50 protein-coding genes (2 of these 50 cut by a window edge) are annotated in these 57,671 nt (G+C 42.3%); 17 read left to right on the top strand and 33 right to left on the bottom strand.

What is annotated here, in order from left to right:
• From KTR07_RS13265 to KTR07_RS13210, 12 genes are all read right to left on the bottom strand, one after another.
• Positions 1–182, bottom strand: partial view of a GxGYxYP domain-containing protein gene (locus KTR07_RS13265; RefSeq protein ID WP_008763974.1) — the 5' end (the start) only. It extends 1,492 nt beyond the left edge of the window; only the first 182 of its 1,674 coding nucleotides appear in the window; it begins with the start codon at positions 180–182; its stop codon lies off the left edge, out of view.
• Between the two features lie 17 nt (positions 183–199).
• The gene (locus KTR07_RS13260) at positions 200–1,171 is read right to left on the bottom strand and encodes a BT_3987 domain-containing protein (protein ID WP_032840455.1); all 972 of its coding nucleotides are present in this window, start codon (positions 1,169–1,171) and stop codon (positions 200–202) included.
• A 31-nt stretch (positions 1,172–1,202) separates the two neighbouring features.
• Positions 1,203–2,945, bottom strand: a complete 1,743-nt coding sequence (locus KTR07_RS13255; RefSeq protein WP_008763976.1) for a RagB/SusD family nutrient uptake outer membrane protein — start codon at positions 2,943–2,945, stop codon at positions 1,203–1,205.
• Positions 2,946–2,973: 28 nt separating this feature from the next.
• Complete coding sequence (locus KTR07_RS13250) at positions 2,974–6,336, bottom strand: TonB-dependent receptor (protein ID WP_008763977.1); 3,363 nt, start codon at positions 6,334–6,336, stop codon at positions 2,974–2,976.
• A gap of 195 nt (positions 6,337–6,531) precedes the next feature.
• Positions 6,532–7,500, bottom strand: coding sequence for a FecR family protein (locus KTR07_RS13245; RefSeq protein WP_011108163.1), 969 nt, complete (start codon positions 7,498–7,500; stop codon positions 6,532–6,534).
• 401 nt (positions 7,501–7,901) lie between these two features.
• Positions 7,902–8,483 (bottom strand): RNA polymerase sigma-70 factor, encoded by a 582-nt coding sequence (locus tag KTR07_RS13240; RefSeq protein WP_008763979.1) that lies wholly within the window; start codon positions 8,481–8,483, stop codon positions 7,902–7,904.
• Positions 8,484–8,631: 148 nt separating this feature from the next.
• Positions 8,632–10,908 (bottom strand): GH92 family glycosyl hydrolase, encoded by a 2,277-nt coding sequence (locus KTR07_RS13235; RefSeq protein ID WP_008763980.1) that lies wholly within the window; start codon positions 10,906–10,908, stop codon positions 8,632–8,634.
• A gap of 102 nt (positions 10,909–11,010) precedes the next feature.
• The gene (locus KTR07_RS13230) at positions 11,011–12,900 is read right to left on the bottom strand and encodes a GxGYxYP domain-containing protein (protein WP_224200475.1); all 1,890 of its coding nucleotides are present in this window, start codon (positions 12,898–12,900) and stop codon (positions 11,011–11,013) included.
• A gap of 33 nt (positions 12,901–12,933) precedes the next feature.
• The gene (locus KTR07_RS13225) at positions 12,934–14,577 is read right to left on the bottom strand and encodes a RagB/SusD family nutrient uptake outer membrane protein (RefSeq protein ID WP_008763982.1); all 1,644 of its coding nucleotides are present in this window, start codon (positions 14,575–14,577) and stop codon (positions 12,934–12,936) included.
• 14 nt (positions 14,578–14,591) lie between these two features.
• Positions 14,592–17,582, bottom strand: coding sequence for a TonB-dependent receptor (locus KTR07_RS13220; RefSeq protein WP_008763983.1), 2,991 nt, complete (start codon positions 17,580–17,582; stop codon positions 14,592–14,594).
• A gap of 22 nt (positions 17,583–17,604) precedes the next feature.
• Positions 17,605–18,669: a LamG domain-containing protein gene (locus tag KTR07_RS13215; RefSeq protein ID WP_008763984.1), complete on the bottom strand. Its 1,065-nt coding sequence runs from the start codon at positions 18,667–18,669 to the stop codon at positions 17,605–17,607.
• Between the two features lie 134 nt (positions 18,670–18,803).
• Entirely contained in the window at positions 18,804–21,377 is a 2,574-nt protein-coding gene (locus KTR07_RS13210; RefSeq protein WP_008763985.1) for a kelch repeat-containing protein, read from the bottom strand.
• Between the two features lie 335 nt (positions 21,378–21,712).
• Between KTR07_RS13210 and KTR07_RS13205 the strand changes: the two genes are divergently transcribed.
• From KTR07_RS13205 to KTR07_RS13180, 6 genes are all read left to right on the top strand, one after another.
• Entirely contained in the window at positions 21,713–22,138 is a 426-nt protein-coding gene (locus tag KTR07_RS13205) for a hypothetical protein (RefSeq protein WP_008763987.1), read from the top strand.
• Between the two features lie 109 nt (positions 22,139–22,247).
• On the top strand, positions 22,248–23,057 hold the full coding sequence (locus KTR07_RS13200) for a metal ABC transporter permease (RefSeq protein ID WP_008763988.1): 810 nt from the start codon (positions 22,248–22,250) through the stop codon (positions 23,055–23,057).
• 14 nt (positions 23,058–23,071) lie between these two features.
• Entirely contained in the window at positions 23,072–23,485 is a 414-nt protein-coding gene (gene tsaE, locus KTR07_RS13195) for a tRNA (adenosine(37)-N6)-threonylcarbamoyltransferase complex ATPase subunit type 1 TsaE (RefSeq protein WP_008759702.1), read from the top strand.
• A complete protein-coding gene (locus KTR07_RS13190; RefSeq protein ID WP_008759701.1) occupies positions 23,482–23,706 on the top strand; it encodes an immunity 17 family protein in 225 nt (74 codons plus the stop codon). Before tsaE ends, KTR07_RS13190 begins: the two co-directional genes overlap by 4 nt.
• 76 nt (positions 23,707–23,782) lie before the next feature.
• Positions 23,783–24,076 (top strand): nucleotidyltransferase family protein, encoded by a 294-nt coding sequence (locus KTR07_RS13185; protein ID WP_008759700.1) that lies wholly within the window; start codon positions 23,783–23,785, stop codon positions 24,074–24,076.
• Positions 24,060–24,437, top strand: coding sequence for a DUF86 domain-containing protein (locus KTR07_RS13180; RefSeq protein ID WP_008759699.1), 378 nt, complete (start codon positions 24,060–24,062; stop codon positions 24,435–24,437). The genes KTR07_RS13185 and KTR07_RS13180 overlap by 17 nt, the downstream gene beginning before the upstream one ends.
• On the opposite strand, the gene KTR07_RS13175 is transcribed toward KTR07_RS13180, so the two are convergent.
• The 12 genes from KTR07_RS13175 to KTR07_RS13120 all read right to left on the bottom strand — a co-directional run bounded on the left by KTR07_RS13175 (position 24,432) and on the right by KTR07_RS13120 (position 37,651).
• Positions 24,432–25,742, bottom strand: coding sequence for a DUF58 domain-containing protein (locus KTR07_RS13175; protein WP_008763989.1), 1,311 nt, complete (start codon positions 25,740–25,742; stop codon positions 24,432–24,434). The genes KTR07_RS13180 and KTR07_RS13175 overlap by 6 nt on opposite strands.
• A gap of 59 nt (positions 25,743–25,801) precedes the next feature.
• Positions 25,802–26,776: a MoxR family ATPase gene (locus tag KTR07_RS13170; RefSeq protein ID WP_008763990.1), complete on the bottom strand. Its 975-nt coding sequence runs from the start codon at positions 26,774–26,776 to the stop codon at positions 25,802–25,804.
• An 11-nt stretch (positions 26,777–26,787) separates the two neighbouring features.
• Entirely contained in the window at positions 26,788–28,062 is a 1,275-nt protein-coding gene (locus KTR07_RS13165) for a DUF4350 domain-containing protein (protein ID WP_008763991.1), read from the bottom strand.
• A complete protein-coding gene (locus KTR07_RS13160; protein ID WP_008763992.1) occupies positions 28,059–28,673 on the bottom strand; it encodes a DUF4129 domain-containing protein in 615 nt (204 codons plus the stop codon). Before KTR07_RS13160 ends, KTR07_RS13165 begins: the two co-directional genes overlap by 4 nt.
• A gap of 20 nt (positions 28,674–28,693) precedes the next feature.
• Positions 28,694–29,626: a hypothetical protein gene (locus KTR07_RS13155; protein ID WP_008759694.1), complete on the bottom strand. Its 933-nt coding sequence runs from the start codon at positions 29,624–29,626 to the stop codon at positions 28,694–28,696.
• Positions 29,607–30,569 (bottom strand): stage II sporulation protein M, encoded by a 963-nt coding sequence (locus KTR07_RS13150; protein ID WP_011108173.1) that lies wholly within the window; start codon positions 30,567–30,569, stop codon positions 29,607–29,609. The genes KTR07_RS13155 and KTR07_RS13150 overlap by 20 nt, the downstream gene beginning before the upstream one ends.
• 197 nt (positions 30,570–30,766) lie before the next feature.
• Entirely contained in the window at positions 30,767–32,152 is a 1,386-nt protein-coding gene (locus KTR07_RS13145; RefSeq protein ID WP_008759692.1) for a C10 family peptidase, read from the bottom strand.
• A 12-nt stretch (positions 32,153–32,164) separates the two neighbouring features.
• Positions 32,165–32,563 carry a hypothetical protein gene (locus tag KTR07_RS13140; RefSeq protein WP_008759691.1) on the bottom strand — a complete coding sequence of 133 codons (399 nt, stop codon included), beginning with the start codon at positions 32,561–32,563 and terminating at the stop codon, positions 32,165–32,167.
• 4 nt (positions 32,564–32,567) lie between these two features.
• Entirely contained in the window at positions 32,568–33,977 is a 1,410-nt protein-coding gene (locus KTR07_RS13135; RefSeq protein ID WP_008759690.1) for a C10 family peptidase, read from the bottom strand.
• Between the two features lie 56 nt (positions 33,978–34,033).
• On the bottom strand, positions 34,034–35,308 hold the full coding sequence (locus KTR07_RS13130) for a C10 family peptidase (RefSeq protein WP_008759689.1): 1,275 nt from the start codon (positions 35,306–35,308) through the stop codon (positions 34,034–34,036).
• Between the two features lie 14 nt (positions 35,309–35,322).
• Positions 35,323–35,733, bottom strand: a complete 411-nt coding sequence (locus KTR07_RS13125; protein ID WP_008759688.1) for a DUF3244 domain-containing protein — start codon at positions 35,731–35,733, stop codon at positions 35,323–35,325.
• Positions 35,734–35,863: 130 nt separating this feature from the next.
• Positions 35,864–37,651 carry a tetratricopeptide repeat protein gene (locus tag KTR07_RS13120; protein ID WP_008763998.1) on the bottom strand — a complete coding sequence of 596 codons (1,788 nt, stop codon included), beginning with the start codon at positions 37,649–37,651 and terminating at the stop codon, positions 35,864–35,866.
• Positions 37,652–37,752: 101 nt separating this feature from the next.
• Here KTR07_RS13120 and KTR07_RS13115 point away from each other — a divergent pair, with 101 nt between their 5' ends.
• On the top strand, positions 37,753–38,478 hold the full coding sequence (locus tag KTR07_RS13115) for an RDD family protein (protein ID WP_008759611.1): 726 nt from the start codon (positions 37,753–37,755) through the stop codon (positions 38,476–38,478).
• Between the two features lie 9 nt (positions 38,479–38,487).
• Here the strand turns inward: KTR07_RS13115 and KTR07_RS13110 are convergent, their stop codons facing one another.
• The 4 genes from KTR07_RS13110 to dnaE all read right to left on the bottom strand — a co-directional run bounded on the left by KTR07_RS13110 (position 38,488) and on the right by dnaE (position 44,063).
• Positions 38,488–39,093, bottom strand: coding sequence for a DsbA family protein (locus KTR07_RS13110; protein ID WP_008759610.1), 606 nt, complete (start codon positions 39,091–39,093; stop codon positions 38,488–38,490).
• Between the two features lie 404 nt (positions 39,094–39,497).
• Entirely contained in the window at positions 39,498–39,833 is a 336-nt protein-coding gene (locus tag KTR07_RS13105) for a hypothetical protein (RefSeq protein ID WP_008759609.1), read from the bottom strand.
• A 43-nt stretch (positions 39,834–39,876) separates the two neighbouring features.
• A complete protein-coding gene (gene trxA, locus KTR07_RS13100; RefSeq protein ID WP_008759608.1) occupies positions 39,877–40,191 on the bottom strand; it encodes a thioredoxin in 315 nt (104 codons plus the stop codon).
• Between the two features lie 68 nt (positions 40,192–40,259).
• Positions 40,260–44,063, bottom strand: a complete 3,804-nt coding sequence (gene dnaE / locus KTR07_RS13095) for a DNA polymerase III subunit alpha (RefSeq protein WP_008763999.1) — start codon at positions 44,061–44,063, stop codon at positions 40,260–40,262.
• 161 nt (positions 44,064–44,224) lie between these two features.
• On the opposite strand from dnaE, the gene KTR07_RS13090 reads away from it, so the two are divergent.
• The 3 genes from KTR07_RS13090 (at position 44,225) to KTR07_RS13080 (ending at position 45,995) form a co-directional block, all read left to right on the top strand.
• Entirely contained in the window at positions 44,225–44,911 is a 687-nt protein-coding gene (locus tag KTR07_RS13090; protein ID WP_008759606.1) for a phosphatidylserine decarboxylase family protein, read from the top strand.
• Between the two features lie 10 nt (positions 44,912–44,921).
• Positions 44,922–45,629: a CDP-diacylglycerol--serine O-phosphatidyltransferase gene (gene pssA, locus KTR07_RS13085; protein WP_008759605.1), complete on the top strand. Its 708-nt coding sequence runs from the start codon at positions 44,922–44,924 to the stop codon at positions 45,627–45,629.
• 66 nt (positions 45,630–45,695) lie between these two features.
• Positions 45,696–45,995, top strand: coding sequence for a DUF4834 family protein (locus KTR07_RS13080; protein WP_008764000.1), 300 nt, complete (start codon positions 45,696–45,698; stop codon positions 45,993–45,995).
• Between the two features lie 54 nt (positions 45,996–46,049).
• Here the strand turns inward: KTR07_RS13080 and KTR07_RS13075 are convergent, their stop codons facing one another.
• Complete coding sequence (locus tag KTR07_RS13075) at positions 46,050–46,490, bottom strand: nucleoside deaminase (RefSeq protein WP_008759603.1); 441 nt, start codon at positions 46,488–46,490, stop codon at positions 46,050–46,052.
• 2 nt (positions 46,491–46,492) lie between these two features.
• Positions 46,493–46,726, bottom strand: coding sequence for a hypothetical protein (locus tag KTR07_RS13070; RefSeq protein ID WP_008759602.1), 234 nt, complete (start codon positions 46,724–46,726; stop codon positions 46,493–46,495).
• Between the two features lie 67 nt (positions 46,727–46,793).
• Here KTR07_RS13070 and KTR07_RS13065 point away from each other — a divergent pair, with 67 nt between their 5' ends.
• The 4 genes from KTR07_RS13065 (at position 46,794) to KTR07_RS13050 (ending at position 50,078) form a co-directional block, all read left to right on the top strand.
• Complete coding sequence (locus KTR07_RS13065; protein ID WP_008764002.1) at positions 46,794–47,159, top strand: YraN family protein; 366 nt, start codon at positions 46,794–46,796, stop codon at positions 47,157–47,159.
• 50 nt (positions 47,160–47,209) lie between these two features.
• A complete protein-coding gene (locus tag KTR07_RS13060; RefSeq protein WP_008764003.1) occupies positions 47,210–47,566 on the top strand; it encodes an MmcQ/YjbR family DNA-binding protein in 357 nt (118 codons plus the stop codon).
• Positions 47,550–48,314, top strand: a complete 765-nt coding sequence (locus KTR07_RS13055) for a biotin--[acetyl-CoA-carboxylase] ligase (RefSeq protein WP_008764004.1) — start codon at positions 47,550–47,552, stop codon at positions 48,312–48,314. Before KTR07_RS13060 ends, KTR07_RS13055 begins: the two co-directional genes overlap by 17 nt.
• Before the next feature lie 66 nt (positions 48,315–48,380).
• A complete protein-coding gene (locus tag KTR07_RS13050; RefSeq protein WP_008764005.1) occupies positions 48,381–50,078 on the top strand; it encodes a S41 family peptidase in 1,698 nt (565 codons plus the stop codon).
• A gap of 41 nt (positions 50,079–50,119) precedes the next feature.
• Here KTR07_RS13050 and KTR07_RS13045 read toward each other — a convergent pair whose 3' ends face one another.
• Entirely contained in the window at positions 50,120–50,803 is a 684-nt protein-coding gene (locus KTR07_RS13045; RefSeq protein WP_011108186.1) for a lipopolysaccharide assembly protein LapB, read from the bottom strand.
• 111 nt (positions 50,804–50,914) lie between these two features.
• On the opposite strand from KTR07_RS13045, the gene KTR07_RS13040 reads away from it, so the two are divergent.
• From KTR07_RS13040 to KTR07_RS13030, 3 genes are all read left to right on the top strand, one after another.
• Complete coding sequence (locus tag KTR07_RS13040) at positions 50,915–52,234, top strand: MATE family efflux transporter (protein WP_011108187.1); 1,320 nt, start codon at positions 50,915–50,917, stop codon at positions 52,232–52,234.
• Between the two features lie 73 nt (positions 52,235–52,307).
• Positions 52,308–53,018: a UMP kinase gene (gene pyrH, locus KTR07_RS13035; protein ID WP_008759596.1), complete on the top strand. Its 711-nt coding sequence runs from the start codon at positions 52,308–52,310 to the stop codon at positions 53,016–53,018.
• A 139-nt stretch (positions 53,019–53,157) separates the two neighbouring features.
• Positions 53,158–55,638, top strand: coding sequence for a tetratricopeptide repeat protein (locus KTR07_RS13030; protein WP_062694540.1), 2,481 nt, complete (start codon positions 53,158–53,160; stop codon positions 55,636–55,638).
• A gap of 5 nt (positions 55,639–55,643) precedes the next feature.
• On the opposite strand, the gene KTR07_RS13025 is transcribed toward KTR07_RS13030, so the two are convergent.
• Positions 55,644–56,729 carry a carboxypeptidase-like regulatory domain-containing protein gene (locus KTR07_RS13025; protein WP_008764009.1) on the bottom strand — a complete coding sequence of 362 codons (1,086 nt, stop codon included), beginning with the start codon at positions 56,727–56,729 and terminating at the stop codon, positions 55,644–55,646.
• 6 nt (positions 56,730–56,735) lie between these two features.
• A protein-coding gene (locus tag KTR07_RS13020) for a hypothetical protein (protein WP_008764010.1) crosses the window boundary here: on the bottom strand, positions 56,736–57,671 show its 3' portion. 120 nt of this gene lie beyond the right edge of the window; the window shows 936 of its 1,056 coding nt (coding positions 121–1,056); its start codon lies off the right edge, out of view; its stop codon occupies positions 56,736–56,738.

Below are 57,671 nucleotides of genomic sequence, written 5' to 3'. Positions count from 1 at the left end.
TGCATAAATCCCCTGTCCAGCGGTTCTGCCGGATCTATCAGCCCATCACCCGGTTCTTCACCCGGACCTCCCGGATTCTCGGTAGACGGAGTATATTTAGGAACGACCACACCTGCCGTCGGATCTTCCATACAGGAGATTAACAGACAGAACGTCAAAAGTATATAAATGTATTTTTTCATGGTAATCGTTTTTTCTGTTATTTAATAATAGAAATCGCATTAATCTCTGCTACCGCTGTTGCCCATTTGCCACTATACACGGCAGTTATTGTCAGACGGAAATAACGTGCCTGCTTAAATCCCGGAAAATAGGAACGGAATTCCTCTTTTGCCCCCGCAGGAAGGTCGCTGTAAGTTCCTGCCGACTCCCACTTCGAGCCATCCAGACTGGTTTCCATCGTCATCTCCTGCGGCCATGCTTCACCATGATCTCTGGATACATACTGAAAGCCCAGCATTTTCACTTCCTGCCCCATATCTACTACGATATGATGTGGTGGCTGAGGCTCGTTGCCTTTCCATTGTGTATGCCAGAAAGTTCCTTTCAGTCCGTCAAAAGCGTGGATAGCGTGACCGTTATCCGACCCTTCGCCGCTCGTCTCTTCCGAAGAAACTTCTACTACCTGCCATGCACTGCGGTCGGCCAATGGCATCGCCCATACATCCTCCGCACCACTCAAAAGGTAATATACTGTCTGCTGAATATGATCCGCCTGCGCACCTTCTACCGAAGTGATAGTGACCGGCAACAAATAAGAATCAAACGGCTGGATTTTTCCCTGTGCATTTACCGTAAGCACCAGATCGGCAGAAGAACTCTCCCCGGCCGGAATCACAGTTTCTGTTGTCAGCGTATAGCAATCGGAAGGAAGCAAAGGATAGTCTGTCCCACACAAAGAATTATACTCCTGCACCTTCGCCTCATCCACAGTCAACTGTACCTTTACATCTCCTCCCACTTCCTTACCGGAACGGGTCACATAGTCACTGGCAGTCACAGCCACATGAAATACTTCTCTCAGTTCTTCACCCAAATCGAAGTTTTTAATCTGCAAAGTTTTGGCTTCCGGAATATATACTTTACAAACATCATCATCACTACATCCACTCAGCAAGGCAAACGAACAAAGTACCGCACTTGCCGCCATGACAAATCTATTTAGTTTCATACGAATAATCTTTCAAGGTTTACATTCTTTATTAATATCCGGGATTCTGCCCGTTTACCCATCCGTCTTCACCACCATTTTGCTCGCGGATCACCGGATTCTTGTCTATCACATACTGCGGAATGGGCTGATAATACATACGTGGCAGGAAGGTACGTTTACCAACTTCATGATAATTGTATTCCCACACACCATCTCCATTGGTATCTTCTATCTTCATACCACCAATCGGTTTATTCATCACTCCGTTTTCACCATCACAAATCTTCCAGCGAAGAATGTCCCACCAACGCTTATCTTCAAATGCCAATTCTATACGGCGATCTCTCCGAATGATTTCCCGCAACTGATTTTCTGTGATTCCCTGCGGATAAGTATCGCCGATAGAAGGCATATTATCTCCACGTGTTCTCACCATATCCAGATATTCGATGGCAGTCGGTTTATCTCCCGCTTCCAAAGAAGCTTCTGCATACATCAGCAACACATCTGCATAACGGAAGAAAATATAATTTGCCATTCCGTTGCTCATTTGCAGATTGTCCGCTCCATTCACGGATTCATCAATCGTTTTACGAGTGTAGTATCCCGTATTCGTAACGTCACTATCCGAAGAAGTATCAATCTCATTGGGACTACCTACTCCTACACGAGTAATAATCTCTTCCCCCTGCCACATAGATCCATCATACAGGATGCTCTGGTAGAAGCGTTTCTCACGATTTTTATAAGGATTATTCTTATTGTAACCGGATGCAGGATCAGTGATAGGCAATCCGTTGGCCATGCAATAGTCGTCAACCAGTTCCTGTGTAGGCTGCATATTTCCCCAACTGGACTGTACTCCTTTTACAAACACCGGACCGAACAGACCTTCACGACGCCCTCCATTCTGCTTAGACATCTGGAAGTCGAAGATCACTTCATCGTTATTGTTGGTAGCTTCTGTCCAAAGGTCCAAAATAGTCGGTTGCAGATGATAGACCTGTAAGTCAATTACATCTTTCAAGGTAGCCGCAGCTGCTTCCCAGCGTTTCTTGTCTTTGCCCGGATTACGCAATTCACTGGCATGAAACAGTTCCACCCATCCTTTCAGTGTCAGAATTGCTCCTTTGGAAGCACGCCCCAGATCGGAACCGCTACGGCGCGGAGGAAGATCATCTTTAATCTCGTCCAACTCTTTGTCGATAAACTCAAATGTTTTCTGTGCAGTCTCACGCGGATAAAAGATATCCGTACTCACGTTATTATCCAGCACTTCCGTGATGATAGGCACACCACCGTACGCCATCCAAAGATAGTGATAGAACCAGGCACGCAGGAAACGCACTTCTGCAAGGCGTTCTTTCTTATATTCTGCCGAGAAATCGGATTCTGTTACTTTCGTAATGAAAAGATTGCAGGAACGGATACGCTCATACTGTCCTTTGGCGTCGTCATTATTCTGACGTCCCCATTTCCACATATCCCAGGGGCCGGGTATCCAGCTGGTAGGAGATAATGCTCCGGTATAAATCGTTGTACGGGCATTCATCCATTCCGCACCTACGTATGAATTATCCGAATATTGGTCCAGATTCTGTGTTTCATTGTTCAGATGCGGCAACTGATTATAGATATCATTCAGAAACATATCGGCATTTTCTTCCGATCCCCAGACCGTTGTATCTCCAAAACGGTCTTTCGGCTCTATTTCAAGCCAGTCTTCACAGGCAGACAGCAAGGCTAATGAGCCTGCCAGGCAAACTGTTTTTATTATATTATGTATTCTCATATTCTATCTTGTTATGATGGTTAACTAATTAAAAAGTAATATTCAAACCAAAAGCATATACAGCCTGCTGCATATAGTATTTACCATTAGCGGATTTGGCTTCCGGGTCGATCAGCTCTTTCATAAACGGAGTCCATGTCCAGAGGTTTTGTCCGGAAGCATATACACGGGCAGAGCTGATACCAATAAAGTTCAGTGCCGAACGAGGCAAGGTATAACCGATTTCAATACTCTTCAAACGGATATAAGTAGCATCACGTACCCACCACGAAGAAGGTTGACGATGGTTATTCACCGTTACTTCACTGGTCAGACGGGGATAAGGTGCGTTCGTGTTATCCGGCGTCCAGTGATCACTGAATTGTAACTTAGTAGCCGAACCGGAATCAAAGAAAGGCATTACCAAAGTCTCACCCAATGAGATACTGGTACGGGTAGCCCCTTGAATCAATGCGTTCAGGTCGAAGTTCTTCCATTGGACAGTAGGAGCCAGACCGAAAATAATTTCGGGCGCCCAGTTAGAGAAGCCGATCACTGTCTGGTCGTGTTCGTCAATCTTTCCATCAGGCACGCCGTTAGGACCGCTTAAATCTTCGTAGCGCAAATCACCCGGATATACCTGTCCCCAAGGTTGAGTAGCGATGCCGGCCTTTAAGGAACCGTCAGGATTGAAGTCGTCATAAGTAAAGTACCCCAAAGCATTGTATCCGAACATTGTTCCGTCGGGACGTCCTGTTCTGCGACGATTCGGATTATTAAAGGTGGCTTCCGTCTCAAATACTTCATCCAGAATATTACGTGCGAAAGTGAAAGTACCTTTTGCACTGATCATCCAGTCTTTGCCGATACGTTTGTTGAAATTCAGAGATAAATCAATACCTTGATTGTGCATACTTCCCGCATTGACCTGTGACAAAGGAATACCATATTCTGCCGGAACCAATGCATTCGGAGCCATCAGCATATTCGAACGCTTCTCATAGAAATAGTCAGCTTCCAGAGAAAACATACCGTTCAATACGGAAAACTCCACACCGAAGTCAAACTTCTTAGCTTTCTCCCAAGTAATGTTCGGGTTCCCCTGCAAGTTCTCCCACATACCCATCATAGGTACACCGCCAAAGTTTACAGCGTTTCCGAATCCGTAATCACTCATATATTGATAGGAACTACCAGCCAAATTTCCGGACTCACCATAAGAAAGACGCAATTTCAGTTTATCCATCCATTCGACATCTTTCATAAAGGATTCTTCCCGCAAGTTCCATCCCAGTGAGAAAGCAGGGAAGAAACCAAAACGTTTGCCTGGAGCAAAATAGTAGTGTCCGTCATAACGACCGGAAACTTCCGCCATATAACGGTTATCATAATTATATCCCAAACGGAATGCATAACCTACCTGACGTTCTTTCCAAGACGTACCACCGTTGCTGATATCGGCAGGGTCACTGCTTCCCGCATTGATTTCATCTATGTTAATATTATAATTCAGACGTTTGGCACTCATATTCCATACGTTTCTTTCGCGTGCTTCAATAACTCCGAGTCCAGTAACCGTATGCTTGCCGAAAGTCCGTGAGTAATTAATCATTCCCTGATAAGTCATGCTCACGCTTTCTTCAAACGATTGTTCCAGATTCGGTTTCTCCGGTCCCTGGAATCCTTCCACGAATTGATACGGAGTTTGTGATGCATCCAGTGTGTATACAGGTATCGGTGTCAGATATTTCTTTTTCTTCACACGATACGGATCGTAGTTGATTACTCCTTTGATGCTTAACCCTTGAATGAAGGGAAGCTGTTGCTCTATGGAGAGAGAAGTATTCAGTTGGTCGGCCGGCTCCTGACGATATCCGCTACGATAGGTCAGCCCGAAAAGTGACTTACCTACATATTGTCCCCACAGACCATTCGAGTACTGTATAGCAGAGATAGGAGGTGTACGATATGCCTGATACATGATGTCGCCTGTATCGGCACCCGGATAATTCTTCTTTTCGTGCCATCCACCCAGACTTAAACTGATTTTCGTATATTTGGTGGCATCCACGCTTAAATTAGCCAGCAGATTAAAACGCTGGTAATCGGTAGTACTCCACATTCCTTCCTGATAAGAATATCCTAAAGATACGTAGTACTGGAATTTATCGCTACCACCGGATAATTGCAAGTTGTGATTCGTAATCACAGAATTGTTTTGTACCAAGTCACGCAGACCGTTGCTATTAGGATAACGGTCAGGATCGGCATCGGGGTCTCCGGCACAGGTTTTCCGGTACATTTCCAGATCATGCTGTGAGTAGGCATAATAATTGGGATAACCTGCATTCATAGCCGCTTCGTTTTTCATCAAAGCATATTCATACGAATTAACCTGGTCAGTGATGCGGGTCGGGTTCTGAAAACCGATATATCCATTGTATGAAAGTACCGGAGCACCGCTTTTTCCCTTTTTTGTTGTTACCAATACTACCCCATTGGCACCGGCCATACCATAAGGAGCTACGGCAGCTGCATCTTTCAGGATAGTAATATCCTCGATCATATTCGGATCGATACGTGAAAAGTCACGGGGAACTCCATCCACTACGACCAATGGAGATTGGTTCCCTAATGTAGCCACACCACGGATTCTCAAATCAGAACCATCAGCTCCCGGTTCTCCCGATCCTTGTTTTGCAATGACTCCCGCCATACGACCTGCCAAACTATTAGAAATATTGATAACCGGCTTTTGCGCTACATCTTTAGTCTTCATGCTTGATACAGCAGCTGTAGAAGAAATCTTCTTCTGCGTACCGTAAGCCACAACCACTACTTCTTCCAGAATTTCAGAATCTTCTTCCATCACAATCTGAATGGCATTCTGATTGTTCACCGGAATATTCTTTGTGGAAAAACCCACATACGTAACCGCTAATACCGAATTGGAAGGCAAGGATAACGTGAATTTACCATCGATATCTGTGATCGTACCATTAGAAGCACTTCCCTGCTCCATGATGTTAGCTCCGATAATAGGCTCGCCACTTTTGTCTACTACGGTTCCTTTGACTATTATTTTTTTACCTATTGATTTTTTCTCTACCTGCGTTTTCTTCAATGAGATGTAGTTGTCGGCGTATTCATACGTCAGCCCTATTTGCGGCAATACATTTTCAAGCAATGCTTTTACCTGTTTATTCCGGGCATTGATTTTTACTTTCTGTTCGATATTGATGTCTTTTCCGTAGACAAACAAATATCCGGCCTGTTTTTCGACTTCTTGAATCAGTTCTTTTAGCGAAACCGAAGTTTTATTAATATTCACAACTGCTGTCTGTGCCTGGGCCTGGTATGTAAAAAGGTTAATAAACAGGACCAAAGCGAGCAGTGAAAAGATTTTTTTCATAACTTTGCTAAGTGGTTTTGTTAGTACTTTATTTTAGGTTCACAAAAACGTGAAACAGAGAAAGTATTAATAGCTGAGGAATTGGGGAGAGTGTTGCACCACTTTCCCCCTTTTTATTCCTCATTTTGATGTCTATTTACTTTCGTTTTATTCTACTCCGTTGTGTTACATAGGCATTAAATTTTAATCAGATTATTAATATATCGTTATCTCTCGCTGTGACAGTATTTTGTACTCAAATAAGTCCGCACGGCTAATTGCTTTCAGAATCGTTTCAATCTGATCGCTTTGCCGGAACTTACCCGAAATAATCTTACTCAACAGAGATGGATCATCTACAGTAAAATGAATATCATACCATTGCTCCAATCTTTCCAGCACTTCGCCCAACGGTAATTCTTCAAAGTCATAAATTCCTTGTTCACGATATTCCTTTCCTCCAAAATGAGAAGAAGACTTTACCAGTTTTCCATCTACCAAAGATACTTTCTCGTCAGGCAATAAATTCACCGATTCTTCTGGAAATCCGGTAGAGCTAACCCTCACTTTACCCGAGAGCAAGTCTGTCTCAAACTTCTCACTGTTACTATAAGCATACACATTAAATTCCGTACCAAGCACTCTTACATCATACTTCTGCGTCTGCACTGTAAAAGGACGGGAAGCATCCTTTGTCACAGTGAAAAACCCCTCTCCATCCAGTTCTACCGTACGGGCATCGGACGAAAAAACAGAAGGCCACTTCAACGTAGAAAGCGAACTCAACCATGCCTCACTACCATCCGGAAGGGTTAAATGTACCCGTTGCCCTTTCGGAACTGTAATCTCCGTATAAGAAGGAGTCTCCGAGCCAACAAACATATACCAGGCGAGCATCCACGTCAGAGCAATCATAGCGGCTGCCGAAGTAGTATACCGCACGATTTGCAACACCCGTTTCCGCCTCAGCTTTTTCTCCTGACGGTTCATCATTGCTTCCAGATTCCGTTCGCCTTTCAAAGAATCATCTTCTCTGGGTAATAATCCGGACAGACCTACGATATTTTGCATTTCTGCAAATTCCCGTTTCATATCTTCGTTCTTTTCCAGTTCCTGAAAAAGCTCCCGTTTTTCCTCTTCGGTCGGTTCTCCGAAAAAGTATTGATTCCATTTCTCATTCATCATATTGCGCGCTTTTAATAAGAAGACACAGCAACTTACATTTACCACCAAAGGAAAATGAAAAAAAATCAAGGAAGGGAAGTAAAATCCAATAAGTTTAAGCTAAGAACTGTTTTGAAACGAACTAATCTGTTCGGATTTACTCTAAGATTTAATTCTTGATGTACACAGATTTAGTATTCATTATACTTAAATTTAATCGTCTGACAGTTGTTGAACTTTCGTCTGACAGTTGTTAGACGAAAAGATAACAATTGTCAGACGAAAGTTCAACAACTGTCAGACGAATAGATTTATAAGCAACCGGAACTAAATTCATTCATTATAAGCTGCAAATTAGTACTCAGCTTGACTAAAGTATATGGAATGGACTGAAGCAAAGACAATACATAGGCGATTTATCCTTATACGCTCAATAGAAGCAGCAAAGGCAGACAATGACGCAACTCTTCCCTAAGTTTTTTTAATGCGATAGCCATTTGACCTTCTACCGTATTCTGCGAAATGCCAAGGGATTCGGCTATTTCACGATATTTCATACCCTTCAGCTTACTCATGACAAATATTTCCCGGCAACGTTCCGGTAAGCTATCAATTGCACGGCAGATCTGTTTTTCTACTTCATCTATCGACATTTGAGAGTCATCAAGTAGTTGCAGGCTATAAAGTTTCAGTTTAAACTCCTGCTCCATAATATCAGAAAGCGGCTGCCTGCGGTCTACTATAGAAAGTTGTGAACGAAGGAAGTTCAGACAGCGATGCTTGACAGCGGAGAAAAGATATGCATCGGGCTGTTGCAGTTCCGGAAGTATCTCTTTACGTTCCCATAAATAGAGGAAAAAATCTTGTACTATATTCTCTGCGTCTCCCATAGCTCCTACATAAAGGGAAGCGAAACGAACCAAACGGGCATAGTAGGAAACATAAAGCTTTGAGAAAAGCTTTTGTGCCGTCAAGGGTTCGGAAGATGGAAGAGAATGTATCATAAACCTCATATTAGATGCACAAAGGTAACAAAAGAAACAGCAAAGACAAAGCCTGACTTTAAATTCCTATTGTATGACCGATACAGATCAAATCAATTAAGATTCTCTCCGTATCGGTCAATGAAAAGTATACTAAAACCTATTGAAACTACTTGGAATAAGAATATGGGAAGTCTGCCGGTTGGGTACCTCTTTGCTGATTCGGTACGCTGTCCATTGACAGATTCAGTTCTCCGCCCTGTTTCAGTTCATCATGCGTCAGATAGTTGCGTGTGAATTCTTGTCCATTCAACAGAGCTTTCCTTATGTATGGACGGTCTGCCGCATTATCTGCTGCTGAAACGACGAAGTTTTTCCCTTCGGGAAGATGCAGAGTTACCTTTTTAAATAACGGAGAACCTACCGCATATTCAGGCATTCCCGGACAAACCGGATAGAAACCCATAGCAGAAAATACATACCAAGCAGATGTCTGCCCGTTGTCCTCGTCGCCACAGTATCCTTTACTTCCGGAATTGTAGAGTTTATCCATAACATTACGGAGATGGTACTGTGTTTTCCAAGGCTGACCGATATAATCATACAAGTAAATGGCATGCTGCACCGGTTGATTGCCATGCGCATATTGTCCCATGTTTAAGGCAACCATCTCAGCTATTTCGTGGATAACGAAACCATAGGTTCCATAATTATAAGTGTTCGGGGCCACAAACATAGAGTCGAGACGGGCTACCATCGGTTCATGTCCGCCCATCAGTTCAGATAAACCTTCCGGATCGTGAAATACACTCCAAGTCCAGTGCCAGGAACTTCCTTCTGTGAAAGGACCGCCCCATTCCGTAGCATCAAAACGATCACGCCAATTGCCTTTGGCATCCTTAGTCCACATAAAACCATGTTCCGGATAATACAGATTGCGGTAATTCTGGGCTTTCTGATAATACTGGTCTGCGATATCCTGTTTACCCAGCGATTGCGCAAAGCGGGCGATACACCAGTCAGCATAAGCATATTCGAGTGTTTTGGCTGTAGCTTCGGGAACTTCCGGATAAGGTACATAACCGAGCTTATCATAATACTCGAAGCCGTCACGCCCTACAGAAGCTATTTCCGCATGACGGGCTTGTGTCTGATGAATCATCGCTTCCAGAGCTTTTTCGGCATCTACCGTTTGTATCCCCTTCATCCATGCATCGACTAATAAGGAAACAGAGTTATTGCCAATCATACAACCACGATGACCGGGACTCGCCCATTCGGGCATAAAGCCACTTTCATTATAAGCATTAATGATAGATTGCGTCACACGTTCCGAAACTTCCGGATATAGCAATGTGAATAACGGATGAACCGCACGGAACGTATCCCAGAAACCATTGTCAGTATACATATAACCATCATGCACGTTACCGTCATAAGGACTGTAATAAACAGGATTTCCTTGTGAATCAAACTCATAGAACTCACGTGGAAAAAGTAATGTACGATACAGGCAGGAATAGAAGGTACGAAGTTGTTCGTCTGTTCCTCCTTCCGCTTCTACACGTCCGAGATAGTTATTCCACTGTTCACGGGCTTTCCCGCTGATCAGTTGTACATCCGCATCAGCTACTTCACGATTAAAGTTGATGGCAGCCTGTTCGGGACTGATAAAAGAAGAGGCTGTACGTATGGTCAGCTTTTCACCTGCCGGAACATCAAATTTCAGATAGGCACAGGTATAATCGGCCGCTACATCGGTTTGATGGTGCAACAAAGTATCTCCATTGTAAGTACCGTATTCTATGACGGGATGACTGAATTCCATCATAAAGTAATTAGCGAAGTTATCCGGCACACCTCCGTTATTATAACGTGTCGCACCTTTTACCAACCGTTTTTCCGGTTCAATCGTTATTGAACTTCCTCCGTTGTATGCATCTACCACTACATACTGATCTTCCTTTTCGGGGAAAGAGACCTCGAATACAGCTCCGCGGGAAGTAGCAGAAAGAGACGTCTGCAATCCGTTATTGAATGTAACACTGTAGTTATAAGGAGTCGCTTTCTCCTGTTGATGTGAGAACGGAACCAGACGTTCTTTGTGACTCATTTTCAGTTCTCCGGCAAGCGGCATAATGGAAAATGTACCATAGTCATTTATCCAGGGACTAGGCTGATGTGTCTGCCGGAAACCGCGCATCAGACTGTCAGTATACGTATACATCCATCCGCTGCCATTCTCCCCCGTCTGCGGACTCCAGAAGTTCATCCCCCAAGGTACCGCCACAGCAGGATAAGTATTACCATGCGAAAACGCAAAAGTAGACTCGGTACCCATCAAAGGATTCACGTAGTCTACAAACTCTACCGTCTTCTTTGACTGCTGACACGAAGTGAGCAGAAAAGGAAAACAGATTGATAAGAAAAACAATCTTGTAACCATATCTATTATTATTTGCTTAAGTTTCACAAGCCTTCTGTATCACTTCTCCTGCCACGTTAAAACAGAGAAAACCATGCAGAAAGCCTGTGAAACTCAGGTTAATTAAAATACCTCACTCAGATACTTCTTCGTCTGTTCCGGACGCTGGCTCATACGCAAACGCCAGACTAATTCCTGCATATTTACTACTTCAAAACTATCGTTCAGATGTCCTGCACAAAGCTTTGCCGCTCCGGCTCCACGAATATCCCCGGACTGGTTCTCAATCAGCGGATCTTCCGTCTGTCCGTGATCGGAGAAATTACTCCATGCATGCACACATACGACAGAAAAACTTTCCTGCTGTGCTTCCTGTTTCAATCTTCCGGCAATATAGGCAGGGGTACCTTCACGTTCTGCATTCCGGTTTCCAAAATTCCACAAAGAGTATTTCACCGTAATGACCGGGATATCATACCCTGCTTTATTCGTTACCCAAATAACGTCTCCTTCACCTCCTGCATAAGGGCTATACTGAAGCGCTACGATACCTTCCAACTGGTCATTGGCATCTACATAAGCCTGAAATGCTTCTTTGGCAGCCTCTGATTTTACGTTCATAGCCATTACACCCAACAGTTTCACACGATGTTGACGCATATGAGCCGAAAGGCGTTCTGCCACGACTTTCAGATTCTTCGCCCGGTCGCCATTCTCGCTATAATTGTCTACGTAATAGTAACCGCCTCCCAGCATTTCCAAAATAGAGCAATTCGGTTTTTGCTGACTCAACAGATTATCGAATTGTGCCGGTGCCATCATCGGAAGCACTGAAGCAGCAATACCATACGTCATCCGTACTTCTTCCGACTCCGCCGCATTATAGAAATCTTTAAAGTCATTCATCATCCACTGAATATTGTCACCATCGGAAAGGAAGAAAGAAACGAAATTCTTTTTCTTTGTATAATCCAGAAACTGCGGATTCTTCACGCGAGCCAATGTCGATTTCTGACGTTGAGAATAAAGCAATGAAGTCAAGGAATGATTGTAACTCCAGTCACAAGGGATCATCGGATGACCGCTTTTGGAAACCAAATCGACAAAAGCATCTTCACTTACTCCCTGTTCCCATCCGTAGACAGGTGCATTCGGTTCCAGCCAGGCAAGGATTTCTTTCAGCAAAGCTGTGTTTTGTCCGGCTATCGAAGTTCCCTGACGCTTATTCAAGTTCAATACGAAAAGTTCATTCTTAATAGCAAACTCACGCAATTCACCGGTTTGTACAGGCATAATCACCAATGCTTTGTTGCTGCACTTGTCTTTGAACTCCGCCCATGCCTGTGCAGTAGTTTTGCTTCTTGCATCATATTTCATGGTATATCCTGCTTCTTCATAATATTCCTTGTCACGGACATCCACAATAATAGAATTATAAACATGAGAAGCAACAGATGCTACGACACCGCTCTCCGGATTATGCTCAATATCCGTCAATACATATCCGTCGAACATTCCTTTCAGCTGAATAGTCACTCCATCGGACGGACCATAATCATTACGTGCCAGTTCCAGTCCGCTCTGCATCCCCTGTTCGTGGATACCCATATCTTCGAGTGCCTGCTTAGACAGTTTATAGGAATCACTACCACCGTGATCGTGCAGCCAAACAGCTATTTCACTTGTTCCCTGTTCTACGGCACGATTAGCCAGACCGGCCAATGACTGACACATCAGGTGGTACTGTAATCCGCGTACTTTCTCTGTTTGTCCCAGCTCATTACGGCTGCCTACCGTTACGACTTCCACACAATTCCAGTATTTCTTCGGTTTCACCTTCATTTCCGGCATATAGTATTGACCCACATTACTGATCGGATCATAAGCATCTGTATAAAGGGACGTGTTGTTTTCTTCGTTCAATCCTTGATTGATTTCCGGCGATTCGTACACTTCACAGCTAGCCATTGTCAAGCTGAGCAACAGTGCAGCGCCACATATAGTCGTTTTCATAATTACTTCTTTCATTTGTTAGTTAACCATTAATCAATAACCTTCATTCTGAGATAATCCATCTACCTTGTTCCGTTCATCTTGTGGAATGGGTCGTACCAGATGGTTCTTGTTCAAATTATCATATTTCACCACAAACGGATTGTATGCGGGTACACGTGTCAGCAGTGTCTGAGTACGTTTCAAGTCAAACCAGCGGTCATGCTCTCCCATCAATTCACGGGCACGTTCATCCATGATAACATTTATATCCAGATCCGTCAACTTCATTGCTTCATAAGCGGTCGCATCTTTAGCGGCACGCTTACGTATACTGTTGATGCGTTCCAATGCCAGTTTCTTGTTTCCGGCACCCAGATAAGCCTCAGCACACAACAGATAGGTATCGCCCAAACGAAAAATGACATCTTCACGAGAACCGCCTTCGCCCCATTGTATCTTGGTATCGCTGAACTTACGTACCATCGGCATACGATCTGAAGCAGTTTCTAATACAGGAAGTGCCGTAGATTGCGGATACCACACATATTCATCGTCCTGCTTGAACGGATAAAACCTTTTCGCATTATTACTCATACCCGATTTATCGTTCCAACGGGGGAAATAGATTCCCAGCTTACCGTAATCAGCATTATCCGGATTGTTTATGTAATATTCACGTTTGAACGTCGCATCATAACGGGTATCCGCTTCCGGGTCTGTATAAAGCTCGTGCGCTTTCGGATTCACCCAGTATTTACGGGAAACACTAGAGTAATCATTCTGATTCTTAATGAACAGATCCGGCTCCAATGCTACAATATTAAATCCGAACTGTGCCTGTTGCGGATTTCCATCACCCCGATAGTTCTTATCCAGTCCATATTGAATCGCCCAGATTACTTCCGAATTAGCCTGATTGTTTTCATCGAACAAAGCAGCATAGTTTTCCTGCAAAGCATAACCGGAGGCCGGATTCTCTACCAGCAAATCAAATGTCGTTGCTGCATTGGAGAAGTCGTCTGTTTCAGCAAAGGATTTGTAAGCACGTGTCAGATACATTTTCCCTAAAAAGTGAATGACTGCGGCGTTCGTTACCTTTCCGGCAGAAATCGTGGTCATGTCCAGTTTATCCTTTATATCATTCAGTTCGGTAATGATGAAAGTGTAAATAGCCTGTTCACCGGTACGTTCCGCCTGCTGGATAACGCTTGTATTCTCTTCGGTGAGCAAAGGTACGGGACCGAATGTTTCTACCAGATAATAGTAAGCCATCGCCCGGAAAAAGCGGGCTTGTGCGGTCAGCGAAGTATAATCGTTTCCTGCAATATCCGGTGTGCAACGATTCAGCAAGATGTTACTTTCCTGCACAATCTTATAGAGTACTTTCCAATAATCGCCTACAATCGGAGCAGTGGAGTTGAAAGTCTTGTCATAGCCGTTAAACATACGTTCGGCAGGTTCTTCGGAAATAGCCATGTAGATATCAGTTCCGTAATACTGCAATTCGCCTGTATTGAAAACATTGCGGTAACGGGCATTGATATCTGTCAACAATTTCTTTTGTCCTTCTTTAGTATTATAGAAATCGTCCGTTACTGCCGAGGGGTTATAACTATCCAGAAAATCGGAGCATCCGCTTAGCAAACAGATTGCTAACAGTGCCAAATATTTAATTTGTTCTTTTACTCGTTTCATAAGGTTTCAAGCATTTAGAAGGTTAAATTCACTCCAAAAGTAAATGTCATCGGATAAAGCGACAAAGACTTATATACGTCTTCACCAATCGTTTCGGGATCCGGACCGAGATAGTCGGTGAAAGTAAACGGATTCTGCACATTGATGTAAGCACGTGCATTTTTCATCTTCATCTTCTTCATCCAGTTTTCCGGAAGGGTATATCCCAACGTGATATTCTGTATTTTCAGGAACGAACCGGAGATCTTACCTAATACCTGAGTATGGTAGGATTGCGCACCGATCTGCTGGTACTCATTACTGTGGTTTTCCGGAGTCCAGTACTTCACATTCAGTTTGTTCCAGTGTTCATTATCCCATGCGGTAAACATATAAGTGAAGTCATCATTGTAGACACCACCGATACGTGCATACATATAGAAAGACAAATCCCAGTTCTTGTAAGTAAAGGTATTGGTCATACCTGCTGTCCAGTCGGGTGACGGAGAACCGAGTACTTTATAGTCACGTTCATCAATCACATAGTTCTCGTCCAGATCGGCTACACGGATATGTCCCGGCACTTGTCCGTATTTAGCAGCCAGTTCCTTATCTTCCGTCTGCCAGATTCCTACCTTTTCCAGATCATAGATCACCTTCATCGGCTGACCGATGAACCAGCGGTTAGCCAAGTCATCCTTTTTATCACCGTAGAGGTCTACAATCTTATTACGGTTCAGAGAGAAAGTCAGATTTGTCTTCCATGTGAAGTCCTTCTTTGAGACGTTCACCGTGTTCAGACCTATTTCCACCCCTTTATTGGAGGACGTTCCTATATTCTCAAGGATAGAGCCATAACCGTTGAGGTTACCTACCGAACGGGCGAAAATCAAATCTTTTGTTGTACGGTTATACACATCAATCGTACCGTTGATACGGTTATTCAGGAAACCGAAATCAATACCGTAGTTCCACTCCGAAGTCATCTCCCAACGAAGGTCTTTGTTACCTTTGCGGTCGCCTAATCCGAAAGCATTTTCACCTTTACCTCCATAGATATAATGAGTCAGGTCCAGCTTTGTCCAGGTAATATCATGGTCAATACTGTTATTTCCCGATTTACCCCAGCTGACGCGGAGTTTCAGACTATTCAGCCAGTCTACGTTTTTCAGGAAATTCTCATTCTTCATCTGCCAGCCGACAGCTGCCGACGGCATAAATCCCCACTGATTGCCGGTAGCCAGACGGGAAGTTCCGTCATATCGTCCTGTTACAGTAAACAAGTACCGATCCATCAACGTATAGTTGACACGTCCCATGAAAGAAAGCATGGATGACTCCCAATAGTAACTCTTCACATCACGAATTTCTTCGGCTGTTTCGATCGCATGCCAGTCCGAGTTGTAAGGCAGACCGTCACCGCGCATTTCCGAACCCTTATGAGTTTCTTTCTGTACGCTATACAAACCGATAGCATTCAGACGATGAATATTCTTCCAGGTTTTATCATAAGTAATGATATTGTCCCATACCCAGTTCATATTCCGTCCTTCTTTCCGGTAAGCTTCCGGTGCATTGAGACCTCCTTTGGCTTGTGTCATCGTACCTACCCATTCTCCGTAAACGTCCGAATCATACTGAACCGCAATCTGCGATTTAAAGCTCAGTCCTTTGATCGGCTGATATTCCAGATAACCGGAGAAGTTGGTATAGTTTGCTTCTTTCTCTCTTTTATTATTTTCAATCTGAACAAATGGATTGATCTTGCTGGAAGTCGGCTGACAATTAAACAGGTAGCTTCCGTCCTTATCGTACGGGCTGACCGTAGGAGGCAGGAAGTATGCATTAATCAAAGCATCATTGGCTCCTTCATTCGTGTTATTCAAAGAAACATAACTGTTGATTCCTGTTTTGAACTTATCAGAGAAGCGATATTCCAATCCGATATTGGCAGTAATACGTTCAAAACTTTCATCGCCTACCATACCGTCGTCTTTCAAGTATCCCAAGCCGAATGAGAAAGAGAGTTTGTCCGTACCTCCGGTAGCGGAAACAGAATGACTGGTAGTCAATGCATTCTGCGACAGTTCACGCAACCAGTCATAGTATTCACCATGTTTGATACGGCGTTTCTCATCATCAGTCAGGAAGTCCGGACGGCTCAGTGAAGCATCACCATACTTCTTTTTCCACAAAGCGGTGCGATAGTCTACATATTCCAGTCCATTGCCCATGTTACCAATCATTTCAGGAATACGGGTAGGAGTCTTGAAACCAACGTAACCCGAATAGTCAATATTAAAGCCCTGACGCTTGTTAGCCCCTTTGGTAGTGATAATCACCACCCCGTTTGCACCCCGCGAACCGTAGATTGCACTGGAAGAGGCATCTTTCAAGATGTCGATAGATTCAATATCGGCAGAGTTCAGATGACGCATTCCCGTTTGAGAAGGTACTCCGTCGATCACATACAAAGGTTCATTCGAGAAATTGAACGAGTTGATACCGCGAATCTCTATTTTCGTATCCGAACCGGGACGATTGGAAGTCTTGTTCACAAGTACACCACCGACACGTCCGTTCAGTGTTTCAGTGACATCGGTAGTCACCAGTTTACTTAACTCCTTGCTGGTAACGGATTGGATAGAACCTGTCAAATCTTTCTTTTCTACCGTACCATAACCAATAACGACTACTTCATTCAACTGCTTGGAATCATCTTTCAACTGAATGGTAAGGTTCGACTGATTCTGATTTACAGTCAGTTCTTGCGTCACGTATCCTATAAAAGAAACAGCAATCGTTTTTCCTTTCGGAACCTGAAGACTAAAATTACCATCCAAGTCAGTCACCGTACCGGTAGACATTCCTACCACCTGAACGCTGGCTCCGGGCAACGGTTCTTTTAAAGCGTCTACTACCACACCTTTTACTGTAAGCACCTGCTGTGCCTGCACACTTACCCATCCGCACATCAGAAGCAGCAGGCAGAGGAAAGCCTTTATTTTTATCGTATTATTTTTCATACTCTTCGTCTGTTTATTAAGGTTAGTTCTCAACTTTAAACCATTTGTAGTTACCTACAATTTTCGCAACGTGTTTTCCTGTCTTATCCGGAATGTTGGTAACGTCTTCGGCCACTGTCGTGAAATCCCATGCACATACCAGTCCGCTTTCTGTTCCCGTCACATCCGAGTTCATCAGCGTTTTTACTTCATTCGCCGATTTCGCAGTACTCCACATACGGAATTTCTTAATAAATCCGGTCATACAGCGTGAGTTGTCAGTCGGTTCCTGGAATGCCCACATATTCTGGTTACGGGTATTAGGCATATAATTCTGTAATACTCCTGCATCATTCTTCACATCATTTGTCTTACTGAAGAATAATTCACCATTGACATACATCTTCAACTGTCCTTCAGACAAGGTGTTATCCCACACCGTCACGACATGATTCCATTTACCAAAATTATCAGGATAAGCGCGGCCTTCTTCCAATACGCGGCCTTCCTGTGGTCCCATACCGATCGTTGTACGAAGATTTGAACCTAAGAAGTTGATCATCCATCCTTCATTCGGCTGCTTACCGTCAAAAGTAGAGAGGAAACTGCCAATTCCCGACTCAAAGAAACCGGCATCATACTTCACCCAGCTTTCTACGGTGAAAGTATTACCACCACCATAAGCAGGATCGGAACCAAATTCAATACGCCCTTTACCGTCAATACCGAATACCTTTAATTCGGCAGGCGTACCCGGTTGCAATGTCTGTTGATAGGAATCCTGAAATTCGGCAATCGCTTTTTCGGCGGCTATACAGTAGTTATCTATTTCATACTGTAGAACAAAGTAGCCTGCCATACCTTTAGAAATACCTGTTTGCAATTCTTCGACAGCTTTTTGCAGGTTCTGGGCATTTGCCAATGGGAAAGTACCGTCACTTGTACCGATCTTTGCGGTATCAAGCATGTTTGTCATGTCGGTCAGATGCGTGTACATACATTCAAGTGCAATAGGCCGCACCGAATCGCCGTTATCGCTCTTGCACGAGCTGATACACCAAACCAACAAACTGAATAAACAAAGTTTCATAAAGAATCTTGTTTTCATACGTATTAGGTTTTTAAATAAAACAATAAGTAAATAACATCGCTGCAAACATAATGTAGCGAGGTTAAGCAACTTATTAGTGATGGGTTAATAACGGATTAATAAGCGAATAAATATCATTAACCGATATGTTTTTATCGATGAAAAGGAGGATTTTTGCTCATCAGCTCTGCATAAGAAGTAGAATATTCTTCATTCATCATTTGCCTGTACTCACGCACAAACAGGGAATATTGCAGAATCGCTTCTTGTGACGAACCTGTATGGTTAAGGGCATGCATACCATAGGCCAGTGCCAGCTCATTAACCGGATCAACCCGGAAAAGCACATTACAGAAACGAATGACGGCATCATACTTATGCTGCTGATACAGACGTTCGATTTCCAGTGGCAGGAAGGAAGACAAGAACTCTTCTACTTTTTGCTTGAAGTGATCCATCATCCCTGCATCCATACCATCAAGGAATTTGCCACGCATTAATAAAATGCCGAGTTCATTCTCCACCTCTTCAGCATTCTTCAAGGTGCGGAAACGGAAATAATCACAATAACAGTCAGTAAACACCAGTCTGAAATATCCCTTGTCGTGTACAAGTTCCACTCCATCCAGTTCAGCCAGATTTTTACGAATCTGATTGATCGTTACCCCTTTCAGGTTTTTCACCTTGTCGTCGGGTTTATCGGCCCAGAAAACCTCATTCAAGGAGGCAGATAATACTCCATTATGGGTACTATGAAGCAAGATATAGATGAAAACCTGCCGTAAACGGGAACTGAACAAATGAGTAATATCCCGCCCATTCCGGTCAATTACCGTAAAAGGACCGAATAAATAAACTGCATTCGGACGAACGATGGATGATTCAAAATCTTCTTTTGCAGGCATTTCTTTTCCCAGTACACTTTTATCCGGTTCTCTTCCGACAGGTGGTGACATGAGCACAGAAGATGATTCCGGAACCGCATTTCTTTGTTTTCCCCTCTTTCTCCTGACAAACAGCACACCTCCGACAAGCAATAATACTCCTATTCCTGCCATTATCCATAACCAACGAATCTCCAGAGAAGACCTGGAGCCGTAAGAACGGATTTCATCCAGAGAAACCGGAGGGGCGGACAACACATAAGTCCGAATCACCGTATGCCCCTTCTTGTCAAATTCTGTGGTTGTACAGTAATACTCATGCGTCAATGAATTATAGTAAAGGTTAGCATTCGTCATAATCTCTTCCGAACGCATCGGGATGGAATCTCCCAAAGCCTTCATCGTTCCATCATCAACCGTCAAGCGATAAAGTTGCAGATAGGTATCCGAAAGATATTCCGGATAACACAGGGCATAGATATACTTCTCATCAGGTGTCAGTATCATATCACGGGCGACGACCAAACGATGATCCGAAGCGTTCTGCCACAAACGTCGCACAGACTGCTGCTTTCTGTCAAGCAGATAAAGATCGTGAAGATAATTTCGGCCTACACTCTGCTCACCCGATTCATTTCCCATCCCGCCAAAGACATAGATACGCTCCCGGTTCTTATTGACTACCATACCCGAGAAATAACGGGGGATAATCCGGTCGCCGGAATAAGAAAGGGTATCCCAACGGTCGGCCTCGATATCATATTCGAGGAATGTATTATTAAAACGCTTATTACCAAAACCGCCAAAAACGAGATACTTTCCGGTTGTTTCATCCCAAAAGCCGTCATGATGGTGCAACTGTACCGGCAAGGCTGCTACTCCGGTCTGTTTCCACTCCTGATTATTCAGATCGAGCGCCGCTACCGTAGCATCCCCCAACGGCAGGTTATTCAATTCATAAACATAAAGTTTACCATCCGTTGTATTCATGAAATGAGTAGCCAACTGCAATTTTACGGGTAGTTTGTTGCTATAAGAATACTTTTGTGGCTGACGTTTCAACAGATTATAAGTAAGAAGTGAATCCTGGCTGAAAATAATCAGTCGCTGACTGTCCGGCTCAAAAGTGATTCCCGAAGGAGTCTGAAAAGAATACTCAAAAAGTTTCTCCCAATGATAAGAACCGTTGATGAGCCACACCGGATTGACAACCGTACCCAAAACCTTCCCTGTAGAAGTATGCACTTCTTCCCCTTCATTTTCATTCAGAGGGAAAGTATATGAATGACTTCTATCACCTTCCAGCTTCAGATTGCGGATGGCAAAAGTGGGCATATCCAAAATATAATCATAACGTCCGAAGAAGAGGTGCGGACAAAAAGTATCTTTCAATCCTAAAGAAGTAATCTTCTTTTCGTTATCTCCGATACGAATCGTAAGTACGTCCTGTTGCAAATCGAATGCAAAAGACACAGGAATCCATTGATAAGCCAGTGCATCATTGCGCAGATTTAAAGAATAATGATTCTCTTTTCCGTCGGTATTAAACTTGAATGTACTGTTCTCACCATCCAGATAAGTATACGTAAAGCTATATTTAGTTTTCCCCTGATCTTCCTTCAGCAGAAAAACATATCCAAAAGTATCAAAATCGCGAATAGAAAGTTCAAAGCTCAACTGAAAGTTTTTCGTAAAACAAGGTATCTCCCCTTCCTGAAATATCTGAAGAGAAGTCCTTTCTTTAATTTCTTTATCATTAGCCTGAAACAACAATCCTTGCGAATAAGCAAACAGAGTCATTCCAGTCAGTAGGAATAAGAGGCAAAGCCTACGTCGTATCATAGTCTTTCGATTTATTATCACAAATATACAGGATTATTTTAAATAACCGCCTAAGCAGATGAAAATCACCTTTGTCGGTACCCTACAGTTCCGGCTGTTTCTTTCTTTAATCCGCACCTTTTTCTATCACCCAGCCATTTCCTTCCGCCCATATACTTACCTGATATCTTCTCCTGTTACCGTGTATAAATAAGACAGTCAACCACTTCTTATGCTTCATCGTCTAATATATATTTAAGTTAGCAACGTGCAAAAGTAAGAAAAGAAATAGATACCATCCATGATAGAATGCAAATTAATAAGTAACTTTGCAGAAAATTGAATCAGTACAGACTATGTGGATACTTATTATAAGTTTGGTGTTGCTAGGTATCATCGCATTGATAGCCGGTTATATCCGCAACAAAAGACTGCAACAGAAAATAGAAAAAGGTGAACTGGACCGTATGCCGGAAGTGAAAGAAGCAGATATAGAATGCTGCGGACAACACGAAGTGTGCGAGAAAGATAGTTTGCTTGCCGCCGTAAGCAAAAAAATTGAATATTACGATGACGAAGAACTGGATCAGTTCATCGGAAAGGAAGCAAATGCGTATACTGACGAAGAAACAAACCAATTCAGGGATGTGTTATATACCATGCAGGACATTGATGTCGCAGGCTGGGTACGTAGTTTGCAACTACGGGGTATCGAGTTGCCGGATGACCTCAAAGATGAAGTCTTTCTGATTATCGGAGAGAGAAGGAATGGGGAGAGGTAATAGGTATTAAGTAATAAGTATTAGGAGGGCGTTGAAGTTGTTTTTATTGATGGACGGCATTATTCTTGCTTTGATTTTTAATTTTCAATCTTTAATCTTTAATTAAAAAGTGGATCTACTTCGATATACATTCTTCCAACACGCTTTGCTGGGCAGCTTACTGGCAAGCATTGCCTGCGGGATTATCGGTACTTACATTGTTACCCGCCGTCTGGTATTTATCAGTGGAGGAATCACGCACGCCTCTTTCGGAGGGATAGGACTGGGACTGTTTGCGGGAATTTCTCCCATACTCTCAGCCGCCGTCTTCTCTGTATTGTCCGCATTCGGTGTCGAGTGGCTGAGCCGGCGGAAAGATATGCGTGAAGATTCTGCGATTGCCGTATTCTGGACGCTGGGAATGGCTTTGGGAATCATGTTCAGTTTCCTGTCACCGGGATTTGCTCCGGACCTGTCAGCTTATCTTTTCGGTAATATCCTGACCATCAATCAGGCGGACTTGTGGATGCTGGGCATATTGGCTCTGATATTAACCGGATTCTTTTATCTGTTTATCCGTCCTATCGTATATATTGCATTCGACCGCGAGTTTGCCCGTTCGCAAAAGATTCCGGTAGAGATATTCGAATATGTGCTGATGATGTTTATTGCGTTGACCATCGTCGCTTGTCTGCGTATGGTAGGCATCGTTCTCGCAATATCGCTACTCACCATTCCGCAAATGACGGCCAACCTCTTTACCTACAGTTTCAAGAAAATCATCTGGCTGTCCATCGGTATCGGTTTTCTGGGATGTCTGGGTGGTCTGTTTATTTCTTACCACTGGAAAGTCCCTTCGGGCGCTTCGATTATATTCTTCTCTATTCTGATTTATGCCATTTGCAAGATCGGAAAGAGTTGTTGCAAGAAACAGTCATAATAATAGAATAGTATATGGAAATCAAGATTCAATCACTGGAAAGTATCCATGAGGCAGCCCGGGAATTTATCGCTGCTATGGGTGATAACACCGTTTTCGCTTTATATGGTAAAATGGGAGCCGGCAAAACGACCTTCGTCAAAGCTCTTTGCGAGGAATTAGGTGTATCAGACGTTATCAGTTCTCCTACTTTCGCTATCGTTAATGAATATCGTTCGGACGAAACCGGAGAATTGATTTATCACTTCGATTTTTACCGCATCAAAAAGCTAAGTGAAGTATATGACATGGGATACGAAGACTATTTCTACAGCGGCGCCCTTTGCTTTATCGAATGGCCGGAACTGGTAGAAGAATTACTGCCGGGAGATGCCGTAAAAGTGACGATTGAAGAACTGGAAGACGGAAGCAGAGTGATCAGACTATGACCGGACAATACATCGTACAAGGAATTTTTGCGCTAGCGGGAATCACTTCCCTGCTAGCTTCCTTACTGAACTGGAACTGGTTCTTCACCACACGCAATGCACAGACAATCGTCCGGAATGTAGGCCGCGGCAGAGCGCGGCTCTTTTACGGCATACTGGGAGTCATTATAATAGGAATGGCTGTATTCTTCTTTATAGAAACACGGAAGGCAATTCTATAATAAGCTATTTTTCAAAGAAATGCGCTTGTTATCTTCCCGTTTTTTACTATTTTTGTAGAGAAAGGAGTATGTAATTATGAAAACAACGAATGAATACCTTACAAAAATCCGCCAATTCAAGCAACAGTGTGCCGAGAAATATGGAATTATTTCTATCGGTATCTTTGGTTCTGTTGCCCGTGGTGAACAACACGAAGGAAGTGATTTAGATGTTTTCGTAGAATTGAAAGAACCCGATCCTTTCGTGATGTTCGATATTAAAGAAGAACTGGAGCATATCTGTAATTGCAAAATAGATCTCCTCCGTTTACGCAAAAACCTTCGTTCACTCATATCCCAAAGAATAGAAAAAGATGGAATCTACGCTTAAAGAGGAAATTCTAGATAAGTTTCTTCAATTATCAGAATCAATCTCTATCATTGAAGACAGATGCAAGAATATACAGAATGTAGACGATTTCTTGTTATCCCCTTGGGGAATGACTGTTTTGGATGCCTGCATTATGCGAATACAGGTAATCGGAGAAACAATTAAGGCTATTGATGATAAAACCCAAAGATCATTTTTCAAAGATTATCCACAAGTTCCATGGGCAAAAGTTATTGGACTCAGAAATATTATTTCCCATGAATATGCCAACATTGACTATGAGATTATATGGGTAGTCATAACAAAGCACCTTCCTCCTTTAAAAGAAACAGTAGAAAATATTATTAAAGACTTATCATAGCAGTTGCCGTGATTTCATCTCCAGATATTTATTGATTACGTCAATCGACAGATTTTCGGGTGTCGTCAGCAGAGAGTAAATGCCATGCTGCTTTAATGTAGAAACGATCAGTCGCTTCTCAAAAGCAAACTTTTCGGCAATCACGTGCCGGTAATAATCTTCCGTATCCCTCGCCGGACTTTCGATGTACGCTTTCAAATCAGCATCCTCAAAGAAAACCACCAGCAAACGATGTTGACGGTTGAGCTGCTGCAAGTAAGCCAACTGGCGATTCATACTGCTGATACTGGCAAAGTTGGTATACAGAACCAAAAAGCTACGCTTATTGACGTGCTTGTTCAGATGCACACAAAGAGCCGAGAAGTCCGTTTCACCAAAAGTAGTCTGCTGGCTATATAGCTTTTCAAGCAGCGTCTGCATATGTCCGGGCTGCTTGGAAGCCGGAACGAACGTATCAAAATGCTCGTCAAAAGTCACCAACCCCGCTTTATCCTCCTTCCGCATCGCCACATACGAAAGCACCAGCGAAGCATTAATCGCATAATCGAGCAAAGTCATTCCCCGAAAAGCCTGCTGCATCACCCTGCCTTTATCTATCACACTGTAAATCTGCTGAGAACGTTCGTCCTGATAGACATTTACCATCAGTTCATGCCGGCGGGCGCTCGCTTTCCAGTTGATAGTCCGGTAGTCGTCTCCCTTTACATATTCCTTGATCTGCTCAAATTCCGTTTGATGGCCTACCCGGCGGATACGCTTGATACCCAGTTCGGTAAGGTTATCACTCATTGCCAGCAATTCGTATCGGTGAAGCATCAGATAGGAAGGATATACCTTGATATCCTGCGGCTGTCCACAAGTGTACCGACGGGAAAGCAGCCCGATCTTGTCGGTCACAAATACACGGATTTGCCCGTAAGAATATACTCCGCGACGGGTCGGACGAAGATGGTAACTGATTGTTTTCCCCTCATTCGGCTGAAGGGTGGTCCGGAAACAGACATCCCGATTCTGGAAGATAAAAGGTATTTCATCTATGATCTCCAGAGAGAGCGGACGCGAATAAGTACTTTCGACACGAATGCTCACTTCATTGTCATCGCCATTGGAGAAACGGTCGGAACATTGACGGAATGCCTGAATCCCCTGGGTACGGTAGAGAATATATCCGTCTGCCGATACCAACACGAATAAGGCAAAAAGCGCCCACTGCCCGATGACAAAAAACGGAGCAAACAGATATCCGCTACCCAATAAGAGGATAACCAGAATAAGGGCAATATAGAAACGACGGGTTAAGTACAATTTCAGGTTCTGAGTTTTGAGTTTTAAGTTTTGAGTTACGAATTATAGAGATTCGGTTCTTATTTGGGGACCTCTACTTTATCAATCAGGCGTTGCGTAACCTTTACCGGAGAATATCCTTCCATTTCCGCTTCCGCCGTCAGGATCAGACGATGCTGAAGCACATACGGAGCAACGAACTTAATATCTTCCGGTGTCACGAAGTCACGTCCCTGCAAAAGGGCATACGCCTTGGAGGCTTGCAACATTGCAACTGATGCACGCGGAGAAGCACCAAGATATACAGCTTTGCTGGTACGCGTCTGCTGCACAATCAATGCAATGTATTGGAGCAGCGTACGGTCTACAAATACCTGATTCATGAAGGCACGCAGTGACAGGAGTTCTTCTTTGGTGATGGCAGGCTTGATATCGTCCAGCTTGATTAATGAAGCGTTCGTATGGTGACGTTCCAGAATATCCACTTCTTCTTCCAGCGAAGGATAGTCCATCGTTATTTTCATCAGAAAGCGGTCGAGCTGCGCTTCGGGAAGTTTATAAGTTCCTTCCTGTTCCACAGGGTTTTGTGTGGCAAGGATGGTGTAGAGTTCACCCATCTTATGAGTAGTGCCGTCAATGCTTATCTGACGCTCTTCCATCACCTCGAACAAGGCAGCCTGCGTTTTGGCAGGAGCACGGTTGATCTCGTCCACCAATACGATATCGGCAAAGATCGGTCCCTGATGAAAGTCAAAATCATTGGTTTTCATATTGAACACAGTGGTACCCAATACGTCGCTCGGCATCAGGTCCGGCGTAAACTGGATACGGCTGAAGTCCGCATCGATCAGACGAGCCGTCAATCGGGCAAGCAATGTCTTTGCAACTCCCGGCACGCCTTCTATCAGTACGTGACCATTGGCTAGGATGGCTGCCAGCACTAAGTCCACCGTCTGTTCCTGACCAACAATAACGGAAGCAATCTGATCCTTCAATTCCTGTATCTTCTCGGAAAAGAGAGTTAAATCCACTCGTTGTTCTATATTCTCTTCCATAAATATCTTCTTTAAATATGATTGATTATTTCATTCATTTTATCAATAAATCCCTTCATTTCTTCGCCGGAAAGGACACGTCCTCCATAAATCACCGGTCTGATTTCGCGGATTAACCTGCTGATTTCTTCCACCTCCATTCCCGTCTTCTGAGCGATCCGGTGGAAAGAACGTTCATCGTCCGCCACTTCCTCCACATCTACCTGAATTTCTCTTCTCAGCACTTCCGCAAAGTAGGTGAACTTCTTATGAACCAGATTGGCATGGTCATTCTTCTGATAATAAAGCGTGCCTATCAACTTGGTAAATTCAAGGGATTTGTTTTCCGGTTCCTGTATGACAGGTATTGCCCGTTGCCGCCTCCGTGCTGTAAACACCATAAAGAGCAAGATAGCGAACATCGACAGATAGATCGCCCAGCGAAGCGGCCTTTGCGACAGAAAATAACGCAAAGGAGATCGCTGCGTCTGTGCAGTCTCCTTCATATATCCTTCGGTGCGGACAATAGGCAACTCTCCCATCTGCGACAGGATGCGGAATATGTAAGTCGCATTTTTCTCATCCAGCACTCCATAATTGGTAAAAAGCAAAGGAGTAGAAACCAGAATGATTTCACCCTTTCCCCACGGACGCACCATAGCCACCAACGGATGATAATTGCGGGAAACGGTCGTAGAATCCAGTTCATCCAATGCGTGCCCCATATCGCTTGCCAGATTGATCTCCGCCAGTTTACGTACCGGTAGCGAATCATAACGGCGGAAATAGGACTTGCAGAACTGCGGATAAAAACGGAACACCTGCCGTGAATAAACTTCCGGATCACCGATCCAATAAATACTGTCCCGCTTCAATAACGAAGCGGCATATTTTTTCAAATCGACCGATCTGAAATAAGAATAAGTGCAATCAAACTTCAGCGTATCCTCCAAAATCTTGGTAAAAGAACTGCTTACCAGCATGATCTTATTTCCCCGATCCGCCATTTTGAGCAAGGCTTCTATATCCACCCGTCCGAAAGGTAAATTAGTGGCAATCAGCAGTATTCCTTTATTGTGAACAGTATCTTCCTGTTCCATCTGATAAAAAGTCTTTCGGGACAGTGTATATCCCGAAGGCAGTGAAACAGTCAGCAGACTGTCGAACACAGCGCATCCGAAAGGCTGCTCATCGTAATGGCTAAAGGTAGGCACCCATACAAATTTCTTCGGCAGATGATATTCTATAGCAAACATCAGCAGCAGAAAAGCAAGGACAAAGAAGATAAACCAGCGGCTTCCCCTCATGAGCCCCCTCCTTTCCCTATTTCTTCCTGCAAGGATTTCATGGAATTGAACAGTTCTTCCGTTGCCTCAAAGTTACCGTAACGAACCCTCAGGAAATGATTGGTCAACTGACGGAAAACGGGTATCCGTACTTCATTGATATACTGTGTCGGTGTTTTATAAGGCTGCCAGTCAATGCGTTTCTCGTCGCTAAGCCGTTTCAATGTCTGCAAATAAAGCAGACGCACCGCCTCCCGATAATCGGAACGGGAAAGCGCATCGGCAATCCCTCCCGAAAAATCCACACCGTAAATCGTATCTTCTCCCACTTCATAAGGCAGTTTATTCTTGGGCGAACGCATGAATAACTCCGGACGCTTCTTATAAACAAACCATATAATCAGGAGCAGAATAATAATGGCCAGACATATTAATATAAGTTCAGAATACTCTTCGGCAAAACGGCTGCCGAATATCTTCCGCAACAATTCCCCAAACTGCCTGCGAAACCATTCAAAGATATTGATTTCAGGAGTTATCAGTTCACGATTGTAGTCATACGCCGATTCGGATTGCCATTTGGCAATCTGCACGGTGTCGCAAACCAATGTATCAGCCGGGGATGTCAGCATCTATTCTGAATTATATATGTTTAGAGTTTATCGAAATTATCAATATCGCTCTCTACAGTTACACTATCTACCACTTCGGAAGCGTGACCGTACTGGTAGGCCATTCCGACAAAAGTGAAAATCATGGAAAGATAAGCGCCGAATGCCTGTACAATACCAAGCAGATAAAGGATAAAGCTATATCCTGCCGATACTGTCGTCTCGCTTCCGACATCACTTAATGAGAAGAAATATTTCACCAGCGTAGCGATATACCACGGCATCATAGTCACTCCCTGCAATACATTAGCTATAAATCCCATGATCAGAGATATCAAGAAGACGCCTCCCCAAGTGGCAAAGCCCAGCCGGAATGTCTTTTTGAAAGACTCCATCACTGTAATATCTTCAAACAGGTAGATAGGTGCCCATAATGCAAGCGGCACTACAAAAGCGATAAGAAGCGGAATGGTCAGAAACAAGGTGAACAGTGACAGAAACGCCAGCAGACCTACCACAAGCCCCACGAAAAGCATGACTAAGATGGAGAAAAGGGTCATTACAAGCAGTCTCTTGATATTGCGGAACAATAAAGGCTTCAAAATACCCAACGTGATTCCCTCCAAGCGTTCTTCACGTTCATTATAGGTACGGATCAATGCATAGATCATGGAGGTCAGCAAAATACTGCCTATCATAAATACAATCATATACAGACCGTAATAGGACATAAATCCCAATAAAGATGCAGTATCCGGCACCGTCGCAGTCTTGGACATAGCAGTCATGGCAAACGCTCCTCCCATCAGTCCGTTCAGACTTAATGCCTGAATAAGGCTTACAGGCAAAAGCAGATAAGTCGTAAACTTCAACAGTATTTTCCAATTCTCTTTTATGAAGTCAAAAGAAGCGTTCAACTTATCACCGAAAGAACGTTTCACGTACATTGCAACCTTAGGTTTCTGTGATTCCATGTTTTTTTCTATTTGGTAAATAAATATAGTAAAAGATGATAAATGCAAGGGATGTAAGGATGATGCCGAGCCTCAGCATATCCGGAAGTTCGGTGTGACGGGTGATAAAGCCTTCGATAAATCCCGCCATGATAAACACGGGCACCGTACCGATTACAATCTTCAGCCCTCTTTTCGCTCCTCTGCGAAAAGATTCGAGTCTCGAATAGGTGCCGGGAAACAACCAACTGTTGCCCAAAGCAAGTCCGGCAGCACCGGCTACGATGATCGCCCATATTTCAAGAGTTCCGTGCAGCCAGACGGCAAGTGCCGACTCCCAAAGCAGGTCGTGCTGATAAAAGAACATCTGAAATGAACCGAGCATAATTCCATTCTGAAGAAGTATAAGCCCCGTACCAAAACTGGTCAGTATCCCCGCGGCAAAACACAGGAAGGATACTTTTATATTATTGATTGTAATGCCCAGAAACATCGGAGCTTCGGGAGAGCCATTGTATACTGCCATCGGCTCACCTCTGGCAATATTGTCCAATGTCATATCTACGTATTGGTTGCCCATTATCAAACGCACAAACTCCTGATCATTGGCGGCAGATACTGCCCCGATCAACGCACTGACGGCAAAGATGATAAAAGAGATCAGTAACTCACGCTGCGCATCATGCATGGTCTGCGGCACTTCCCGTGTCCAGAAAGTGATAATGCGTGTCCATTTCTCACGCTTGCTCCGATAGATTTCATTATGCAGGGCTGAAGCGAGATTATTCAAATAAATGGTAATGCGGGAAGTCGGGAAATGGGTCTGTGCAAAAGCCAGGTCGGCAGTCAGTTCCGTATAGGCGTCGGCAAGTTGGTCAGGGGACAGGTTTGCAGCCTGTTCCACCACCTTTTCGGTCCCTTTCCATTTTTCAATGTTCCGACGGATAAACGTAACTTCCTTCATGCTTTTCAGAGATTTCGGATAAGTTTTGTCCGAAACCGGAAGCAAAAGTAAAAGAATTATGATATATTTGCAACTTAAATCTAAAAATGTTTAACCAAGAATGGCAGAATCTACGATTATTATTTAAATATTCAATAAAAAGAGCAACAAAGACTATAAATCAGCCTTTGCTGCTCAAAACAGACCTAAGCCCCAGTTTATTTATTTATGATATTGTAAATCATAGAAAAGTTCCTATCATAACTTCCATTAGATGTATCAAAAGTAATAGAGAGGTCTTTATTTACTAAATAAAAGCCATCGTAATATCCTCCCCAACCCATATTCGTATGGAAATAGAAATCAAAGTTTTTAACCAAATATCTTGTTTGGGGTCTCCAGTATGCAAAACCATCTAAAATAAAAGCATGGCTTCCCCCACGATTAGAGGTTGCAGCTACCCATACCAACTTAGCTAGTTGTAAAGATTGAAATGCAGCATTACCATCCCAACCATTTTTAAGACCACTAGTTGAAAAAAAACGATAGAAAAAGCTAGATGTATCAGAAGAATAAGTACCAGACCCAGTAACATAACCACTTGAATTTCTAACAGGCTGTGTATTAGTTGCTATATAGATATATTTTATCAATTTAGCAACCATTTCTCTAGTTGTTTCAGAGGAAGGAGTTTGCCAAGATGAAGGAGCAATAATTTGTTTTTGTGCTTTCAAGATATTCCAATCAATTTTCAGACCATCAACCGTTAAGTCAGGTTCTAAAGAAGCCATAATCTGTGCTATTGAAATAACAGCACAACCAGCAGGGACAGCCTCGTAAGTAGGTGAGCCTGTATCATAAAGATCACAATTTTCTTTCTGTAGCAAATCATTATATGGTGCGTCTTGATTCCACTCTGTACTACTACAGTACAGACCAGCAAAACCTATCGGATTTCCAACAGGAAATGTTGGTCCAGAACGGGATAGAATCTCATCCTTTACTATAATTATATCTTGAATCTCATCATACCTCACAGCCTTCACGTTTAAAGTTTTTGCTATTTTCGCTAATGTTTTAGCTCTCAGTTTTGATTTTACCTTTTCATAATATTTGGCATCTTCCAACAGACTCAATTCTGATAAATAGAGCATAGACTTAGAATCTACATATTTAACAGAGTCTTTTAAATCTGTTTTAGGCAAATAAGCCATTATCTTTGCAAAACGTTCATCAGCAGGAACATAAGCCACACCTTTCCCCTCATCACTTAAAAATTCAATTTTATAAACAGGAATAGTAGTAAGATTAGTTGAACCGACTCTTGTTTTTAATCCAGAAGAACTAGATACATTATATGTAGAAATAGCCATAATTTTTACATTATTATTTCTAGTCTGTAATCCTGTTGGATTAAAGTCCAAAACAAGTTGCTTAGCCTCTTCTGAAGTAATTATTCCAGGATTATCATAAGCAATGCTAATATACTCATCTGAAGATAATAAAATTTTAGAATCATTCAGATTATCTTGCATACCTAGTTCATTACTACATGAAGTAAATAAAGCAAGGATAACTAACAAAAAATAGTATTTCAATTTCATAAGTTATATAATTTATGGATTTTGCTTTATTGTATATGTGCTCATTGATGAGCCAATATAAGAAAGCCATAAGATTATCTCCCTAATATCACCAGATGTATTTTCGTCTACAATTACTGTCATCACCGAATCCTCCTGTTCTTTTTTTATTGAAAACCAATCTTCTTCAAGCAAAAAAGTATGGGTCATTTTTACATTGAGAGCAATAGAATCCTTATTCACAACAGTCCCAGCAGCATGCAATCTCCATCCTTCCGCAGGAGTCATAATAATAAAAGCAGTATCACCTTTATTATCTAATAATGGAGGCTCTGATATCCTGTGGGGAAAATCATTGATATATATTTCATCATCTTCTGCATCATTACAACTAACAATAGCAAGAAGAAAAATCAGAATAATATACTTCATTCTTTTACAATATAATATCACAGATCATATTAAAGCCTGTGTTTAATTCATAGCCTCCAGCTTCAAAAGATATCGACATATCTTTATTAACTAAATAGAAGCCATCATAAGACCCAGCCCATCCCATATTCGCACGGAAATAAAAATCAAAGTTTTTAACCAAATATCTCGTTTGAGGTCTCCAATAAGCAAATCCATCTATCACAAAAGCATGAGAAGCTTTTTTAGAAGCATCTGAAACGCCAACCCATACCAGTTTAGCTTTCTGTAAAGACAAAAATGCAGCATTACCATCCCAACCATTTATCAAATCTCCTGTTGTAAAATATCTTCTAAGAAAATCCCTAGTTTGAGGTCCAGATGTACCAGAACCTGTTACCCAATTTGTTGTTTTGTCATATTCTGGATGAGTACCAGAAAGGTCATAAATATGTTTAAATAATTTAGCAACCATAGTTCTAACAATCTCAGGTGATCCCTGATTTGGCTTCCAGGGTAGCGGCATTAGTATCTGCGGCTGTGCTTTCAATGCTTCCCAATCTATTTTTATACCATCGATAGTTAAGTTTGGTTCAAGTGAAGCCATAATTTGTGCCATGGCAACAACCGAACAACCCGCAGGAACAGCTTTATATACAGGTTCCTTCCCAACATTTGGTGCACAATATGCTTTCTCTAATAAATCATTATATACAGGTTCTTGATCCCAATTTGTCGCCATACAAAAAAAACCAGCCCACCCAATAGCATTGCCAGCAGGATCTTGAGGGGTTGCACGTGAATCTAGACAATCCTCGACAAGAATCCTATCTTTGATCTCATTAAAATTTACGGCTGCAACATTGAGCTCTTTCGATATTCTTTTTAATGTTTCATCTCTAAATTCCAATTTCATTTTTTCATAATGTTTGGCCTCCTCTAACAAGCTTTGTTCTGACAAACCAAGCATAGCCTTCGCACCAATAATTTTAGCTGTATCCTCAAGATTTACCTTGGGCAAATAAGCCATAACCTTTGCCACACGCTCATCAGCAGAAACATAAGCAAGTCCTTTCCCTGCATCACTGACTATTTCCATTTCATAGACAGGAAGAAGAATTGATTTGTCTGTAACCGATCTTGTTACCGCATTGCTGCCCTTTTCTTCAATATTAAAAGAAGAGCGAAACTTCACAACAATATTTTCATTACCTCTCGTCTGCACTCTGTTAACCCCAAAATCTAATGCAAGTTGCTTTGCCTCATCAGGAGTTATTACTCTTGGATTATCATAAGCAATACTAATGTATTCATCCGGAGATAATACAATTGAGTTAGATTCTATCGGCTTATTATGTAAATCCAAACCTTCTTCATCATTACATGAAGCTAATAACGACAATACGAAAAACAAAAAATAATACTTTAATTTCATAATAAATATTTTTAAGTTTCAATTGAATATGTAATCTGTACAATAATAAATCAATGTTATCTTTTTCTTATATCAGGTATAACACTTAATTGCGTATCCCAATAGGTATTACCACCAGTCTCAAATGAAATGCTTCCATCATTGTTTACCAAATAATAACCATCAGAATTACCTGTCTTTCCAAAATTACAATGAAAATATGCATTACTGCTAGAAGATTCGTTCTTTGTCATTGCATAACCATCCACTATAAAAGCACTTCCATTACATTCTACCAAAACAGGACATATTTTAATAACAGAATTTTTAACTGTTTCTATACTCCATTTTTGAATATTACCACAATTGGTTATTCCACTTCCTGAATTTAGATATTTATACACATTAGATAATGGAGTTGATATTGCAGTAATGCAAGACACTAATTTAGATTCTGAGTCCGGCCATACATCAGTATAGGCAGTTCCCCAAACTGGAGAAGAAGATGTACTATCATATACATATTTAAATAAAGATGCAACCATATTCCATTTCTCATAAGGATCATCATAACTAATACTTTTACTTTCTTTTAAATAACTCCAGTCCATTGATATCCCTTCACAAGTTAATTCAGGCTCTAAGGAGGCCATAATTTGGGCTATTGCAGTGTTGGTAAGTCCTACTGGGCGTCTTTCCCATGTACATATTTTACGAGAAATATCCATAGGTATTTCAACCCAAGTATTTACAAACTTCCAACTATATGGTTCTTTCTGTCCCCATTCTGTAGTACAGAAAGGTTCAATCATCATCCAAACCTGGCCATCTAAATCAGTAATAGGCCTAGAGCGTGTAATTGCCTCACTATTATTGGCTATTTCGTCTAATAATGCATTCTTCGACATTTGAATCATAGCGTTTGCTCCTATCTGCGTTGCAAAAATGGAGTCATTATAGGAAGGTATATACGCCAATACCTTTGGGAATCTTCTATCACCAGATACAATAGCTTTCCCTTGTTCATATCTATTCCTTATTTCAACTTCATAAACTAAAGCTTTTACATCATTAGGCAACGAACGGGTAATTTCTGAATTTCGAGACGATATTAAATATTTCTCACTAATAGCAAAAATTGGATTTTCTGTTATTTCGCCTCTCGTATCTGTCTTAGATTTGATAGACTTTTGAAAGGATTCTACAATAGAAATAACTTCATTTTCAGATAACGCATTAGGATCTACTTGTTTAATTGCATTCCGTTCTGCATCTATTATATTCTCGTTACTACACGAGGCGATAATAATAAGCACGACTAACAAATAAAATTGTATAAATATTTTTCTCATAATATTATAGTTAATTAAAGTTCAAAATCCCCCGATAAATCATAATCTTTAGACAAAAGCTCTAAGCGGTAAGCAGTTCCTTCCACCAAATTCAGGTCTAAAGTAATCAGACTTACAGGATTTATGAAAGTATTTAGATACACTGTCTCATTAGTATCCAAATTAATTACGGAAACTGTCACACTAGGTACTTTTGAAAAAAAGTCGAGGCACAATACATTGTTATTTATAGATGCTTCAACTGGGTAGATAGCTGGTATTCGAGTCGTTTCACCTGGTTTACTACCCTTTCCTTTTAAAATTATTTTTCTAGAAGAACAACTCAATTCCATATTGCAACCTCTTATATTACAATTTGGAGAATTTCCTAGTATTAGATCCGAAAAGAAAATACCTAGGAATAATAAAAATAGTAGTTTTTTCATATACTGTTCATATTTGATGTTTAACGCTGTAAATATGAGCAGTAAGCTTAAGAAAAGTATTATACCATTATGTTAACGAATGCAAAGAATGCGTTGTATTGCATAAAACTCAAATAATAATACACAAAGCTTAGACTTTGCGTAATATATCAACCAATTTTACTTTCTTATCTTTATTTAAACCCATCTTTTCCAATACAGACCAACTTCTTTTATATACAGCAGCAGAAGTGCATCCCCAAAGATAGGCAATATCGGCATATTTAAAATCCAACCTAACTAAGCAACAAAAACGAATATCTTCCTCCAATAAATACTCATATTCAGTGCTTAATCTTTCTACAAATCCCAAAGATGCCATATCTATTTCATGCAATAAAATTACCCATTCATCATTAGTAATCTTCTTCATTCCATCAGGGTTAAGTTTATTATACTCACACAATGCTATCAACATTTGATAAATAGGAGAAGACATTAATATAAATTTCAGATTCAGATTTCTCAATCGCCTTACTTCCTCATCTCTTTCTACAAGCCGGCGTTCTAAATCTTCTTGCATTGAATGGTATTGTTCTAATAGTTCATTAAGACAACTATCTAATTGCACTTTGGAGTTAACATCCGACTCTAAACATTCACAATGTTGCTGTATTTCTTTTATTTCTAGTTTTTTTTCCTCCAACTCTTTCTTGATAGCCTCTATACTTTTATACAACAATTGACGTTTGTCAACCAATCGTGCTATTTCTTTCTTCCTTTTTCTACGCCTCTGCAAAAAGAAATAAATCGTAATAATAAACAATAGGACAAATAACAATAGACAAAAACGATACCGGGTCAAAAAGGATTCATAGCGTTCCGTTGATTGACGATATAACACATCCTTTAAAGAAGAAACTACCTCAACCGGTTGCTCTACTAATTTCATGGAATCCTTATATATAGTATATAAAGTTTCGTACTCCAATGCTTCATTTTGTTTTCCCAACCTCATCGCCATTTCCGATAGTTTCATGTATGCATTTGTTTTTGCATAATAATTATCAGAAGGTATGCCTCTATTCAAATAAACAAAGGCTGAATCATATTGTTCCAATTGCAAATAAGCACTCCCGATAACTAGATAGTAACCATATCTCTCAGAGCTGTCTAATACCAACCGCATACCTTTATTTGCATACAATATAGCTTCGCGTGATTTCCCTTGATATTCCAGAAGATAACTAAGAGAACTAAACACAAGCTCCTCAGTATGTTGTTTATCTGTATCTTTCACTAGCTTTAGAGCCCGTTTTAAATATTTTTCCGCATCTGTATAATATTCTTCTCCTCGCTCCATGCAAATATCTGCACAATGTACTAGCACTACGGCTAAACGCAATGAATCATGATGTGCTTCAGCCAATTCAACAGCCTGTCTATAAAGAGAATCAGCCTCCTCTTGCAACCCATGCCGCCAGAATAATAAACCCAAATTACTTTTCAATAGAATATTTAAATCATAATTTTCCGCTTTCTCAGCCAAAGGCATTGCCACCAAAAATTCACGTACAGTTCCTTCAATATCACCTCTGTCTTGACAAACTCGTCCAAGATAATAATGAGCTTTTGCCCTTAGGGTAATATCATCGGAAGTGTCATAATAATCTACAGCGACACGAATTAGCGAATCATCCGTGTGAGTAACATAGTTCTGATCTTTGGCTTGTGTTAACAATAGGGCATAACTAGCTCTAGACTGTATAGAAGACAACTCAGCAAGATTCATACGTTCCAATAAACTCAATGCACTATCTGCACATCCAACTTCTATCAAAGAATCTGCACGCAATAAAGAAGGAATTACCCTATCTGTGGGAGAAAGGCAAGATGTTAAAAACAGGAAGATGATTCCATAGACATAGTTTACATTCATCACTTTTAATAGATTTCGAATAAGTTTTGTTTGAGAGCAGAAGCAAAAATAAAAGAATTATGATATATTTGCAACTTAAACCTAAAAATGTTTAACCAAGAATGGCAGAATCTACGATTATTACCGGTCAGTTTGTTCGAATCAGCCAAACGCCCGCCAGTATCGGCGAACGATTGCTGGCTTTGGTCATCGATTATTCCCTGATTGTGATTTATCTATATTCTGTGACGACACTCATTGTTAAACTGCATTTATCCTCCGGAGTCGGTACGGTCTTTTTTCTGTGCCTCGTCTATTTGCCTGTACTTTTTTACTCGTTCCTCTGCGAAATGTTCAATCACGGGCAGAGTTTCGGAAAACGTCTGATGAATATACGCGTCGTAAAATCAGACGGTTCTACTCCCAGCATCAGTGCTTATCTGCTGCGCTGGCTTCTCTTCATCATTGATGGTCCCGGTACAGGAGGTTTAGGGCTTTTAGTCGTTCTGCTGACTAAAAACAGTCAGAGACTGGGTGATTTAGCAGCCGGAACGATGGTGATCAAAGAGAAGAATTATCGCAAGATACACGTCAGCCTCGATGAATTTGACTATCTGACAAAGAATTATCATCCGACGTATCCACAATCTGCCGATTTATCATTGGAACAGGTGAACGTAATCACCCGAACGCTGGAGTCCGGTGAAAAGGATCGGGTAAGGCGCGTTACGTTACTCGCCAAAAAGGTGCAGGAAATCTTATCTGTTACTCCACGAGAGAATAATCAGGAGAAGTTCCTCCAAACGGTACTTCGGGATTATCAGTATTATGCATTGGAGGAAATCTAAAATAAGAACTTACACAACACGTATATACACTACCGTCTTCCCAATCCCATATTTCTGAATAACTCCCTTTTCAATGAAAAGATTCAATTGCCGTATAGCCTGTGTTTTATTCATTCCGGTGATAGCACAATAATCTGCCCGATTGATACAAGGATGTTTCTCCAAAAAGTCCTGCAATCTTTTCAGACATTCTTCTTCTGATATGTTCATATTGGAACGCGTAGGGGAAGATATTCGTTCTAAATCCATTTTAGAGTTCAGTTCTCTCTTATATGTTTGCTTTACCTTTAGTTTGATATTTTTCAGATGGACAGATGGAGAGCGCACTTCTTTTCTGTCAGTGATTTCTTTCTCCAAAGAGAGGGTCAGAGAAAAATGCCCCAAATCTCCAAACTCCACAATATATCCTCTGGACAGCAGCGTCTGCAACTCATCAGTGATAGCTTCCACTGCTCCAACTAATTGCGCATGAGGAATATGGTGCATCATGGATACCCGCTCCACAAACTCTTTGGTTGTATATGTTCCGCTTGGCACTACTCGTGCATGCAGTAACTTCTGTTCTTCGGTACCCTCTTTATCCGGATTCTCATAAAGGTCGTAATAAATGCTCATAAGAATAATTTTATGTTTGGCTGTTAATAACTTATCTGTTACTATTTAAGCAATTAGTCGTTTGCTTGGTTATTTTCTTTCGTTGCACTTAGGTGCAACGAAAGAGTCACCTACGTGCAACAATTGAAGCACCAAGGTGCTTCAATTATCAGACCTTAGTGATACGCAATAAAACAACGAACAAAGATACTAAAAATCTGAAAGCCCCGAAACTATTTCCCACATGGGTATTTAATAAAATAAGTAGATAGCAGGTACAGTGTATTCTGAGGAAGTGCTGCCAATTTACTTGGCAGGAAATACCGGAAAGCGAAAACATAAGGATGGAAAAAGAAATAGCCTGAAAGACGCGAATCTTTCAGGCTATATTCCTTTCATTTATCTACAGTGGTGACTAGCGACAATTAGTCCACCTGCCCCAGAGAGTTTCCATATTCCATTTCTCCCTGAACCACAAAAAGGATTTCTTCGGGATCATATTCTCCCATTTCGTCCTTCTTGGCTTCTTTCACGATGTAAGCTACGACCTCTTCCAAGTCAATGTTTACGTAGCCGTCGTTATCGGGCTGAGCGTCGAGAATGCCACTTTCTGAATAGTACTCGTCTATCAGATCGAGAAAATAGTACAATTCATCGTCCTCGAACTTCTCTTTCAGTTCCTGAGGCAGATAGTTCTTGATAAACTCGACGGTCTTTTCGTCATCGGCATCTTCTAATAAAAAATCATCTTCCAGTCCCATGGTTGTAAGTATTAAGTAATAAGTATTAAATATTAGACAAAGTCTAGAGAAGGTTCTTCACTTTTTCCACGAATACCGGTTTGGCGACTGCGCCTACCTGCTTGTCTACAATCTCACCATTCTTGAAGAACAAAACAGTAGGAATGTTGCGGATACCGTATTCGGCAGCCACATCGCTGTTATCATCCACATCGCATTTACCGATGATGACTTGTCCTTCAAACTCCGCGGCCAATTCTTCAATAATAGGAGCCACCATTTTACAAGGGCCACACCAGGGAGCCCAAAAATCCACCACAACAGGCTTTCCTTCTGCAAGGATTTCCTTATAGTTGCTGTCTGTAATTTCTAAAGCCATTTCTTTTTAAGTATTAAGTATTAATTATTATGTATTACTTCGTTTGTAGATTTGCGCTACAAAGATAATCAATTTATACGGAATCCAAGTTCGGGGCGCTCCTTTAAATATGTTATTAAATCTCTGCCTACCGAAAGCTTGACCGGACGGGAAATCAGATCGACCGACATACGGCTGTCCGTATCGTCCGTCACTTTGAAGTAGAGTTCCGTATTGCCGGGATGTTCTTTGGTCAAAGTGGCCAGTTCGGTAACCAATCCCGAATTTAACACCGACAGAGGAATAATAATGGTGATCTTCTGCACCAATTCTTCTTTCACGTCGGGCAGAAGTTCCATCGAAGTGATCTTGACTTCCAGCTCGTCCTGCCGCCATTGCTTGGCCTGACAACGGGCTTTGATATACAGGAACGTCCCTTCATTCAGATAGCCCTGATAAGTCACCCAGTCATTTCCCCAGAAAGGTATTTCCGTAGAGCCCGAATAGTCTTCGATCTTGGCAATGCCATACGGATTGCCATTCTTGCTGACTCCACGACGGACACTGGTCACAATACCCCCCATTGTAATCTCCCGGCCTGCCAGAGCCGCCTTATCTTCCAAATCTGCCATACGGGTATTGCAGACATGATCCAGCACAATCGCGAACTCATCCAGCGGATGGGCGGAAAGGTAGATTCCTACCAGGTCGCGTTCCTTGTTCAGACGTTCGAGGTCGCCCCAGCGCTCTACTCCCTGAGGAATTTCGGGAGTGGCGATATCGACGACATTCGCTCCGCCGAACAATGAATTGATGGCAGCTCTTTTGTCTTCCTGATAGCGGTTACCGTATCGCATTAAAGTTTCGAGGAATACTTCGCCCTTAGAGTTGACGGCAAAGTACTGCTCCCGCTTCAATTCGGGGAAACTGTCGAAACCTCCCGCCAACGCCAGACATTCCATATTCTTTTTATTGCAGGCATTCAGATTGACACGTTGTACGAAGTCAAAGATACCTTTGAATGGTCCGTTGGTATTACGTTCTTCTACAATGCTTTGCACGGCAGCTTCGCCTACGCCTTTCACCGCTCCCAGTCCGAAACGGATATTACCGTCGTGGTTAACCGTAAACTTCAAGTTACTCTCATTCACATCCGGACCGAGCGTCTGGATACCCATTGCCTTGCATTCGTCCATCAGCTTCGTGATATCGGTAATGTTGGACAAACTTCGGCTCATGACAGCCGCCATGTATTCCGACGGGTAGTTCGCTTTCAGATAGGCTGTCTGATAAGCCACCCAAGAGTAGCAAGTAGCGTGCGATTTGTTGAACGCATAAGAGGCAAACTTTTCCCAGTCGGTCCAAATCTTTTCAAGTACTTTCGGGTCATGACCGTTCTTGCGTCCGCCTTCGATAAACTTAGGCTTCATGTGATCCAGCTTATCACGCAGCTTCTTACCCATCGCCTTACGAAGGGCATCGGACTCACCACGGGTAAAGTCCGCCAGCAGACGTGACAAAAGCATCACCTGTTCCTGATAGACCGTAATACCATACGTGTCTTTCAGATATTTTTCCATTACCGGAATGTCATATTCAATCGGTTTACGACCATGCTTACGGTCGATAAAATCCGGAATATAATCCATCGGACCCGGACGATAGAGGGCATTCATGGCGATCAAATCTTCGAAGGTAGAAGGCTGCAATTCGCGCAGGTACTTCTGCATTCCGGCAGATTCAAACTGGAACGTTCCGATGGTACGTCCGTCACTATATAATTTGTAAGTTGCCGGATCGGTAATATCGATCTGGTCTACGTCTATCTCCAGACTACGACTCAGACGGATATTCTCAACCGCCTCCTTAATAATAGACAATGTTTTCAACCCGAGGAAGTCCATCTTGATCAATCCGGTATCCTCGATCACCGAACCTTCATACTGGGTAACGAGCATCTTTTCGCCCGTTTCCTTATCGTCGGCTGTACTTACAGGCACCCAGTCGGTGATGTCGTCACGACAGATAATCGTACCGCAGGCATGCACACCGGTACCACGAACGTTACCTTCAAGCATTTTGGCATACTTAAGAGTGTCTCGCACCAACGGGTCGGACGATGCCTCAGCCGCTTGCAGTTCGGGGACGTATTCGATGGCATTCCGCAGGTTCAGCTTTTTGTCAGGGATTTTATCCGGCACCAGCTTTGCCAGACGGTCGGACTCCGAGAGAGGAAGTTTCTGTACACGGGCAACGTCTTTGATAGCCAGTTTGGTAGCCATCGTACCATATGTGATGATATGCGCTACTTTTTCCTGACCATATTTATTGGTTACCCAGCGAAGCACTTCACCACGACCGTCGTCATCGAAGTCCACATCGATATCGGGCAAGGAGATACGGTCCGGATTCAAGAAACGCTCGAACAGCAAGTCGTATTGGATAGGGTCGATCTTGGTGATACCCAGACAGTAAGCCACTGCCGAACCGGCAGCCGAACCACGTCCGGGCCCTACCGATACGCCCAGTTCCGAGCGTGCGGCATTGATAAAGTCCTGCACTATCAAGAAGTATCCGGGGAAACCCATCGTTTTCATGATGTACAACTCGAAGTTGAGCCGTTCTTTCACTTCTTCCGACAAAGGGTCGCCATATATTCTTTTCGCACCGTCAAATGCTAACTTTGCCAGATAGTCGCCTTCAAGTTTGATACGATACAGTTTCTCATATCCCCCCAGACGTTTGATCTTGGCCTGTCCTTCCTCTTCGCTCAGCACCACATTACCATTTTCGTCCTGTGTAAACTCATCGAACAGGTCTTTCTCCGTATATTTGGCACGATATCCTTCTTCTGTCCCGAAGTCTTCGGGAATAGCGAAGGTAGGCATGATAGGTGCATGGTCAATCGAATAATATTCGACTTTATCGAGAATTTCCAGCGTATTGCTCAGTGCCTCGGGAACATCTGCAAAGAGTTCATTCATCTCTTCACGGGTCTTCATCCATTCCTGTTTGGTATATAGCATACGGCTAGGGTCATCCAAGTCTTTACCCGTACTCAAGCAGATCAAACGGTCGTGTGCCTCGGCATTCTCTTCATCCACAAAGTGAACGTCGTTGGTGCAGATCAGCTTGATATTATACTTCCGAGCATACTCCTGCAAGTATTTGTTCACATTTACCTGTAGCGGATAACATTCATGATTGGCACGGGGTACAGTCGCCTTATGACGCTGCATCTCCAGATAGTAGTCATCACCAAACAGGTTCTTATACCATTGGATCGCTTCTTCGGCTTCGTCAAACTGCCCTGCGGTAATACGCTTCGGCACCTCGCCACCCAAACACGCTGAGCAGACAATCAGACCTTCGTGATACCTCTCCAGCTCACTGCGGTCGGTACGCGGACGCATATAGTACCCGCGCGTCCACGCGTGCGATACTAATTTAATAAGGTTATGATAACCTTTCTCATTCTTGGCAAGTACAATCAAGTGATAACCGCTTTGGTCCGGCTTCCCTTCTTTCAAGTCCATCGTACGGCGGGCGACGTACATCTCACAACCGATAATCGGTTTAAAGAGCTTGTTCTCCGCCTCCACGATCTTCGCCTTGCAGGCAGCTATCTCCGCCTCCTTATCCTCACACTCCACTGTGCCGGCTTCAATCCCTGCAATCCGCTTCTTCAGATCCTTGATTTCCCCTTTCGGACCGCTATTCTTCTTATTGACATAGTTCGTAAATTCCTTGATGCCGAACATATTTCCATGATCGGTCACGGCAATACCCTTCATCCCATTTTTCATGGCTTTATCTACCAGACGGGCGACACTTGCCTGACCATCCAGTAGAGAATATTGCGTATGAACGTGTAAATGAACGAAATCCTGCATAATGATAAGTAGTTAATTTGAAGGCATAAAATTACTACCTCCCGCGTTATAAACAAAAATAATCCTCAAAAAGTTATCAACACTCGCATTTCTCTGCTCATTTACTTGCTGTTTTTTTAAAATAAGTATATTTTTGCACACAATATCATTAAACAGCATTCATGGGCCGACTAAAGAAATTAAAAAAGATACGTATTCACCGCGAAGGAACACATATATTATGGGCTAGCTTTCTGCTACTGCTACTGATTAATGCGGCCCTTTATTGGGGAATAGATTGCAAAATTCCTTTTTATGTGGTTGCAGTAGCCAGTATTGCAGTATATCTGCTGATGGTTAACTTCTTCCGCTGTCCAATCCGGCTTTTCGGAAAGGATACAGAAAAGATAGTCGTCGCTCCTGCTGACGGCAAAATCGTAGTCATTGAAGAAGTGGACGAAAACGAATACTTCCATGACCGCCGGTTGATGATCTCTATCTTCATGAGCATCGTTAACGTACATGCCAACTGGTATCCGGTGGACGGCACCATTAAAAAGGTAGCCCACCACAACGGTAACTTCATGAAAGCATGGTTGCCTAAAGCCAGTACGGAGAATGAACGCTCTACCGTAGTCATAGAAACTCCGGAAGGAGTGGAAGTGCTGACCCGACAAATCGCCGGAGCCGTGGCACGACGCATTGTCACCTACGCAGAAGTAGGAGAAGAATGCTATATCGACGAACACATGGGCTTTATCAAATTCGGTTCCCGTGTGGATGTATATCTGCCCCTCGGCACAGAAGTCTGTGTCAACATGGGACAATTAACGACCGGTAACCAGACGGTTATCGCCAAACTTAAATAATTCGGTCACAATGACAAATGTTATAAAGAACAATATTCCGAATACAGTAACCTGCCTGAACCTTTTCTCCGGTTGTATCGCTTGTGTCATGGCTTTCGAAGCCCGTTATGACCTGGCACTGCTTTTTATTGTTCTGAGTGCAGTCTTCGATTTTTTCGATGGCATGCTGGCTCGTATTCTCAATGCACACTCAATCATCGGAAAAGACTTGGATTCACTTGCAGATGATGTCAGCTTCGGTGTGGCTCCCTCACTGATTGTATTCTCCTTATTTAAAGAGATGTACTATCCGGCAAATATGGAATTTCTTGCTCCTTACCTGCCATACGCAGCCTTTTTGATTTCCGTATTCTCAGCGTTACGACTGGCTAAATTCAATAATGATACCCGGCAGACCAGTTCTTTCGTAGGTCTTCCTGTTCCGGCAAACGCCTTATTCTGGGGATCGTTCGTAGTAGGGGCGCATGACTTCCTCGTTTCCGAGAACTGCCATCCTGTCTACCTTATTTTATTGGTTTGTCTGTTTTCGTGGTTGCTGGTGTCAGAGATACCAATGTTCTCGCTGAAATTCAAGAATCTTTCATGGAATACAAATAAAATCAGTTTCATTTTCTTGATTGTATGTATCCCATTCCTTGTTTTCTTAGGTATCAGCAGCTTCGCAGCGATCATTGTCTGGTATATTTTACTTTCACTTTTTACAAGAAAAAGTAAATAAACAATCTCTTGGCACGTTTGTTGTACTATGAGTTTTATCGAAGTTACAACATAAAATCATAGCCCAATGCATATACTTTTATTCTTACTTCTTTTTCTAGCTGCCATTGTCATATTTGGCCTTTCGATTGTCGGATTTGTATTAAGAGCCATTTTCGGGCTTGGCCGTGGTTCGTCTTCCCGGACGAAGCAGGCAAGGAGTGGACAAAATGGCCAGCAGCAAGGTCGTCCCAGCTATAACCAGAACACGGACAGCCGTGCCGATAACGAAGGGGAAATCTTTGCTGAAAACAGTCCAAGAACCAAACATAAGAAAATATTCACTCAGGATGACGGTGAATATGTGGATTTCGAGGAAGTAAAATAATATAATATAGAAAGTGGTTAGTAACGTGTAGTCAGCAACTTACTAATCACTGTTTCATCTTCTCTTAGAAGCGAAAAAGTCCTTCATCAATGTGGCACATTCATCTGCAAGGATTCCTTTTACAACGACCGTTTTAGGATGCAGCGCCTGAGCCGCATATCGCTGATACCCACGCTTATCATCTTCCGCACCAAAAACCAGTTTGCCGGTCTGAGCCCAAGCAATGGCACCGGCACACATCACACAGGGTTCTACTGTAACATACAACGTACATTCGTTCAGGTACTTTCCGCCAAGTACGTTGGCAGCAGCAGTGATAGCCTGCATTTCGGCATGGGCTGTCACATCATTCAATGTCTCTGTCAGGTTATGGGCACGGGCTATGATCCGTTCTTTGCAGACAACCACTGCTCCCACAGGGACTTCGCCCCGCTCTGCAGCCTTGCCGGCTTCTATCAATGCCTGTTTCATGAAGTAAGTATCGTCCAGCGTCATCATCAGCGTCTCATGTCATGTTCTCCGAAGAGGGTAGGATAATCTTCTTCCATATTTTTATGGATAAACATGAGAATGGTTTCGCGAAGCCAGCGTGACTTATTCGTTATCTTGTATTTTTCCAGATAACGATCGACAATCAACTGCTCGTCTTCGCTCAACAAAATGCTCATCCGCCGTTCCCGTTTGGTATACTCAGCGTGCATTTTCAGGCACTTTTTGCTCCTTTTTCTCATATCTTCTGCAAAATTACTTTTACTTCTGTAAAAACAAAGAATAAAAGCTGTAAATTTGCAAAAAAAGATGGCTGAACACAATGAATTAGGGAAAGCAGGAGAAAATGCCGCAGTAGCCTATCTCGAAGAGCATGGTTATCTTATCCGCCACCGGAACTGGAGAAAAGGTCACTTCGAACTGGACATCGTAGCCGCCAAAGAGAACGAATTGGTGATAGTAGAAGTGAAAACACGCAGTAACACTTTGTTTGCCCAACCGGAAGAAGCCGTCGATTTACCAAAGATTAAACGGACAGTACGTGCTGCCGACGCATATATGAAACTATTTCAGATTGACGTTCCGGTACGTTTCGATATCATCACTGTCATTGGCGAGAACGGAAATTTCAGAATAGACCATATAAAGGAAGCTTTTTATCCTCCTTTATTTTAATAGGAAACAAGTATTTTAACTAAGAGCAAAAACATAAAATCGAAAGACTTATGAATGTAGAAACGATCAGGGAATACTGCTTAAGTAAAAAAGGGGTTACCGAATCATTCCCGTTTGATGATGTATCGCTGGTTATGAAGGTGCTGGACAAAATGTTTGCCCTCATCGACTTGGAAGGAGCCAACTCCATCTCACTGAAATGCGATCCGGAACGTGCCATTGAACTGCGCGAACATTATGCAGGCATTGAAGGAGCCTACCATTTCAACAAAAAATATTGGAATGGCGTTTACTTCGATAGAGATGTAGACGATAAATTAATAAAGGAACTCGTCGATCATTCTTACGAGGAAGTTATCAAGAAATTCACTAAGAAACTGCGTGCTGAATATGATGCCCTCCCCTGATATGTCATTTCCTGTCCCATTGATTCACATCAGTGAGACAAACTCTACAAACAGTTATCTGCAGACTCTTTGTGCCAAGCAACAGGGAGTAGCAGCATTTACGACTGTAGTTGCCGACTTCCAGACATCCGGACGTGGGCAACGTGGCAATTCGTGGGAATCTGAACCCAAAAAGAATCTTCTTTTCAGTTTTGTTCTTTTCCCGGATTTCTTGGAAGCACGCCGGCAGTTCTTGATTTCTCAGATTGTGTCTTTGGCTATTAAAGAGGAACTAGATAGCTATGCTGACGATTTTTCCATCAAATGGCCGAATGATATCTACTGGAAAGACAAAAAAATATGTGGGATGCTGATCGAAAATGATTTGATGGGACGCAATATCAGTCAGAGTATTTCCGGAATCGGGATCAATGTGAATCAGGAAGTATTTCATAGTACTGCTCCAAATCCGGTATCGCTCCGGCAAATCACAGGAAAGCAGTATGACATTTTCGAAATTCTCAAGAATATCATGCTCCGCATTCAATCCGATTATGAATTGCTCCGGAACGGTGACACTGAACTCATAGCCCACCGATATGAAAAAGCTCTTTTCAGAAAAGAAGGGATGCATCGGTATAAAGATGCTGATGGAGAGTTCTTTGCGAGAATTATTTGCGTAGAGCCTGAAGGGAAGCTGATTCTGGAAGATGATGCGCAGAAAAAAAGAGGATATATGTTTAAAGAGGTAGAATATTTATTGATATAACACATACATTCTAAACAATAAAACATTACCTTTGAGTTTGCTATATAAAAAAACACCTTTAATTTTATGAAGAAAATACAGTATGTCAAGTTAGTTGGTCTTCTGACCATTTTATTATTCCTCAACATATCATGTAAAGATGATGACACTCTACTGCGAGGTAGTGGAATTACAGAACAAAGCTGGTCTACTAACCAAACATATTTTGCCTCAGCAGAGCAAACCCTCACTTTTACTTTCACGACCTTGTCTAGCTGGACTGCTCAAAACAGTTCCACTGCATTATTGTCATTGGACAATACAGCAGGTAATTCAGGGGAAAATACCATAAAAGTTACAGTACACAAGTCTTCCCAGGAACAGGGCACCATTACGATTAAAGTAAATGGATATTCATCTGCCAGCAATATCAAAATCCAGTTGAGCGATGATGATGTGCAAGGTTACGAGATTAACTATAGTGTGGATCAATATTTGAGAGAGAAATACTTGTGGAATGATGATTATAAGTTATTAACGCCCAATTTCAGACAAGCTTATGATGAGTTTTTGAGAAACACATTATTAAGTATGACAACTAATACATTAGACAAAAAACGAAATAGTAATGGCACTTATTCATTGTTTTCATTTATCCAGAAGCTAGATCCGGATTTACAAACTTCCCGCAGTGCAAAAGAGAAAAAAACACTAGAGTATAATTATGGATTCGTAAACTTTATAGCCGTTGGAAACCGTAATACTTCAAATTATGGTCTTGTTATACAAGGAGTGCATAAAGGATCATCTGCCGATAAAGAAGGACTAAAACGAGGAATGGAAATAACCGAAATAGACAATCAGAGAATAACAACGGCTAACGTGCAAGCTTGTTACTCTAAATTAATTAAACCATCCTCTCCAACCTCTATAAAAGTAAAAGACAAAGATGGAAAAGTATATACAATAAATTCCGGACCTATTTATGCGAACCCGATAATTCACCACCAAGTAAAAGAAAAGATCGGCTATCTGGTGTATTCAGCTTTTGAATCCGGCTTCGACCAAGAACTATTCGATGTATTCAAAGAGTTTAAAAGTCAGAATATTACAGAGCTAATTTTAGATCTTCGCTACAATGGCGGAGGAGATGTAACATCAGCTAATCTTATGTCTAGTTGCATTGCCGGAGATTTCTGTGTTGATAAAACTTTCGCTTCATATAGATATAATGATGAACGTATGAAAGCCCTTGGCAACCAACGGCCTATTCAGAAATTCGCATATTCTCAATATGATAATTTGAGTACTTCCCTCTCTGCCGGTGGTCTAAAGCTACAAAAAATCTACTGTCTTGTTACTGACGACTCTGCATCTGCAAGTGAATTAGTAATCAATGCACTGAGAGGTATTGATATCGAAGTTATCCTTATTGGCACCACCACACATGGGAAAAATGTAGGAATGGAAGGAGTAGAACTTACTGCAGGAACAGACAAATATTTGCTTTTCCCTATCACTTTCCAAGCATACAATGCCAAAGGTTTTGGAGACTTCGAAAACGGTTTTACACCCGATTACGAGATAAATGAGAACCAGCCTAACGGAGAATATTTTGAAGGATATGGAGACTTTGGAACTGAAAGCGATCCTTTATATGCCAAAGCAATCAGTCTGATTTCAGGAAGTAAAGTTACTACTCCCACAAGGGCAGTTAACCAAGCTAAAGAACAAATGCTAGTGATAGCTACACCAAGATTGAACCGTATAGGAATGATAAAATAAGATTATTATATCCCGTTATTAAATAGAAAGAGGTGAACCGCTCAGCGATTCACCTCTTTCTCTATCCTCAAAATCTTATCTAACGTCTTCTGAGCCTCCGTCGATGGGAACCGTAGCACTACTTTCTGTAAAGAGCTTCGTGCTTTCTCATATCCGGTAGCAAACAATTTCGACAACCCGTCCCGATAACGTGCATATTGCATTTTTGTCGGTGAAGAAAGCTTTTTGTAGTCACTTTCCAGTTTTTTCTTCTCCTGCTCCGCCATCAAATAATAATAATTACCGAGAAAGATATTGGCCGCCAGATTATCCGCATCCAACTTCAATATATTCTCGTACATACGCAACGCATCCTTCTCCTGTCCACGACATACCTGCATTTCGGCAACAGCCTCCAGATAATCTACATTATCAGGGTCCTTCTGCGACAGTTCTTTATAAAACAAAAAGGCTTTGTCATAATTCCGATTCTTCTTATAGGCAAGAGCCAACTCATTAGAAAGTTTCGAGCTGATCTCACTACTCTTGTCTATACTCGTCCAGTAGAACATTTCCGAGCGGTCTATATTCAGACTGATAGCCTGACGGAAATAGCTAACCGCCTGTCCATGCTGTCCGGCCTCAATAGCAACCGTGACTTTATGCAACATTTCATCGGCCGTCTGTGCATTCAGCATCAGCGGCAACGAAAACAAAGAAAAAAGAAGGAGAGTTAAGGTTTTCATAATCAGTTACATTGTTTCTAGTTCGTGACACGCAAAGATACAATAAAATAATAAAATATGTACCTTTGTTCGCAAAAAGAACAATCTATTTGATAAAAGTGTTTCTACAAGATGATAAATAAAAAGACGACCTCCGAAAACAGACGAATATTACAGATTGCCGTACCATCGATTATTTCGAATATTACCGTGCCATTGCTGGGACTTATCGATGTCACTATCGTTGGACATCTCGGCTCTCCGGCATATATCGGAGCGATTGCCGTAGGAGGAATGTTGTTCAATATCATCTACTGGATCTTCGGATTCCTACGTATGGGAACAAGCGGCATGACCTCACAAGCCTACGGGCAGCATGACTTAAACGAAATCAACCGGTTACTGATACGTTCTGTCGGCGTCGGACTCTTTATTGCCCTATGCCTGCTGATCCTTCAATATCCTATCCTTAATGCGGCATTCACACTCATACAGACTACAGAAGAAGTAAAGCAACTGGCAACTACCTATTTCTATATCTGTATTTGGGGAGCTCCGGCAATGCTAGGTCTTTATGGATTTGCAGGCTGGTTTATCGGAATGCAGAACTCACGCTTCCCGATGTATATTGCCATCACGCAGAATATTGTCAATATTATCGCCAGTTTGTCTTTCGTCTATCTCTTGGATATGAAAGTGGCAGGAGTCGCCGCCGGAACCCTTATCGCACAGTATGCAGGTTTCTTTATGGCCATACTATTGTATATGCGTTATTACAGCACGCTCCGAAAACGTATTGTATGGAAAGATATCATACAGAAGCAGGCAATGTACCGTTTCTTCCGGGTAAACCGTGACATCTTTTTCCGTACCCTCTGCCTGGTAATCGTAACGATGTTCTTCACCTCTGCAGGAGCTGCACAGGGAGAAGTCGTTCTGGCAGTAAATACACTGCTGATGCAATTGTTCACGCTCTTCTCTTATATTATGGATGGATTCGCCTATGCAGGGGAAGCGTTAGCCGGACGCTATATCGGCGCAAGAAATCAAACGGCTCTCCGCAATACGGTCAATCACCTTTTCTATTGGGGCATCGGACTTTCGGCAGCATTCACCCTTTTATATGCAATAGGCGGAAAAGAATTTCTCGGGTTACTGACAAATGATGTTTCGGTAATAAGCTCCTCAGACACTTACTTTTATTGGGCACTCGCCATCCCATTGACAGGTTTCTCCGCTTTCTTATGGGATGGTGTGTTTATCGGCGCCACCGCCACCCGCCAGATGCTTTATTCGATGTTGGTTGCTTCCGTCAGCTTTTTTATGATCTACTATGCCTTCCACAATCTCTTGGGAAATCACGCTTTATGGCTGGCTTTCATCACTTACCTTTCATTGAGGGGAATCGTGCAGACCTTCATCGGAAGAGAAATAGTGAAGAAAGCGATATAAAAGTTATCGCGCAACTATGAGGTCTATCCAACAAATTATCTCTATATTTGCGCTAAACTAAATGTAAAAAGATATGGCAAAGTATAAAAGAATTCTGCTGAAGCTCAGCGGAGAAAGCCTGATGGGGGAAAAACAATACGGCATTGACGAAAAAAGACTGGCGGAATATGCCGCACAAATCAAAGAAATCCATGAACAGGGAGTACAAATCGGCATCGTTATCGGCGGCGGAAATATCTTCCGTGGACTAAGCGGAGCCAACAAGGGCTTCGACCGTGTGAAAGGTGATCAGATGGGTATGCTGGCAACTGTCATCAACAGCCTTGCATTAAGTTCCGCATTAGTAGCAGCCGGAGTAAAGGCCCGTGTACTTACAGCAGTCCGCATGGAGCCGATCGGTGAATTCTACAGCAAATGGAAAGCGATTGAATGCATGGAAAACGGTGAAATCGTTATCATGTCCGGCGGTACGGGAAATCCTTTCTTTACCACAGACACTGGCTCTTCACTGCGCGGCATCGAAATCGAAGCAGACGTAATGCTGAAAGGTACCCGCGTAGACGGCATCTACACAGCCGACCCGGAGAAAGACCCTACAGCTACAAAATTCAGTGACATCACATACGATGAAGTACTGAAACGCGGTCTGAAAGTGATGGACCTCACAGCTACCTGTATGTGCAAGGAAAACAACCTGCCGATTGTTGTTTTTGACATGGACACGGTAGGAAACCTCAAAAAAGTAATCAGCGGAGAAGAAATAGGAACAGTAGTACACAACTGATCCTGACTCCCTGCCAATATACCCGGGGCCGACTAAAAAGGATATAATCAGCTTTCAGACTTTTTAGTCAGTCCCGATTACTTTCTCCCTCCACATTCCTTTTGTTGACTTGCATATACATCATTAAGAAATAAAAGCTATGAAAACCAAAAACGCTTGTTTCTGGATATTCTTATTACTATCCGGAAGTGCTTACGCACAAATGTCTCAAAAAGGTACAGTACAGATTTTTAATTCAAATAAGTCCCCACTACCGGGAGTACAACTGACAGCTACCGATGCCCCTGCCACCGATACGGATGCCAACGGGAATTTCCAGTTCAACTTCAGCAAACAAAAACCGGGAATGGCTATCGCTTCTCCGAATGTATATAAGAAAGGATATGAACTGGTAAATAAAGACATGATCAATGGATGGATTCTATCCGAAAAACGTCCGTTGAGTATTGTGATGGCTCCCGAGGGCACTATAGAAGAAAGCAAGAGCAAGTATTATTCCATCTCCGTTGCCCACTTTTCGAAGAAACAAGAAAAAGCCATTGAAGAAATCAACCAGCTATATATAGCACAGAAAATCAGTCTGCAAGAGCGTAGCGACCGTCTGAAAGCGATGGCGGAAGAATCCAGATCATTTATGAATCAGATCGATCAGTACGCTGAGAAGTTTGCGAGAATAAATCCGGATGACATCAACGCCATCGAGAAGCAAGTATTGGAACTGGTCAATGCCGGGAAACTGTCTGAAGCCATCGAGCTATACAATAAATCCGGAATTATCACTCAGGCCAGAGAGAAGCTGTTACAGAAAACAAAAGCAGAGGAAGACATCGACAAACTGGCCGAAATAATGTACCGATATGCCGACCTCTGCGCCCTGACCGGAGGAATGGAAAACGAGAAGAAAGCAAATGATGCCTACAAGTTCGTAGCCGAAGCACTTCCCGACAGGTTTACATACGTGTTTAAATACGCATTGCAGAAAATAGGACTAGAAGACAGTGATACCATGGAATGGCTGGACAAATGCCAGAAACTTTCATTTGACGAGAAATCTCTCGTACAAGTACTGAACATAAAAAGTACCCTTGCGCGTCATCATCAGAAAGACTATATCAAAGCCTTGGAGTATGACATCAACGCACTGGAAATACTGTCCAACAAAAATATTTCCATGCCTTCGGGCGATTACTATGCTATCTACCATCAGACGTTCTATTCAATGGGAAAGACATACGAAGCCATGAACGAATTCAAAGAAGCAAAGGAAATCTATGAAGACCAGATCAAAGAAATCAGTGAAGAGATAGCAGACAGCGACAATCAGCTGTTCATAAATATTCAAAGTTCTCAACTTGCCAACATATACAGTTCGCTGACAGACATTTACAAGAAGGAAGGCAATGTGTCTAAAGTCAACGAACTGTCAGAGAAATTATTCGAGCTAAATAAAAAGAATGCAGGAGATAATGAAGAAGCCATACTCGAAGCTGAAATAGGAAGACAAGAATACCTGTTCCATCAGGCAGTAGAGAAAGCGGATTACAAACTGGCAGCCGGCAGTATAAAAGAGATTCTGGCAAAAGCCGAGAAACTGTATAAGATGCGTCCCTTGTCCCGCGCCTACTGGTATGCTTTATGGAACTTCGCCTACATCAGCGTAAGCACAGAAACAGAACCGGAAAACTTCCTCACGACCATAAAAGCATTTGAAGACAAGGTAGCCAACGAATTAAAAATCAACAGTGAAGAACAAAAGACCTCATTATTGTACAATATCGAGAAACAATACATTCTATATTACTCCAAAAACGGAAATAAACCCGAAGAAAGGAAGCATGTGGAACAAGCATACCAATATGCCGAAAAACTGAATCTGTTGAATCCGGCAAGATTTGTTCTTGAGATTATCAGTGCACAGGCATCGTATATCGATATGCTCCTGGAACTTTCCGAACATGACAAAGCTCTGAAAGCCGCCATCGACCTGGAAGCATTATACACCATGCAAGGAGTATGGGGATTTCAGGACTTGAGAACAGAGAACAGTATAGGCACCGCAATGGTTTGCGGAGGACTGTATGAATTAGGAGTGGAACATCTGGAAAAAGTAAAGAAAGACAGGGAAAAGCACCTGAAACAAAAGCCGAACGACGTGGATATGATGGGCAGTATCACCACTACCTACAATAACCTGTCGTTGGGATACGGCAAACTTAAAAAATATGCCAAAGCACTGGAAGTGCAAAAGAAAGCATACGAAATCATCAAGACACTGTATCCGCATAATAAAGCCCAACTTGGCACGAACTATCTACTGATGACTCTCAATACAAGTATCGCCTACTATCAGAACAGCAATAATGCGGAGGCTCTGAAATTTCTGCAAGAGGCGGAAAACATCGCAAACGAACTGAAAGAACTCAATCAGCTTTTCAGCTCCTACCCTCTTGTTGTCCGGTTTGCCAAAGGAGACCTTCTGGCCAAATTATCCCAGCCCGGCTCCGAGGAATTATTAAAAACTGGTCTGGAGTATAAGAGCGGCACGCTGCCTAACGATGCCGTTCTGCTCTACCTTATCAATGACTACCGGACCAACAATAATAGCATTTACAGAAAGTAAAGGCATTACTTTCTCAGAATAATCTTCCATGGGACTTTATCGGATACCGGTCCGGTGAAGTCCCATAATTGATATCCATCCTTGTATACCGTCACCCGTTGCTCCTCTTTTTGTTTCTCGGCAGGTATGGGCAGTTGGAAGTTTCCCATTCCGTCAGATACCGTCTTCATGTCCAGCACTTGAACAGTAGCATCCGCCAGCGGACGGTTATCCTCATCTTTCACAGTACCGAAAATCATCGCTAATGAAGAATCCCGACTGATGCCAAGAGTCACATTCTTTTCCAGGCTCAGTACCGTATCTACCGTCACATATCCTTTCGATTCTATCTTCAGACGGGCATTCTCACCCAGATATTTAGTATGAATTTCTTTGAAGACAACCTCGTCAGAAAGTCTGTCCACATGACGGGTTTCGCTCTTATCGGCATACTCCAATGTTATATCAGCGCCATAAAAAGGCAAAGAAGATTTGGAAGTATCCGTAAGACGCACCGTGGAAGTGACCGGCGAATAATAATAGAAAGCAAAGAAAGCCAGTGCCACCACCAGTACAGGCACAAGGACATACAATAATACGAACCTCAATGTCCGTTTCACATCTACCGGATCGGGCTTGATAAAGCCTTCATTCTCCAAAATCTGCAATTGTTTGTCGAACTTGAGACGCAAATCATCATAATTGGTATACAAGTCGCAGAAGTGTCCGAGATTCTTCTCGCAATAAGATTTAAAATCTTTGAGAGACTCATCAACGATCCCTTCCTCCTTGAAATAGACAAATATTTTAGGTTTTGCAGCCTTAGTCTTCAGATATATTTCATGGGCCACTTCCAGTTCTTCTTTGGTATAGCGCCCCATCCGTGTGTGGAACAGAAAAATCACAATATCACATTCACGGATATAGTCATTATAGCGATCCTGCAGACGGCCTTCATTCAGCGAACTGCTGAAGTCCATCCACGTACGCTGGTCGAAGTCGATATTCCGATCACGATAAAGCTTATTCTTATCCGAAAAGTACAAGTCAAACATCTGTTTGTCTTCATTCAACTCCGCTGATGATGCAATAAAAATCTTGATCTTCTTCATCTGTTTCTATATTTTTTCCTTTATACTGATCCATTTCTTGCGGTCTTCGATTCGTTCGAAAACCAACTGTGCCTTTTTCTTCAGTTCTCCTTTCAACTTGACTTCTTTCAATGACTGCTGAAGGCTATTCTCCACCAGCTCAATCTCTTGCATACTTTGCGTCTCCTTTACTATCAAGCTATACTGATCCAGAACTTCACTCGGGTCATTCCGCTGAAAGAACCACTCTACCGACATTAATTTCAGCTTGATATCCGTCGCCATCTCATAAATCAAGTGAGCAACAGAGTCACACGCCACTTTATCATCGGCTTGCTTCAGCAACTGGAAATTATTGACTAAGGATGGAAGAAGCAGTTTCATATCTTCTTTTGCTTCCTGCCTGACTGCAATCTTCAATGTCATGGCAGAATCAAGTTTCATCTCTTCATAAAGACGAATAGCTCCATGCACATCACCATGATCGAGCAGTTCCATTGCCTGCTTTTCCATAGCATCAAGCTCGTCACGATTGATGCAGGCAAATTTAAGCGCATATATTTCCAGACGTTTCTGCCATTCCATCATACTTTTAGACATGGAGTCAACTTTCTGATCATATTCCACTGCGGACAATGCGTTCTGTTTCTTCAGTTCTTCCAGTTCAGCCAATGTTTTCCGATATTCTTTCTCACTATTGGATTCACCTATATCATAATATTTCTTGCGCAACGCACTGATGACTTCGGTACGCCCTAATACAATTTTCAGTTCGGAGGCAGACGATATATTCCAATTGGCTACTTTCTCGTAATTGACTATTTTGAAACCTTTCTTATAGATATCATTAATCATCAACGGATCGCCCGGCAAGGAAGCGGTGAAATTCAGTATAAACCGCCCTTCCTGATCGCTGTCCGTAGGCGAAGCACCCGCTACTTTTATTTCAGCACCGGCTACGGG

The organism is Bacteroides sp. MSK.20.82, from assembly GCF_019052485.1.
Taxonomy (GTDB): domain Bacteria; phylum Bacteroidota; class Bacteroidia; order Bacteroidales; family Bacteroidaceae; genus Bacteroides; species Bacteroides thetaiotaomicron.
This window is presented reverse-complemented; position numbering and strand designations above follow the sequence as displayed.

Coding starts and splice junctions, on each gene's coding strand:
- KTR07_RS13260 (WP_032840455.1), bottom strand. CDS start 1,171: ATGAAACTAAATAGATTTGTCATGGCGGCAAGTGCGGTACTTTGTTCG.
- KTR07_RS13255 (WP_008763976.1), bottom strand. CDS start 2,945: ATGAGAATACATAATATAATAAAAACAGTTTGCCTGGCAGGCTCATTA.
- KTR07_RS13250 (WP_008763977.1), bottom strand. CDS start 6,336: ATGAAAAAAATCTTTTCACTGCTCGCTTTGGTCCTGTTTATTAACCTT.
- KTR07_RS13245 (WP_011108163.1), bottom strand. CDS start 7,500: ATGATGAATGAGAAATGGAATCAATACTTTTTCGGAGAACCGACCGAA.
- KTR07_RS13240 (WP_008763979.1), bottom strand. CDS start 8,483: ATGATACATTCTCTTCCATCTTCCGAACCCTTGACGGCACAAAAGCTT.
- KTR07_RS13235 (WP_008763980.1), bottom strand. CDS start 10,908: ATGGTTACAAGATTGTTTTTCTTATCAATCTGTTTTCCTTTTCTGCTC.
- KTR07_RS13230 (WP_224200475.1), bottom strand. CDS start 12,900: ATGAAAACGACTATATGTGGCGCTGCACTGTTGCTCAGCTTGACAATG.
- KTR07_RS13225 (WP_008763982.1), bottom strand. CDS start 14,577: ATGAAACGAGTAAAAGAACAAATTAAATATTTGGCACTGTTAGCAATC.
- KTR07_RS13220 (WP_008763983.1), bottom strand. CDS start 17,582: ATGAAAAATAATACGATAAAAATAAAGGCTTTCCTCTGCCTGCTGCTT.
- KTR07_RS13215 (WP_008763984.1), bottom strand. CDS start 18,669: ATGAAAACAAGATTCTTTATGAAACTTTGTTTATTCAGTTTGTTGGTT.
- KTR07_RS13210 (WP_008763985.1), bottom strand. CDS start 21,377: ATGATACGACGTAGGCTTTGCCTCTTATTCCTACTGACTGGAATGACT.
- KTR07_RS13205 (WP_008763987.1), top strand. CDS start 21,713: ATGTGGATACTTATTATAAGTTTGGTGTTGCTAGGTATCATCGCATTG.
- tsaE (WP_008759702.1), top strand. CDS start 23,072: ATGGAAATCAAGATTCAATCACTGGAAAGTATCCATGAGGCAGCCCGG.
- KTR07_RS13190 (WP_008759701.1), top strand. CDS start 23,482: ATGACCGGACAATACATCGTACAAGGAATTTTTGCGCTAGCGGGAATC.
- KTR07_RS13185 (WP_008759700.1), top strand. CDS start 23,783: ATGAAAACAACGAATGAATACCTTACAAAAATCCGCCAATTCAAGCAA.
- KTR07_RS13180 (WP_008759699.1), top strand. CDS start 24,060: ATGGAATCTACGCTTAAAGAGGAAATTCTAGATAAGTTTCTTCAATTA.
- KTR07_RS13170 (WP_008763990.1), bottom strand. CDS start 26,776: ATGGAAGAGAATATAGAACAACGAGTGGATTTAACTCTCTTTTCCGAG.
- KTR07_RS13165 (WP_008763991.1), bottom strand. CDS start 28,062: ATGAGGGGAAGCCGCTGGTTTATCTTCTTTGTCCTTGCTTTTCTGCTG.
- KTR07_RS13160 (WP_008763992.1), bottom strand. CDS start 28,673: ATGCTGACATCCCCGGCTGATACATTGGTTTGCGACACCGTGCAGATT.
- KTR07_RS13155 (WP_008759694.1), bottom strand. CDS start 29,626: ATGGAATCACAGAAACCTAAGGTTGCAATGTACGTGAAACGTTCTTTC.
- KTR07_RS13150 (WP_011108173.1), bottom strand. CDS start 30,569: ATGAAGGAAGTTACGTTTATCCGTCGGAACATTGAAAAATGGAAAGGG.
- KTR07_RS13145 (WP_008759692.1), bottom strand. CDS start 32,152: ATGAAATTGAAATACTATTTTTTGTTAGTTATCCTTGCTTTATTTACT.
- KTR07_RS13140 (WP_008759691.1), bottom strand. CDS start 32,563: ATGAAGTATATTATTCTGATTTTTCTTCTTGCTATTGTTAGTTGTAAT.
- KTR07_RS13135 (WP_008759690.1), bottom strand. CDS start 33,977: ATGAAATTAAAGTATTATTTTTTGTTTTTCGTATTGTCGTTATTAGCT.
- KTR07_RS13130 (WP_008759689.1), bottom strand. CDS start 35,308: ATGAGAAAAATATTTATACAATTTTATTTGTTAGTCGTGCTTATTATT.
- KTR07_RS13125 (WP_008759688.1), bottom strand. CDS start 35,733: ATGAAAAAACTACTATTTTTATTATTCCTAGGTATTTTCTTTTCGGAT.
- KTR07_RS13120 (WP_008763998.1), bottom strand. CDS start 37,651: ATGAATGTAAACTATGTCTATGGAATCATCTTCCTGTTTTTAACATCT.
- KTR07_RS13115 (WP_008759611.1), top strand. CDS start 37,753: ATGGCAGAATCTACGATTATTACCGGTCAGTTTGTTCGAATCAGCCAA.
- KTR07_RS13110 (WP_008759610.1), bottom strand. CDS start 39,093: ATGAGCATTTATTACGACCTTTATGAGAATCCGGATAAAGAGGGTACC.
- KTR07_RS13105 (WP_008759609.1), bottom strand. CDS start 39,833: ATGGGACTGGAAGATGATTTTTTATTAGAAGATGCCGATGACGAAAAG.
- trxA (WP_008759608.1), bottom strand. CDS start 40,191: ATGGCTTTAGAAATTACAGACAGCAACTATAAGGAAATCCTTGCAGAA.
- dnaE (WP_008763999.1), bottom strand. CDS start 44,063: ATGCAGGATTTCGTTCATTTACACGTTCATACGCAATATTCTCTACTG.
- KTR07_RS13090 (WP_008759606.1), top strand. CDS start 44,225: ATGGGCCGACTAAAGAAATTAAAAAAGATACGTATTCACCGCGAAGGA.
- pssA (WP_008759605.1), top strand. CDS start 44,922: ATGACAAATGTTATAAAGAACAATATTCCGAATACAGTAACCTGCCTG.
- KTR07_RS13080 (WP_008764000.1), top strand. CDS start 45,696: ATGCATATACTTTTATTCTTACTTCTTTTTCTAGCTGCCATTGTCATA.
- KTR07_RS13075 (WP_008759603.1), bottom strand. CDS start 46,490: ATGACGCTGGACGATACTTACTTCATGAAACAGGCATTGATAGAAGCC.
- KTR07_RS13070 (WP_008759602.1), bottom strand. CDS start 46,726: ATGAGAAAAAGGAGCAAAAAGTGCCTGAAAATGCACGCTGAGTATACC.
- KTR07_RS13065 (WP_008764002.1), top strand. CDS start 46,794: ATGGCTGAACACAATGAATTAGGGAAAGCAGGAGAAAATGCCGCAGTA.
- KTR07_RS13060 (WP_008764003.1), top strand. CDS start 47,210: ATGAATGTAGAAACGATCAGGGAATACTGCTTAAGTAAAAAAGGGGTT.
- KTR07_RS13055 (WP_008764004.1), top strand. CDS start 47,550: ATGATGCCCTCCCCTGATATGTCATTTCCTGTCCCATTGATTCACATC.
- KTR07_RS13050 (WP_008764005.1), top strand. CDS start 48,381: ATGAAGAAAATACAGTATGTCAAGTTAGTTGGTCTTCTGACCATTTTA.
- KTR07_RS13045 (WP_011108186.1), bottom strand. CDS start 50,803: ATGAAAACCTTAACTCTCCTTCTTTTTTCTTTGTTTTCGTTGCCGCTG.
- KTR07_RS13040 (WP_011108187.1), top strand. CDS start 50,915: ATGATAAATAAAAAGACGACCTCCGAAAACAGACGAATATTACAGATT.
- pyrH (WP_008759596.1), top strand. CDS start 52,308: ATGGCAAAGTATAAAAGAATTCTGCTGAAGCTCAGCGGAGAAAGCCTG.
- KTR07_RS13030 (WP_062694540.1), top strand. CDS start 53,158: ATGAAAACCAAAAACGCTTGTTTCTGGATATTCTTATTACTATCCGGA.
- KTR07_RS13025 (WP_008764009.1), bottom strand. CDS start 56,729: ATGAAGAAGATCAAGATTTTTATTGCATCATCAGCGGAGTTGAATGAA.